This is a genomic window from Kitasatospora sp. MAP12-44, from assembly GCF_029892095.1.
Lineage (GTDB): Bacteria > Actinomycetota > Actinomycetes > Streptomycetales > Streptomycetaceae > Kitasatospora.
This window is the reverse complement of the sequence record NZ_JARZAE010000004.1, coordinates 7,594,057-7,651,727: the sequence shown is the minus strand read 5'-3', so window position 1 is coordinate 7,651,727 and position 57,671 is coordinate 7,594,057. Positions and strand designations below refer to the sequence as shown.

44 protein-coding genes and 2 pseudogenes (2 of these 46 only partly in view) are annotated in these 57,671 nt (G+C 70.9%); 31 read left to right on the top strand and 15 right to left on the bottom strand.

Annotated elements, in window-relative coordinates; all coding sequences use genetic code 11:
• From bioB to bioD, 3 genes are all read left to right on the top strand, one after another.
• On the top strand, nt 1–498 hold the 3' end of the coding sequence (bioB, locus tag P3T34_RS34870; RefSeq protein WP_280670077.1) for a biotin synthase BioB. Its footprint begins 768 nt before the window's first position; 498 of the gene's 1,266 nt are visible here — the last part of the coding sequence; the start codon falls outside the window, past its left edge; its stop codon occupies nt 496–498.
• Nucleotides 499–597: 99 nt separating this feature from the next.
• Nucleotides 598–1,830 (top strand): adenosylmethionine--8-amino-7-oxononanoate transaminase, encoded by a 1,233-nt coding sequence (locus P3T34_RS34865; RefSeq protein WP_280672569.1) that lies wholly within the window; start codon nt 598–600, stop codon nt 1,828–1,830.
• Nucleotides 1,827–2,558, top strand: a complete 732-nt coding sequence (bioD, locus tag P3T34_RS34860) for a dethiobiotin synthase (RefSeq protein ID WP_280670075.1) — start codon at nt 1,827–1,829, stop codon at nt 2,556–2,558. The genes P3T34_RS34865 and bioD overlap by 4 nt, the downstream gene beginning before the upstream one ends.
• Here bioD and P3T34_RS34855 read toward each other — a convergent pair.
• Nucleotides 2,555–3,238, bottom strand: coding sequence for a methyltransferase (locus tag P3T34_RS34855; protein ID WP_280670073.1), 684 nt, complete (start codon nt 3,236–3,238; stop codon nt 2,555–2,557). The genes bioD and P3T34_RS34855 overlap by 4 nt on opposite strands.
• A gap of 253 nt (nt 3,239–3,491) precedes the next feature.
• On the opposite strand from P3T34_RS34855, the gene P3T34_RS34850 reads away from it, so the two are divergent.
• The gene (locus tag P3T34_RS34850) at nt 3,492–4,649 is read left to right on the top strand and encodes an ROK family protein (protein WP_280670071.1); all 1,158 of its coding nucleotides are present in this window, start codon (nt 3,492–3,494) and stop codon (nt 4,647–4,649) included.
• Nucleotides 4,650–4,688: 39 nt separating this feature from the next.
• Here the strand turns inward: P3T34_RS34850 and P3T34_RS34845 are convergent, their stop codons facing one another.
• The gene (locus P3T34_RS34845) at nt 4,689–5,513 is read right to left on the bottom strand and encodes a GntR family transcriptional regulator (RefSeq protein ID WP_280670068.1); all 825 of its coding nucleotides are present in this window, start codon (nt 5,511–5,513) and stop codon (nt 4,689–4,691) included.
• Between the two features lie 223 nt (nt 5,514–5,736).
• Between P3T34_RS34845 and P3T34_RS34840 the strand changes: the two genes are divergently transcribed.
• The 3 genes from P3T34_RS34840 (at nt 5,737) to P3T34_RS34830 (ending at nt 7,992) form a co-directional block, all read left to right on the top strand.
• Entirely contained in the window at nt 5,737–6,534 is a 798-nt protein-coding gene (locus P3T34_RS34840; RefSeq protein ID WP_280670066.1) for an exodeoxyribonuclease III, read from the top strand.
• A gap of 221 nt (nt 6,535–6,755) precedes the next feature.
• Nucleotides 6,756–6,959: a transposase gene (locus P3T34_RS34835; RefSeq protein ID WP_280670064.1), complete on the top strand. Its 204-nt coding sequence runs from the start codon at nt 6,756–6,758 to the stop codon at nt 6,957–6,959.
• A gap of 451 nt (nt 6,960–7,410) precedes the next feature.
• On the top strand, nt 7,411–7,992 hold the full coding sequence (locus P3T34_RS34830) for a LuxR C-terminal-related transcriptional regulator (RefSeq protein ID WP_280672568.1): 582 nt from the start codon (nt 7,411–7,413) through the stop codon (nt 7,990–7,992).
• Nucleotides 7,993–8,223: 231 nt separating this feature from the next.
• Here the strand turns inward: P3T34_RS34830 and P3T34_RS34825 are convergent, their stop codons facing one another.
• From P3T34_RS34825 to P3T34_RS34815, 3 genes are read right to left on the bottom strand one after another with little or no spacing between them, the layout of a single operon-like run.
• A complete protein-coding gene (locus tag P3T34_RS34825; RefSeq protein ID WP_280670062.1) occupies nt 8,224–8,781 on the bottom strand; it encodes a response regulator in 558 nt (185 codons plus the stop codon).
• Nucleotides 8,778–12,677, bottom strand: a complete 3,900-nt coding sequence (locus P3T34_RS34820; protein ID WP_280670060.1) for a response regulator — start codon at nt 12,675–12,677, stop codon at nt 8,778–8,780. Before P3T34_RS34820 ends, P3T34_RS34825 begins: the two co-directional genes overlap by 4 nt.
• A 33-nt stretch (nt 12,678–12,710) precedes the next feature.
• Complete coding sequence (locus P3T34_RS34815) at nt 12,711–15,581, bottom strand: AAA family ATPase (protein WP_280670058.1); 2,871 nt, start codon at nt 15,579–15,581, stop codon at nt 12,711–12,713.
• Nucleotides 15,582–15,726: 145 nt separating this feature from the next.
• On the opposite strand from P3T34_RS34815, the gene P3T34_RS34810 reads away from it, so the two are divergent.
• Nucleotides 15,727–16,215 carry an ATP-binding protein gene (locus P3T34_RS34810; RefSeq protein ID WP_280670056.1) on the top strand — a complete coding sequence of 163 codons (489 nt, stop codon included), beginning with the start codon at nt 15,727–15,729 and terminating at the stop codon, nt 16,213–16,215.
• Nucleotides 16,212–19,037 carry an AAA family ATPase gene (locus P3T34_RS34805; RefSeq protein ID WP_280670054.1) on the top strand — a complete coding sequence of 942 codons (2,826 nt, stop codon included), beginning with the start codon at nt 16,212–16,214 and terminating at the stop codon, nt 19,035–19,037. Before P3T34_RS34810 ends, P3T34_RS34805 begins: the two co-directional genes overlap by 4 nt.
• A gap of 17 nt (nt 19,038–19,054) precedes the next feature.
• Here P3T34_RS34805 and P3T34_RS34800 read toward each other — a convergent pair whose 3' ends face one another.
• From P3T34_RS34800 to P3T34_RS34785, 4 genes are all read right to left on the bottom strand, one after another.
• Entirely contained in the window at nt 19,055–19,768 is a 714-nt protein-coding gene (locus tag P3T34_RS34800) for a G1 family glutamic endopeptidase (protein WP_280670052.1), read from the bottom strand.
• An 84-nt stretch (nt 19,769–19,852) separates the two neighbouring features.
• Entirely contained in the window at nt 19,853–20,743 is an 891-nt protein-coding gene (locus tag P3T34_RS34795) for a C1 family peptidase (RefSeq protein WP_280670050.1), read from the bottom strand.
• Between the two features lie 281 nt (nt 20,744–21,024).
• Nucleotides 21,025–23,718, bottom strand: a complete 2,694-nt coding sequence (locus P3T34_RS34790; protein WP_280670048.1) for a LuxR C-terminal-related transcriptional regulator — start codon at nt 23,716–23,718, stop codon at nt 21,025–21,027.
• A gap of 151 nt (nt 23,719–23,869) precedes the next feature.
• Nucleotides 23,870–24,601 carry a G1 family glutamic endopeptidase gene (locus tag P3T34_RS34785; RefSeq protein WP_280670046.1) on the bottom strand — a complete coding sequence of 244 codons (732 nt, stop codon included), beginning with the start codon at nt 24,599–24,601 and terminating at the stop codon, nt 23,870–23,872.
• A gap of 285 nt (nt 24,602–24,886) precedes the next feature.
• Here P3T34_RS34785 and P3T34_RS34780 point away from each other — a divergent pair, with 285 nt between their 5' ends.
• Together P3T34_RS34780 and P3T34_RS34775 are read left to right on the top strand one after the other, a co-directional pair.
• Nucleotides 24,887–25,852 (top strand): hypothetical protein, encoded by a 966-nt coding sequence (locus P3T34_RS34780; protein ID WP_280670045.1) that lies wholly within the window; start codon nt 24,887–24,889, stop codon nt 25,850–25,852.
• A 76-nt stretch (nt 25,853–25,928) separates the two neighbouring features.
• On the top strand, nt 25,929–26,363 hold the full coding sequence (locus tag P3T34_RS34775; RefSeq protein ID WP_280670043.1) for a hypothetical protein: 435 nt from the start codon (nt 25,929–25,931) through the stop codon (nt 26,361–26,363).
• Nucleotides 26,364–26,579: 216 nt separating this feature from the next.
• On the opposite strand, the gene P3T34_RS34770 is transcribed toward P3T34_RS34775, so the two are convergent.
• The 4 genes from P3T34_RS34770 to P3T34_RS34755 form a co-directional block, all read right to left on the bottom strand.
• The gene (locus P3T34_RS34770) at nt 26,580–27,464 is read right to left on the bottom strand and encodes a recombinase family protein (RefSeq protein ID WP_280670041.1); all 885 of its coding nucleotides are present in this window, start codon (nt 27,462–27,464) and stop codon (nt 26,580–26,582) included.
• The gene (locus P3T34_RS34765) at nt 27,464–27,832 is read right to left on the bottom strand and encodes a recombinase family protein (protein ID WP_280670040.1); all 369 of its coding nucleotides are present in this window, start codon (nt 27,830–27,832) and stop codon (nt 27,464–27,466) included. Before P3T34_RS34765 ends, P3T34_RS34770 begins: the two co-directional genes overlap by 1 nt.
• Nucleotides 27,833–28,161: 329 nt before the next feature.
• The gene (locus P3T34_RS34760; RefSeq protein ID WP_280670038.1) at nt 28,162–29,118 is read right to left on the bottom strand and encodes a helix-turn-helix transcriptional regulator; all 957 of its coding nucleotides are present in this window, start codon (nt 29,116–29,118) and stop codon (nt 28,162–28,164) included.
• Between the two features lie 205 nt (nt 29,119–29,323).
• Nucleotides 29,324–31,060, bottom strand: coding sequence for a S53 family peptidase (locus tag P3T34_RS34755; protein WP_280670036.1), 1,737 nt, complete (start codon nt 31,058–31,060; stop codon nt 29,324–29,326).
• A gap of 353 nt (nt 31,061–31,413) precedes the next feature.
• Between P3T34_RS34755 and P3T34_RS34750 the strand changes: the two genes are divergently transcribed.
• The 3 genes from P3T34_RS34750 to P3T34_RS34740 are packed head-to-tail and all read left to right on the top strand — an operon-like array spanning nt 31,414 to nt 34,576.
• Nucleotides 31,414–32,289 carry an alkaline phosphatase family protein gene (locus P3T34_RS34750; protein ID WP_280670034.1) on the top strand — a complete coding sequence of 292 codons (876 nt, stop codon included), beginning with the start codon at nt 31,414–31,416 and terminating at the stop codon, nt 32,287–32,289.
• 5 nt (nt 32,290–32,294) lie between these two features.
• Entirely contained in the window at nt 32,295–33,557 is a 1,263-nt protein-coding gene (locus P3T34_RS34745; protein ID WP_280670032.1) for an MFS transporter, read from the top strand.
• Entirely contained in the window at nt 33,554–34,576 is a 1,023-nt protein-coding gene (locus P3T34_RS34740) for a TolB-like translocation protein (RefSeq protein WP_280670030.1), read from the top strand. Before P3T34_RS34745 ends, P3T34_RS34740 begins: the two co-directional genes overlap by 4 nt.
• Nucleotides 34,577–34,625: 49 nt before the next feature.
• Here the strand turns inward: P3T34_RS34740 and P3T34_RS34735 are convergent, their stop codons facing one another.
• The gene (locus tag P3T34_RS34735) at nt 34,626–36,050 is read right to left on the bottom strand and encodes a hypothetical protein (RefSeq protein WP_280670028.1); all 1,425 of its coding nucleotides are present in this window, start codon (nt 36,048–36,050) and stop codon (nt 34,626–34,628) included.
• 262 nt (nt 36,051–36,312) lie between these two features.
• On the opposite strand from P3T34_RS34735, the gene P3T34_RS34730 reads away from it, so the two are divergent.
• Nucleotides 36,313–38,610, top strand: a complete 2,298-nt coding sequence (locus P3T34_RS34730; protein ID WP_280670026.1) for a LuxR C-terminal-related transcriptional regulator — start codon at nt 36,313–36,315, stop codon at nt 38,608–38,610.
• Nucleotides 38,611–38,696: 86 nt separating this feature from the next.
• Here P3T34_RS34730 and P3T34_RS34725 read toward each other — a convergent pair whose 3' ends face one another.
• The gene (locus P3T34_RS34725; RefSeq protein WP_280670024.1) at nt 38,697–39,260 is read right to left on the bottom strand and encodes an HAD family acid phosphatase; all 564 of its coding nucleotides are present in this window, start codon (nt 39,258–39,260) and stop codon (nt 38,697–38,699) included.
• A 285-nt stretch (nt 39,261–39,545) separates the two neighbouring features.
• Here P3T34_RS34725 and P3T34_RS34720 point away from each other — a divergent pair, with 285 nt between their 5' ends.
• The 16 genes and pseudogenes from P3T34_RS34720 to P3T34_RS34645 form a co-directional block, all read left to right on the top strand.
• On the top strand, nt 39,546–40,646 hold the full coding sequence (locus P3T34_RS34720; protein WP_280670022.1) for an alkaline phosphatase family protein: 1,101 nt from the start codon (nt 39,546–39,548) through the stop codon (nt 40,644–40,646).
• A gap of 247 nt (nt 40,647–40,893) precedes the next feature.
• Nucleotides 40,894–42,114: a ricin-type beta-trefoil lectin domain protein gene (locus P3T34_RS34715; RefSeq protein ID WP_280670020.1), complete on the top strand. Its 1,221-nt coding sequence runs from the start codon at nt 40,894–40,896 to the stop codon at nt 42,112–42,114.
• Nucleotides 42,111–42,299 carry an NPCBM/NEW2 domain-containing protein gene (locus P3T34_RS34710; RefSeq protein ID WP_280672567.1) on the top strand — a complete coding sequence of 63 codons (189 nt, stop codon included), beginning with the start codon at nt 42,111–42,113 and terminating at the stop codon, nt 42,297–42,299. Before P3T34_RS34715 ends, P3T34_RS34710 begins: the two co-directional genes overlap by 4 nt.
• A gap of 75 nt (nt 42,300–42,374) precedes the next feature.
• Nucleotides 42,375–42,509 (top strand): annotated as a pseudogene (locus P3T34_RS34705) (exodeoxyribonuclease III); the annotation flags it as partial.
• 289 nt (nt 42,510–42,798) lie between these two features.
• Nucleotides 42,799–43,055 (top strand): annotated as a pseudogene (locus tag P3T34_RS34700) (transposase); the annotation flags it as partial.
• A 426-nt stretch (nt 43,056–43,481) separates the two neighbouring features.
• A complete protein-coding gene (locus P3T34_RS34695; RefSeq protein ID WP_280670019.1) occupies nt 43,482–44,945 on the top strand; it encodes an FAD binding domain-containing protein in 1,464 nt (487 codons plus the stop codon).
• A complete protein-coding gene (gene xdhB / locus P3T34_RS34690; protein ID WP_280672566.1) occupies nt 44,942–47,368 on the top strand; it encodes a xanthine dehydrogenase molybdopterin binding subunit in 2,427 nt (808 codons plus the stop codon). The genes P3T34_RS34695 and xdhB overlap by 4 nt, the downstream gene beginning before the upstream one ends.
• A 1-nt stretch (nt 47,369) precedes the next feature.
• Entirely contained in the window at nt 47,370–48,185 is an 816-nt protein-coding gene (gene xdhC, locus P3T34_RS34685) for a xanthine dehydrogenase accessory protein XdhC (RefSeq protein WP_280670017.1), read from the top strand.
• Between the two features lie 551 nt (nt 48,186–48,736).
• Nucleotides 48,737–49,048, top strand: coding sequence for a hypothetical protein (locus P3T34_RS34680; protein ID WP_280670015.1), 312 nt, complete (start codon nt 48,737–48,739; stop codon nt 49,046–49,048).
• Nucleotides 49,049–49,568: 520 nt separating this feature from the next.
• Nucleotides 49,569–51,662 carry an FAD-dependent oxidoreductase gene (locus P3T34_RS34675; protein WP_280670013.1) on the top strand — a complete coding sequence of 698 codons (2,094 nt, stop codon included), beginning with the start codon at nt 49,569–49,571 and terminating at the stop codon, nt 51,660–51,662.
• On the top strand, nt 51,659–51,904 hold the full coding sequence (locus tag P3T34_RS34670) for a hypothetical protein (RefSeq protein ID WP_280670012.1): 246 nt from the start codon (nt 51,659–51,661) through the stop codon (nt 51,902–51,904). The genes P3T34_RS34675 and P3T34_RS34670 overlap by 4 nt, the downstream gene beginning before the upstream one ends.
• A gap of 392 nt (nt 51,905–52,296) precedes the next feature.
• On the top strand, nt 52,297–52,599 hold the full coding sequence (locus tag P3T34_RS34665; protein ID WP_280670011.1) for a Rieske (2Fe-2S) protein: 303 nt from the start codon (nt 52,297–52,299) through the stop codon (nt 52,597–52,599).
• A 490-nt stretch (nt 52,600–53,089) separates the two neighbouring features.
• Nucleotides 53,090–54,094: a signal peptidase I gene (lepB, locus tag P3T34_RS34660; RefSeq protein WP_348534725.1), complete on the top strand. Its 1,005-nt coding sequence runs from the start codon at nt 53,090–53,092 to the stop codon at nt 54,092–54,094.
• Between the two features lie 281 nt (nt 54,095–54,375).
• Nucleotides 54,376–55,149 (top strand): ferric reductase-like transmembrane domain-containing protein, encoded by a 774-nt coding sequence (locus P3T34_RS34655; RefSeq protein ID WP_280670010.1) that lies wholly within the window; start codon nt 54,376–54,378, stop codon nt 55,147–55,149.
• Between the two features lie 211 nt (nt 55,150–55,360).
• Nucleotides 55,361–56,644 carry a hypothetical protein gene (locus P3T34_RS34650; protein WP_280670009.1) on the top strand — a complete coding sequence of 428 codons (1,284 nt, stop codon included), beginning with the start codon at nt 55,361–55,363 and terminating at the stop codon, nt 56,642–56,644.
• Between the two features lie 965 nt (nt 56,645–57,609).
• Nucleotides 57,610–57,671: the beginning of a HAMP domain-containing sensor histidine kinase gene (locus P3T34_RS34645; protein ID WP_280670008.1), read on the top strand. The gene runs 964 nt beyond the window's last position; 62 of the gene's 1,026 nt are visible here — the first part of the coding sequence; the start codon lies at nt 57,610–57,612; the stop codon falls past the right edge of the window.

Here is a 57,671-nt window from a genome sequence, read left to right as displayed (position 1 = left end):
CGGATCCTGGCGATGGTCCGCTTCGTCTGCCCGGACGTGGAGGTCCGGATCGCCGGCGGGCGCGAGGTGCACCTGCGCACCATGCAGCCGCTGGGCCTGCACATCGCCAACTCGATCTTCCTGGGCGACTACCTGACCAGCGAGGGCCAGGCGGGCCAGGCGGACCTCGACATGATCGCGGACGCCGGCTTCGAGGTCGAGGGCACCGGGCAGACCACGCTGCCGCGCCACCGCTCGGAGGCGGCCGCGGGCTGCGGGAGCCAGGGCGGCGGCTGCGGGAGCGGTCACGCCGAGAGCGCGGGCGGCTGCGGCGGCCACGGCGAGAGCGCGGGCGGCTGCGGGCCGTGCGGCGGCTCCGCTTCGGCTCCCGTCGAGGCGGCCGAGGGCGTAGCAGCGGTCGAGGCAGCTGAGGAGTCCGAGGAGTCCGACGAGGTCCGCGCCGACCTGGTGCGGGTGCGCCGTCGCGGCGCCGGCACCACGCTGGCCCCCAACGCCTGACGACCCGATCCACCGAGGAACACCGACACCGTGGCACAGCTCCCCCCGCACTCCCTGCTCGCCCTGGACCGGGCGCACGTCTGGCACCCGTACGGCCCGATGCCCGGCACCTCGACGCCGTACCTCGTCGAGTCCGCCTCGGGCGTCCGGCTGCGGATGGCCGAACCTGTCGGCGGGCACCGGGAGTTGGTCGACGGCATGTCGTCCTGGTGGGCGGCCGTGCACGGCTACAACCACCCCGTGCTGAACGAGGCGGTGCGCGACCAGCTGGGCCGGATGAGCCATGTGATGTTCGGCGGGCTGACCCATGAGCCCGCCGTCCGGCTGGCCACCCGGCTGGTGGAGATCACCCCCGAGCCGCTGCAGCACGTATTCCTGGCCGACTCCGGCTCGGTCGCGGTCGAGGTCGCGATGAAGATGTGCCTGCAGTACTGGCGGTCGGTGGGCCGGCCCGCGAAGCAGCGGCTGCTCACCTGGCGCGGCGGCTACCACGGCGACACCTTCCACCCGATGTCGGTCTGCGACCCCGAGGGCGGGATGCACCAGCTCTGGGGCGGGGTGCTGCCGCATCAGCTCTTCGCGGGCGAGCCGCCGGCCGGCTTCGAGGCCGAGGTCGACCCGGTGTACGCGGCGGCCCTGGAGGACCTGATCGCGCGCCATGCCGAGGAGCTGGCCGCGGTGATCGTCGAACCCGTCGTCCAGGGCGCCGGCGGGATGCGCTTCCACTCCCCCGGCTATCTCCGGCTGCTGCGCGAACTCTGTGACCGGCACGGCGTGTTGCTGGTCTTCGACGAGATCGCCACCGGCTTCGGCCGGACCGGCGCGCTCTTCGCCGCCGAGCACGCCGGGGTCTCGCCGGACGTGCTCTGCCTGGGCAAGGCACTGACCGGCGGCTACCTCACGATGGCCGCCACCCTGTGCACCAGCGAGGTCGCGGACGGGATCAGCCGGGGCGAGGTGCCGGTGCTCGCGCACGGACCGACGTTCATGGGCAACCCGCTCGCGGCCGCGGTCGCCAACGCCTCGATCGAGCTGCTGCTCGGCCAGGACTGGCAGGCCGAGATCAAGCGGATCGAGAACGGCCTGCTGGACGGCCTGGCCGGCGCGGCCGAACTGCCCGGCGTCGCCGACGTACGGGTGCTGGGCGCGATCGGCGTCGTCCAGCTCGACCACCAGGTCGACGTCCGGGCGGCCACCGAGGCGGCGGCCCGCGAGGGCGTCTGGCTGCGGCCGTTCCGGGACCTGATCTACACCATGCCGCCGTATGTGACCGGGGACGACGACCTGGCACGGATCGGCGCGGCTGTCGCGGCGGCGGCGGTGGCAGGATGACGCTGCTCTTCGTCACCGGCACCGGCACCGAGGTCGGCAAGACGGCGGTGACGGCCGCCATCGCGGCGCTCGCCGTCCGCGCGGGCCGCTCGACGGCCGTCCTGAAGCCGGGGCAGACCGGTGTCGGCGCGACCGAACCGGGCGACGCCGAGGAGGTGGTCCGCCTGGTCGGCGCACCGCTGACCACGCGTGAACTGGTCCGCTACCCCGAACCGCTGGCACCCGAGACGGCAGCCCTGCGCTCCGGCCTGCCGTACCTGACGACTCGCCAGTTCGCCTCCGCAGTCGACGAACTGACGGATCATCATGAACTGACCCTGGTCGAGGGGGCGGGCGGCCTGCTGGTTCGCTACGACCGGGACGGGTTGACGCTGGCCGACCTGGCGAGGGCCAGCGAGGGAGCCGAGGTGCTGCTGGTGGTGGCGGCCGGGCTCGGCACGCTCAACGCCACCACGCTCACCGCCGAGGCGCTGCGCGCCCGGGGTCTGCGGCTGGCCGGCCTGGTGATCGGCAGCTGGCCCGCCGCACCCGACCTGGCCACCCGCTGCAACCTCGCCGACCTGCCGACCGCCGCCGGCGCCCCGCTGCTGGGCGCCCTGCCGGCCGGCGTGACCGCCACCCCCGGCGCCGCCTTCGCCGAGCTGGCCGCCGCCTCGCTGGCACCCGCCCTGGGCGGCCACTGGGACGCGGCCGCCTTCGCTGAGCAACACCGGCCGGACCAAGCCTAGTTGAGCTGCCAGACGGTGGTGGTCTTGAGAGCGCTGTCCTCCAGGTCGGCGACCACCGGGACCTGGTAGGCGGCCAGCGCCGTGAAGCGCTCGCGCGGGAGGTAGGCCCGGCCCGGGTCACCGACGATCACCAGGGCTCCCCTGGCCTGCGCCCGCTCCAGGAACGGCAGGAACCGGCCGGCCATCGCCCGCTCGTAGAAGACGTCCCCGGCGAGCACCACCTCGGCGGGGCCGCCGTCGCCGTCCAACAGGTCCTCGACCGCCGCGTCCACCAGGACGCCGTTCGCGACGGCGTTGATCTCGATGGCCGCCACGGCGTAGGCATCGATCTCCGCGGCCCGCACCGACGTCGCACCGCGCAACGCGGCCGCGATCGCGACCAGCCCGGAGCCCGCCGCCAGGTCGAGCACCGTCCGCCCGCGCACCACCTCGGGGTGGTCGAGAACGTACCGGGCGACCGCCACGCCACCGGCCCACGCGAAGGCCCAGAACGGCGGCGGCAGGCCGATCTCGCCGCGCGCCGCCTCCGTCCGCTCCCAGAGGGCGATGGCGTCCTCGGCCATGTGCAGGCTGACCTCGGGGACGAAGGGAACGAGAGTCAGGCTGGTCTCCTCCTGCACAAAGGCCTTATCCGACAAAGTGGTTGCTTCTGGACAGAGGGTGCGAATCTCGTTCGGCATGCCCGCAGCATAAGCCCAGCCGGCCACCGGATCCGACGGATCTCGCGGATCTCACCGTTCGATACCGAACCGGTCATGAGCTGCACAAATGCTCGCGACAAAGGGTGGTCACGAGTACGATCCGGCTGACGGCCTCCGGCGCGGCGCGCCCGCGTGACGCCACCGGGCGGCCGGTCCTCGCGGGGCACCGGACGTCACCGCGCACTCGTCACCGCGCGCCAGTGCTGTCGCGCGTACGCGGAAAGGCAGCGTCTTGGCGGATCGGCTCACCGGAGGAGACTCCTCGCTGCTGCGTCGCATCAACGCCGCGGTCACCCTGCGGGCGCTGCGCGACGGGCAGTCCGTTACGCTGACCCAACTGGTCGGCGACACCGGGCTCTCGCGGCCGACCGTGGAGGGCGTGATCGAGGGCCTGGTCGGGTCCGGGCTGGTCGCCGAGGTCGAGCAGACCCAGGACAGCGGCCGTCAACGCGGCCGCCCCGCACGATGGTTCCGGTTCCGCGCGGAGGCCGGCCACACCCTCGGGATCGAGATCGGGGTGCACGGCGTCCGGGTCGTGCTGGCCGATCTCACCGGCGAACTGATCGCCAGCCACTCCCGGTTGGTGGACGAGGGCCTGGACGCGGAGGAGCGCGTCGGCGCCGTCCGCTCGGCCGTCGCCGACGTGCTGCGCAAGGCTGGCATCTCGCGTGACAACCTGTGGGCGGTCGGCGTCGGCAGCCCCGGCATCGTGGACAAGGACGGCTCGGTGCGACTGGGCACCGCGATGCCCGGCTGGACCGGCCTGGACCTCGGCGCGCGGCTGCGGCGCTCGTTCCGCTGCCCCGTACTGATCGAGAACGACGCCAACCTCGCCGCCATCGCCGAACACTGGCAGGGCGCGGCGGTCGGCATGGGCGATGTGGTCTTCGTGCTGGCCGGGCTCAGCCCCGGCGCGGGCTCGCTGATCAACGGGCGGCTGCACCGCGGCTTCGGCGGCGCGGCCGGCGAGATCGGCGCGCTGCACCTGCTCGGTCGGCAGGCCACCCCCGAGCGGCTGCTCTCCACCACCGGCAAGCCGGTCGACCCACTGGACGAGGCCGCCGTGGCGCGGGTCCTACGACTGGCGCGCGAGGGCGACGAGGTGGCGCGGGTGGCGATGGACCGCTTCCTCGGCCGGCTGGTGCACGACGTGGCGGCCCTGGTGGTGGCCATCGACCCGCAGTTGGTGGTGATCGGCGGCTGGGCGGCCGGGCTGGACGGCGTGCTGGACCCGCTGCGCGAGCAACTGGCGCAGTACTGCCTGCGGGCGCCGGAGGTGACCCTCTCGGCGCTGGGCGAGGACGTGGTCGCGCTCGGCGCGCTGCGGCTCGCGCTCGACCAGGTGGAGGAGCAGCTCTTCGCCGTCGACCAGCCGACCTCGCGCGGCTGAGCGCCTCCTGGCGCGGAACGCCTCAGGTTCGCTGCTGGGTCAGGAAGCCGACCGGGCGGCCGGGACGGCGGGCACCGGGGTGACCTCCACCAGGCCGGTCTCGCCGAAGGTCAACCGGCAGGTGTCGGCGCGGTAGGTCGAGGTGGCCAGCGCCGCCAGCCGGCCGCCCGCCGCGTACTGGGTGGTCACCACCAGCACCGGAGTGCCCGGCGGGCGCTCCAGCAGCGCGGCCTCCTGCGCCTCGGCGACACCGAGCTCCACCGAGCGGGACTCGCCGTCCACGCCCAGCCGCTCCAGGCGGCGCAGCACGGACTTGGCGAGCTCGACGGTCTCCGACCCGGACCCGGACCCGGTCGACCCTGACCCGGCCGGCTGGGCACCCGACAGGCGGATGGCGGGCAGCTTCTTCAGCGTCGCCTCCGGCACGTGCAGCGACTCGGTGGCCACGATCTGCGCCTGCACCACCCGCACCCGCCGCACCGTGTGGACGGTCTCGCCGACTGCGACGCCCAGCGCCCGCGCGAGCTGCTCGGAGGCCTCGGTGGTGGTGCAGTCGACCGCGCGCCAGGACTGGTCGCGGCTGCTGGCCGGCCAGCCCTCCTCGCCCCGGTTGACCGCGACGCCCACCCGCGGCGCCGCCACCAGCGTGCCGATGCCGCGGCGGCGCACCAGGCGGCCCTCCAGCTCCAGCTGGTCGAGCGCCTGGCGCAGGGTCGCCCGGGCGACCCCGAAACGGGCCGACAGGTCACGCTCGTTGGGCAGCACCTGGCCGGTGGAGAACTCCGTGTCGATGGCGCGCAGCAGGACCGTGCGCAGGTGCCAGTACTTCGGCTCCGGAACCGCCGCGAGCTGTGCTGTCGCCACCCTGTCCTCCACCCTTGCCGGACCGCGCCGCAGGCCCGACCTGCTGCTCCTGCCAGGTGGGGGCCTCGGGCTTTATCCGTCCTTCTTTATTAAAGGTCCTTGCAGTAAGTGACCCTAGGCGGTTCCCGAGGAGATGGTCAAGACCAATGACGCGCCCTTGGCGGAACCCCGACAGCCAGCGCGGCGGCTCGGCCCGCCCGTACGCCCCCGGTACGCTGCCTGGGTGATCGTCGTAACCACTGTGAATGTCAACGGGATTCGGGCCGCCGCCAAGAAGGGCTTCGTGGAGTGGCTCTCCGCGACCAAGGCGGACGTCGTCTGCCTGCAGGAGGTCCGGGCCGAAACCGACCAGCTGCCACCGGAGTTGAGCCAGCTGCCGGACTGGCACGCCGTCTGGGCGCCGGCCACCGCCAAGGGCCGGGCCGGGGTCGCGGTGCTGTCCCGCGTCGAACCGACCCGGACGCAGATCGGATTCGGGTCCGAGGAATTCGACAATTCGGGCAGATATGCCGAAATCGACCTTCCGGGCCTGACCGTCGCCAGCCTCTACCTCCCCTCCGGCGAAGCCGGCACCGAGAAGCAGGAGGAGAAGGAGCGCTTCATGGCGGAATTCCTGATCCACCTCACCGCCCTGCGCGCCCGAGCCGCCGCCGACGGCCGCGAGGTGGTGGTCTGCGGCGACTGGAACATCGCCCACCAGCAGGCCGACCTCAAGAACTGGAAGGCCAACCAGAAGTCCGCCGGCTTCCTCCCCGAGGAGCGCGCCTGGCTCACCCAGGTCCTCGACGAGGCCGGCTACGTCGACACCGTCCGCGCCCTGCACCCCGACCAGGAGGGCCCCTACTCCTGGTGGTCCTACCGCGGCCGCGCCTTCGACAACGACGCGGGCTGGCGGATCGACTTGCATTGTACAAGCCCTGGCCTGGCCGAGAAGGCCCAGTGGGCCAAGGTGGAAAGGGCAGCCACCCACCCGGAGCGCTGGTCCGACCACGCGCCAGTGACCGTGGCGTACGACGTCTGACGCTTCTCAGTTCGGGATGGCCACCGGGTCGCGCCATAGACAAGCGGCCGGAGTAGGTCAGATCAGCACCTGTCGTACTCCGCTCCGCCGACGAGCAGCACCGCCCCGGTTAGGGACGATCGTCCGGGAACAGCATCTCAACGATCCGTACTGCCTCCTGCGGTTGCTTCCGCGCCAGAATCCGCAAGGGCGGTCAGCCGGAGGCCTACTGCCACCGGCAGATGTTGGATGCGAGCCAGTACCCGGTCGACAACGGCATCAAGTGGCGCGCGATGCCTGCCGACTTCCCGACCTGGGACCGGGTCTACGCCTTCTGGCGCCGCTGGCGTGACCGCGGGCTGGTCCGGGAGTTCCATGACCGGCTCCGGCGCAGGGTCCGCGAGAGCGAGGGACGCGGAAGCGGGTGTCCTCGACGTAGATGGTGACGGCAGCACCATCTGTCAGTCCCCCCGGCGGGGCAGAGCGGCGGCCGAGTGCTTTCCGGTCCGGAGACAGGTACTGGCACGGGTGGTTGTACGCCGGTGCACCGCCGCGACTCGGGCGGATGCTGATCCCGCACTCAATCGGACGCAGATCAGGCGGCCGAACCAATATCCGTCCTTCCCGGCGGCGTGTCGGCCCAGCTGTCCCGGTCTGTCCGCACCACCTTCATGTGCCCTGCAGCGTGCGTCGTTTCGGCGGCATCGCGAGTGCGACCCGGTCGTGAGGCCGGGAACCCAACGGGACTGCCGTCGACAGATCTGAAGGGGAATGAGTTCCTTGGCGATTTCCGCTCCCGTTCCGGTCGAGTTAGTACAGACCGTGGCGCACAATGCCGAGCCCGACCATGCCGGGTCGGCAGAGGCCTGTCCGCTGCCCGAGCAGCCGGGTCTGAACATGGCCTGCCTCGACCGGACGCTTACCATCCAGGAGGCGAACCAGGAGTTCTTCCGGCAGTTCGGGGACTCCTCGGGGGGTCTCTGCGGCCGCACTTTCTGCGATCTCGTGCACCCCAGCGTGCAGCAGCCGCTGCTGCGTCAGTTCTCCGGCCTCATCGAGGGGCGACGCGACCGGTTCGCCACCGACGTCATCGCAATGGGGGCCGAGGGCCCGGCGTTCACCGTCCCGCTCACCGCTGTTGCGGTACGCGGCGGGACACCCGACATCTCCTCGATCCTGGTGATGATGCCCACCGGATACAGCTCGGCGGACGCGGGGGTCGCCACCAGCGGCAAGAAGATCCTCAGCGAGATCGACGCGCGCATCCTCGAAGGCATAGCGGCCGGTGTCTCCACCGTCCCGCTGGCCACGAGGCTGTACCTGAGCCGCCAGGGCGTCGAGTACCACGTGACCTGTCTCTTGCGTAAGCTCCGCGTCCCCAACCGTGCCGCGCTCGTCTCCCGGGCCTACTCCATGGGGGTTCTCAAGGTGGGCGTCTGGCCGCCGAAGGTCGTCCAGGACTACGTCAAGGCCAAATGATGGCACTCGCTGCGCCCGCTTCCGTACTCGCTGAGGACCGAGAGGCGGGCATGGCGAGCCGCGCGTGGCTCTGCGCCAGAGGTGATCTGGGAGGGCGCCGCACCAACTCGGCCGCAGCTGGGACATTGTCGGCCCCCTTAACGAGAGGTCGGACGACGCCAGTCTGTCCCTCGCGCACCACCTCGACGAGAAGGCGAACGAGAGGTTCCAGGAGGCCGAGACCTTTGCCCGCTACCGGGGGAGGCTGGGGAGCGTCCGCTGCAGTGCCCGGGCGAGTTCTCCGAGGTGGTCCTCGCGCTCGGCGACGGCGTCGAGCGACGGAGGATCGAAGGTGCCGTTCTCCGCGGCAGTGACGGCCTCGATCAGCCGGGCGACCTGCCGTTGGTGGTCCTCCTCGATCCGGCTGAGCCGGCTGCGCAGCAGGATGCCGTTGACGCGGGCCATGAGCAGCAACGCGTTGAGGGGTTTGGGAAGGTAGTCCTCGGCGCCGAGTTCGAGGCACCGGATGACGCTGTCCATCTCGTCCAGCTGGGAGATCACGATCACGGGGGTCGGGCAGAGTGCGGGGTCGCCTTTCATGATCTCCAGTGTGGTGTAGCCGTCCATCTGAGGCATGAGGATGTCGAGGAGCACGACGTGGAATGTCTCCTCCCTCATGAGGCGCAGTGCCTGCTGCCCGTTCTCGGCGGCCGTGGCGTGGATTCCGTTGATCTCCAGCCGGTAGGTCAGCATCATGCGGTTGGTGCGGTCGTCGTCGACCACCAGTACGCGGCCTGTGTCCGGGGTCATGGTGTGAGCTCTGCTCTCAGTCGTTCCAGGGCCTGTCGGCACCTGCGGTACTCGGTCTGGATGCGTGGGACCACGGGTGCGGCTTCGGCCAGCGCCCCCTGCGCCGCGCCGTGCTCGAGGTCCGCGCACAGGGCGGCCAGGACGTTTGCGCCGAAGGTGGTTGCGTTGGATCGCAGTGTGTGGGCGGCGCGGTGGACCTCGTCGGGATCGCCTGCCGGGATCGCCGAACCGATGGTCTCCAGGAGAGCGGGCGAGTCCTCGAGGAACGCCCCGATGACCTCGGCGGCGAAGGCTGGCGTGAGCGACTCGACGAGTCGCTGCACGGTACCGGCGTCGAGGGGCTGCTCCCCCTCCAACTCCCCCTCCAGCTCCCACTCCGGCGGCGCCGCGTCGGCGGATGACGTCCGGTCGTTCGGCCGGCATCGGCGCAGGGCCCGGCTGAGTTCTCCCAAGCGCAGCGGCTTGCTGAGGTAGTCGTCCATGCCTGCGGCGAGGCAGGCCTCGCGGTCGCCGGCCATGGCGTTGGCGGTCATGGCGATGATGCGCGGCCGGGTCTGGCGGGGCCATTCCCGGTGGATGCGGCGTGCTGCTTCGAGCCCGTCCATGTCTGGCATCTGGACGTCCATCAGGACCACGTCGTAGGGCTGCTGCCGGAGGGCGTCCAGGGCCTGGACGCCGTTCTCGGCTACCTGCGCGCGGTATCCGAGCCGCTTGAGCATGTGCAGCACCAGCACGCGGTTCGTCGGGTTGTCCTCCGCGAGCAGGATGCGCAGGTCGTGGGCGGCCGGCTGCCGTTGGGGAGCCCGGGTGGGCGCCGGCCGGGACGCGGCTGGCTCGGCGGGAGCCTGCTGCGAGCCCCGGAGTGCGGTGCGGATTTCGTCGTACAGGTGGTCCGCCTTGATGGGTTTGGTGTGGTAGCTGTCGAACTCGGTGAGGGTCTCGGCGCTGTGGCGGCCGACCGAGGTGAGCAGGATGAGCGGCAGGGCGACCCGGTCCCGCCAGCGGCGGATCTCGTGGGAGAGCGCGGCGCCGTTCGTCTCCGGGAACTGGTAGTCCAGGATGCCGATGTCGAAGGGATCGCCGCGGCGGATCCAGTCGAGGGCCTCGTGCGGGAATTCGGTGGCGCGGACGACCATTCCCCAGGATTCTCCCTGGAGAGTGAGGATCATGCGGTTGGTGGCGTTGTCGTCGACCACCAGCAGGCGCTTGTCCTGGAGGTCGGGCAGCCGGGTCGGTTTGGAGCGGGTCCGCATCGCGGCGGGTGTCTGCTGGGTACGGATGGTGAAGTGGAAAGTGGACCCATGGCCCGGGGTGCTCTCCGCCCAGATCGATCCACCCATGAGTTCGGTGAGGCGCTGACTGATCGCCAGCCCCAGGCCGGTGCCCTCGAAGCGCCTGCTGCTGGACGTGTCGAGCTGCTCGAAGGCGTGGAAGAGCAGTTCCATGCGGTCGGCGGTGATGCCGATGCCGGTGTCGCGGACGGCGAAGTGCAGGTCCAGGTGGTCCAGGTGGTCGTCGCCGGTGGTGCCGGCCGGGTCCGGCCCGGGTTCGACGGAGAGCACCACCTCGCCCTCGGGCGTGAACTTGACCGCGTTGCTGAGCAGGTTGCCGATGACCTGGCGCAGGCGCAGCGGGTCGCCCATCACCTCGTGCGGGATGCTCGGGTCGACGATGTAGGCGAGGTCGAGGTTCTTCTGGGCGGCTCGACTGGCGATCAGGTCGAATGCACCCTCGATGCAGCGGCGCAGGTCGATGGACTTGTTGTCCAGGTCGAGCTTGCCGGCTTCGATCTTGGAGAAGTCGAGGATGTCGTTGATGATGACCAGCAGGCTCTCTCCGCTGTCGTGGATGATCTCGACGAACTCGCGCTGGTCGCTCTCCAGTCGCGTGTCCAGGAGCAGGTCGGTCATGCCGATCACGGAGTTGAGCGGAGTGCGGATCTCGTGGCTCATCGTGGCGAGGAAGGTGCTCTTCGCCTGGTTGGCAACTTCGGCGGTCTCCTTGGAGATCTGCAACTGCTGTGCGGAGTGGGCGCGTTCGAGAACTCGCCCGAGCTGGGTGCCGGCGTTGAGGACGAGTTTGCACAGCGCCTCGTCCGGCTCGGTGGGCCCGGGGGCGAGGAACTCGAGTACGCCGGAGACCTGCTGGCCTTGCAACAGCGGAAACACCAGGTAACTGCGCAGCTGCGTCCCGCTGTTCCTCCGCTCGGCCGCCAGATCCTGGTCCTGGTCGAGGTCGCTGATCCAGGCGGGTTCGCCACTGGTCCGGACCTGATCGGCGAGTCCCCCGTGCGGCGAGGCCTGGACGGCCTCCAGCAGTTCCCTGAGCGGACCGCCCGTGGCGTCCAGGTGCCAGACCGAGGTGACCGTGGCGGGCGTGGCCGGCTGGTCGTCGGGGGGCTGGATCGGGGGATGGTCGAGGCCGGCGCGGCCGACCGGCCATCGGGTGTAGGCGCAGACCAGATCGAGGATGACCTGGGCCGCCTGCTCCGGTGTGGCGGCCACGTTGGCCGCGGAGGCGACACCCTCAAGCAGTTCGACCGAGGCGTTGCGCTGGTCGAGTTGGCTGGTGCGCTGGCGGACCTTGCGCTCGATGGCGGTGTAGCTGTCCTGGAGCCGATCGGCCATGGCGTTGAACGCCGCGGCCACGGTGGCGATCTCGTCCCGGCTCTTCACGCGGGCACGCCACCCGAGGTCGCCCCGGGTGAGGGAGTCGGCGGCCTCGGCGACGTTGCCCAGATCCTTGACCATGCGGCGGCCGATGAACACGGTCATGGCGGTGACCAGGGCGAGGGCGGCGCCGATGATCGAGAGCGTGGCCACGTTGTGCAGGAAGTCCCGGTGCTCCCGGGTGTGCAGCATCGCGTTCCCCTGACCCCACAGGGCGTCGGAGAGCCGGCCGTCCGCCTGCCGTGTCGCGGCCAGCTGGGTGCTGTAGGCGCTCGGCGTGAGGCTCTGCGGGGCGCTGGACGTGGCGAGCTGGTTGCTGGCGGCGACCAGGCTGGTGACCGACTGACCGAGCTGCTGGAGCAGTGGACCGACCGTGGGCTGGAGATTCCGGTCGTTGTTGATGTGGGGGGTGTCGGCGAAGGCCCGGGACAGGCTGGTCTGGAGCTGCTCCATGTCCTGCCCGAGGTCGTCGCCGGCGTTCGCGACGGCGCGCGCGCCGCCGGACGTGGCCGAGGCCTGCCCCAGCTGGGCCTCGGTGGTGTCCCCGAGGTCGGCCAGATGGTCGGTGATCCGCGGTTCCCACAGGGACAGGGCGATCAGCACGTAGCTGGTGTCGAGGTCGGGGTCGATGAGCAGTCCGTTGTGGTCGCCGACGTAGGAGACCAGGTTGATCAGGCTGGTGATCAGCTGCTCGTTCATGGTTTCGCTGGTGGCCAGGTCGAGCGGCCCGGTCTTGATGCGGTTCCACTCCTGAGTCAGCGTGGCGGGGAGCAGCTGGGGCGTTCCGCTCTGGTCGGGCCCGGGGGCCGAGGTCCCCGGGCCCGACCCGACCGAGCGCCCGAGCGAGCGGCTGACGGAGTCGAGGGCGCCGAACTCCTGGTCGATGGTGCTCTCCACGGCCGCGATCTGGCCCGGCGGGACCGGCTCGCCGGTCAGTTGATGGCGCACCAGGGTGCGGTGCGTGGAGACGTTCAGGAGCAGCGGGTTGAGCAGGCGGATCACGCTGAGCCCGTTGGTCTCGTTCTGGGAGAGGGTGATCCGGCTGTTCTGCTCGTTGACCAGGAAGGCGGCGGTGAGGCCGAGTGGGAGGGTGAGGGCCAGGAAGATGGCCGCCAGCTTGTGCCAGATGCGCGGCCTGGGCAGGAACCGCGGGCGACGCGCCCTGCGGCTGCGCTCGTTCCCGGTGGAGGACCGGGTCGTGCGCTCTGCGCCAGTGGTGTGCCGCATGCGGGGCTCCTTGTCGGTCTCGCTCACGGGGGCTCAGGTCGAGGTCGGGGGCGGGAGCTGGTCGGCGAGTTGGCGTCGGCTGGTGATGCCGAGCTTGCGGTAGGAGCTGGCCAGGTGGGCCTCCACGGTCTTGGGCGTGACGAACAGGGTCTGGGCGATCTCGCGGTTCGACCGGCCGGCCGCGGCCAGCTCGGCGACCCGGATCTCGCTGGGGGTCAGCGACTCGGATCCGCTGACCATGTGTCGGCGCGGGCGGCCGCCACCGGCCTTGAGCTCGGCCAGGACCTGCTCCATCAGCGCTGTCGCACCACAGGTGCGGGCGACGTCGAGAGCCTCGGTGAGGACGCGCCGGGAGTCCGTGCGCCGGCCGCCGCGGCGCAGGGACGCCCCGTACTCGGCGGCGGCCTTGGCGTACTCCAGGCGGGCCTGGGTCGATTCCAGTCGCTGCACGGCCTGTTCGAGGAACGTGGTGCCCGGTTCACCGCGGTGGACGAGCCCGGCCACCCGCAGCGCGCGGCCTCGTGCCAGCGGCGCGCTCCAGTCGCGGGTCAGCCGCAGCTCCTCCAGGGCCAGCACCTGTGCCTCGGCGTCCCGGTCCAGCAGGTGCAGGCAGAGGGCCGCCTCGGACTGCCAGGGGAGGACCGCGGGATTCTGGCCGCCCGCCGCCATGAAGGCCTCGCCTGCGGCCAGGGCGGTCTCCAGGGCCCCACCGATGTCTCCCTGCAGGCGCAGGAGCCGGGCGCGGCGCAGCAGCAGGTGGTAGATGAGGCCGGTCAGTGGGAGCGTGTCGCCTTCCAGCGCCCACTCCAGCGCCTTCTCGGCCTCGGGCACCCGGCCCTGTTCCATCAGGACCTCGGCCCAGATCGGGCCGAGGACGAGGCGGTGCAGGCTGATGCCGGAGGTCTCGGTGGCCGAGACGGCGTCCATCGCGTCGGCCTCGGCCTCGGCCAGGCTGCCGCGGCGCAGCCAGGCGAGGGCGCGGTAGGTGAGGGCGGAGGTGAGGCTGGCGGTCGAACCCTCGTGGTAGGCCTGGGTGACCGCAAGGTCCAGACTGGCCAGCGCCTCGGGCCGGTCGGCGCAGATCAGCACCCACCAGGCCAGGACCGCGGGGGTGACGCCGACGGCCTTCCCGAGGAGCCGGCTGTCCTCCAGGGCTCGCAGCGCCCGCGGCACCGCGCGAGGGTCGCCGACGATGGCGTCGTGTCCGGCGATGACGCAGTCCAGGATCCGCCCGCCCGGGGTCGGGGCGAGCCCCGGCTGCCGCTGCCGCTGCCGGCCGACCTGGCGGAGGATGTCCTGGCGCAGGCCGGGGCCGGCCGGTTCCAGGAGAGGGATCGACAGGATGTCGGCCTGCAGCCTCGCGGTGAGGTCCGCCTCGTCGGGCGGTAGCAGGGCCAGGGCGTGCCGCCACACGTCGAGGGCCTCGGGAATGCGCTGGGTCAGCAGCAGGCCGGTGCCCAGCAGGCTGGCGATCATGGCGTGTCGGCGCCCGTCCCGGGCGAGCGGCAGCGCCTGGCGCAGGTAGCGCACCGAGGCCTCGGTGTCGGTCAGCTGAAGGGTCAGGCCGAGTTCGGACAGCACCGCCAGGCGGTCGTCGTCGCCCGACGCCTCGCCGAGGCAGCGCTGCAGATAGGTGGCGGCCGCGTGCGGGGAGCCGCGGGTGCGCGCCTCGTGTGCCGCCCGCGTCAGGAGCGGGACCAGGTGGGGCTGGCCGGTGGGCGGCGAGCGCAGCAGGTGCGCGGCCACCTGTTCGGCCTCGGCCCCGTCCTGGAAGAGCAGCTCGGCGGCTCGCCGGTGGGCCGCCCAGGTCTCCTCGGGAGCCATCGCCTGATAGACCGCCGCCCGGACCACGGGATGGGTGTAACCGATCCCCGTCCGGGACCCCGGACCGGGCTCGGCGCGCAGCAGGTCGATCCGCCGGAGATCGGCGCCCGCCTGCATGGCGGTGGTCAGCGGCAGCTCGGCCAGTGCTGCGGCCTGTTCGAGGGAGACGCCGCCACCGAGGACGGCCACCGCTCGGGCCAGCGCCAGGGCCGCCGGGGTGAGGCGTCGGGTCCACAGCGACACCCAGCGGGCGGCGGCCCGCGGACCGACCTCGGCTACCTGCCCGACGTTGTCGGCCTGCGGCGCGACGCGTTCGAGCATCAGTGTGGCCACCGTCTCCTTGAGGAGCAGGGGATTGCCGCCCGTGGCGCTGTGGCAGGCGGCCAGGAACTCGTCGTCGACCTGCTCGGCCGGCGAACCGCGGGCGAACTCACCGCGCACCAGGCTGAAGGCCGCGGCGGGGCTCAGTGCCCGGGGACGCAGCAGCAGGCAAGCCCGGTCGGTGGTGATGCGCTCCAGCAGCTGGCGCCCACTGCCGGGTTCGCCGCGCCGCAGGGCCGCCACCACGCACACGCCGAGCGCGTCCAGCCGCGGCAGTAAGTAGGCCAGGAACTGCAGCGAGGCGACGTCCGCCCAGTGCATGTCGTCCACGAGCAGCATCAGCGGCCGCTGCTCGGACAGGTTGGTGGTGAGCCAGAGCAACCCGTGCAGGACGGCGAAGTCGTGCTCGGCGCTGTCGCCGGTCGTGACCGGCCCGAAGACGGGGTCGGCCTGGCCGGCCGCGCCGGACAGCAGCTGCCGGCGCTGCTGAGGGTCACTCCCTGCCAGTAGCGGCTCGAACAGCTGTCGAACTACGCCGAAGGCGAAGTCGCTCTCCAGTTCCATGCCGCGGGCGGTGGCCACCCACAGTTCATGGCTCCTGGCGACGGCGTGTACCGCGGCGAGCAGGCTGCTCTTGCCGATGCCCGGCAGCCCCTCGACAGCAGCAAAGCCTCCCCGCCCGCTCCGGGCCCTGGTGACCAGGCCAGCCAGCGCGTCGATCTCGGCTTCGCGCTCGTACAGCGCGCTGCTGTACTCCATCAACCCAGTATGCGTTCCGGGTGTCACTCACGCAGAGTGTCGGGGATACCAGGGCGGGGGTTAGGGGGTTTCCCTAATGTCGCGGACGCGGGCGCCGCATAGAACTGATCACATGACCAGTTGGTTCTCACAGCTTGGAACGATCATGACTGCGATCCCCGCTCAGCCCGCTCCCGTGAGTGCCGCTCCGGTGGTCGAGCAGCACGACGAGTACAGCCTGCCGCACCACGCCACAGCGCCCTCGAAGGCCAGGCACCACGCGCGGCAGGTGCTGGCCGACTGGGGCCTCGCGGAGGAGCTGGTCTTCGACGCCCTCCTGGTGGTCTCCGAGCTGGTCACCAACGCGGTCGAGCACGCGCTGCCGCCGACCACCCTGCGGCTGCAGGCCCACGCGGCCGACGGGCGCACCGAGCTGCAGGTCGACGTCATGGACGGCGGCCCGGCCGCACGCGACGGGGAGTGGACCAGCAGCTGCGCGGCCGACGAGCACGGCCGTGGTCGGCAGATCGTCGCGGCGCTCGCGAACGGCACCGTCAGCGAGGAGGGTGCCGGCGGCGGCGACCACGGCGCCACGCTGCGGACGGCGGAGGCGGCGCGAGTTGCCGCGCCGGTCGGCGAGGGGAGCTTCGGATGAGCGCGGAAACGGTCGGCCGGAGCCGCGAGGCGGCCCGACTGCGCGACGTGCTGTCCCAGCTGCCCGCCGTGGCGCTGGTGGAAGGGGAGGCCGGGGTGGGCAAGTCCCACCTGGTCCACGAAGCCGCCGGTGCGGTGCGCCGGCAGGGGACACGGGTGCTGACCGGCTGCTGTCATCCGCTGCGCGAGTCGCTGCCCTACGGGCCCGTCCTGGAGGCGGTGTCCGCCGGGACCGACGGCTGGTCCGCGCCGGACCGGCTGCCCCCGCAGACCGGTGCGCTGGCCCGCCTGCTGCCCGGGCTCGCCGATCGCCTGCCGCCCGCGCCGCCGGAACCGGCCGACCACCGCGCCGCCCGCTTCCAGATCGTGGGCGCGGTGCGCGGGATCCTGGCGGCGCTGGGCCCGGTGGTGCTGGTCGTCGAGGACGTGCAGTGGGCCGACCCGGCCACCCGCGATCTGCTGTTCCTGCTGGCCCGCGATGTGCCGGAGCACGTCGGACTGCTGCTGACCTACCGGCACCAGGACCTCCCGGCCGGCACCCCGGTGCTCGGCACGCCCTACCGCCGTCCGCCCGGGACGGCGGGCGTGGAGATCGCCCTGGAGGCGCTGACCGAACCTGACGTACAGGGCATGTCCACCGCCCTCGGCTCCTGGGCCGGACCCGCCGTCGCCCGCACGCTCTTCGAGCGCAGCGCCGGGCTGCCGCTGGTCGTGCAGGAGGACCTGGCCACCCTGGCGGACTGGAGCAGGCAGGGCCGGCCGGGTGGCGACGTGGTCGAGGCTCTGGAGCGCGCCAGGGTGCCGCGGGCGCTGGCCGAGGCCATCCTGGGCCGGCTGGCGGGCCTGTCCCCCGCGGCGACGGCCCTCGCCCACGCGGCCGCCGTGCTCCGCACCGCCGCCGGCTGCGGGACGCTCGCGCAGGTCGCCGGTGTGGACGCCACGCTGGGACCCGCCGCACTGGCGGAGGGGTTGCAGGCGGCGGTGCTGCACGAGCACGTCCCGGGGCGGTACGGACTGCGCCATGCCCTGGCCCGGCAGGCCGTGTACCGGGACATCCCCGGCCCGCGCCGCGAGAGCCTGCACCGCACCGCCCGCCAGGTCCTGCGTGCTCAGCCGGCTCCCCCGCTGGTGCAGGTCGCCTACCACGCGAAGGCGCTGGGTGACCTGGCCGACTGGCTGCCCGAAGCCGAGGCCGCCGCCGCGCAGGCCGCCGCCCGGGGCGACGGCGGCACCGCCGGGCCGCTGCTGCGGGCCGTCCTGGCCGAGCCGCAGCTCGACCCCGGTTCGCGGGCCCGCTGCGCGCTGGCGCTGGCCCGCCTCGCGCGGGACGGCGACGACGTCGCTCCCAACACCGACGAACTCCGCCGGCTGCTGGCCGACCCCGGCCTCGCGGTGGAGGTCCGCGGGGAGATCCGGCTCGCCCTGGGCCTGGTCCTGGTCGACCAGGCCGACCGGTCCGGCTCTCCGGAGCTGCGGCAGGCCGTGCGGGAGCTGGCCGGCCGACCGGAATTGGCCGTGCGCGCCATGGCCGGGCTCGCCCGAAGCGAGCCCCGGCTGTACCGGACGTGGCTGCAGCACGCCGAGCGGACCGTCGCGGCGCTGTCCTGCCCCGTGGCACACGCCGCGGTGCGGGGCACCCGGCTGGGCCTGATGGCCCGGGACGGGGACCCGGCCGTCCGGACGCTGGCCGACCAGTTGCCCCGCTCCGATGCCGATCGCGAGGTACTGCGGGAGTACGCCCGCGCGATTCACGACATCGGCGTCGCCGCGATGGAGCACGGCCACGACGAACGCGCCGCCGACCTTCTGACGGAGTGTCAGATCATGGGTGGGCACAGCCGCGCTGCCGCCCTGGAGCTGCGCAGCCGCACCGGCCTGCTGGTCCTCGACTGGCTGGCCGGCCGGTGGACGGGCCTGGCCGACCGGGTCACGGCGCTCGCCGCGGACGCCGGCGGCACGCCACGGGTCGACCGGGCCGCCGCCGTCGTCCGCGGGAACCTGGCTGCGGTGCGCGGGCAGTGGAACCGCGCCCTGGCCGAGTTCGGCCGCGCCACAGCCCTGGAGGAGCCGCCCCCCGAGGCCGGCGAGGTACTCAGCGCCATCGCGGGCATCGCCCACGTCCGGCTGGCCCAGGGAGATCCACACGGCGCGTGGGCCGCGCTGGCGGACGTCCTGCCCAGCACACCGCGCCCCTGGGTCGGCGGCGTACTCCCGGTCGCCGTGCGAGCCGCACTGGCCTGCGGGCACCAGGAGGCCGCCCGCCAACTGGTCACCCATGCCGAACACCCCACCGCCGGCCACGACAGCCCCGCCGCGGCCGCCGCCTTCGCCCTCAGCCACGGACTGCTGCTGGCGGACGCCGGCGCCGCCGCCGCGGCCGGCGAGCAGTTCCAGCGCGCCCAGCTGATCTACCAGGCCGCCGGCCGGCCCTACCAGGCCGCGCAGGCCGACGAGTACCTCGCCCACACCAGGCTGCCCGCCGAACCGCACGCCGCGACCCAGCAGTTGGCCCGAATCGCCGACGTCTACACACGCTTGGGCGCCACCGCGGATGCCTCCCGCTGCCAGCGGACCCTGCGCGACCTGGGCCTGGCACTCCCCCGCCCGCGCGGGCGACGCGGCTGCGACCGGCAGCTCTCCCCTCGACAGCTGCAGGTCGCACTGCTCCTCGCCGACGGCGCCAGCAACCTGGACATCGCCCAGGCCCTGTGCGTGTCACCGCGCACCGCAGAGCACCACGTCGCCGACACCTTGAAGAAACTCGGCGTCCCCAGAAGAGCCCTGTGCGACACGGGTGTCACCGTCGCGCTCGGAGCGCCGTGAGCGAGGCCGACGGCGCGTCAGCCGCCGTTCTCCCAGGTGACGGCGAAGTCCCCGGCGGAGATCGGGCCTGGCTGTGCCAGCACGGTACCTCCGTCCCCGTCGCCCATCACGACCTGGAGAGGCGAGTAACCGCCGAGCGGGGAGCCGTTGGCCGTGGCGCCGGTGAAGTTCACCGTCCCGAAGTCGGACAGCCTCGCCCGCCGGCCACCGAGCTGGGGTGCCTCGGCGACGACCTCGGCGGTGCTGTCCTGCGATCCTGCGGACCCCTGCTGGACGGTGCTCTGCGTCCAGTTCTGGGTGCTGTCCGCCACGGTCATGGTGAACGTGCCGTCACCGTTGTCGACCACGCTGCCGGTCAGGTGGTCGCCGGGCTGGACGGTCACCGAGTACGGCGTCTCGGCGGCCGGGAGCACCTCCGACCACGCGCGGTAGACGGGCCGGCCGTCGAGGCAGTCCGCCTCGGTGCCGGTCTGCTCCAGCGGGCCGGAGCCGTCCAGGCCCACCCAGAAAGAGGCGTAGGTGTCCTGCGAGCCGCACGTCACGGCGGGCTGGATCCAGGAGGCGGAGACGGAGGTGAAGCTGCCGGGAGGGCCGCCGGCCTGGTAGCCGGCCCAGATCCCGGACGTGGCGGTGTCGGCCGGGGTGGCGGCGGCAGCCGCAGGCGCGGCGAGCACCGCGACGGCCAGGCCGGCGGCCACCGCGAGCAGACGGGCGGAGCTTGTCTCGAACATGAGGATTCCTCTCCGAACGAGAACGTGGTTGTGGGAGCGGGCCGGCCCCTCCCCGGCAGCACAGCCGGGGAGGGGCCGGGTGGATCAGTTCTGGACGAGTCCGCCCACGGCGTGGATCTCGTCGACGTCGCCGGTGCTGAAGAAGCTCCACGGCACCGTGACGAAGCCGCCGTCACCCCAGCCGCTGCCCCAGCTGTTCTCGATCTTCACGCCCTGGTCGTTGTAGGCCACGATGGTCACCTCGTGCCCGCCGACCACCGGGTCGCTGCTGGAGTCGCCCGGGAGGTAGCTGTAGGTGGACGCGCTCCGGGCATCCAGCCCCATGAAGCTCTGGTGCACCGTGAAGCCGATCGGCACCGGCTCGCCCTGGGAGATCGCGTCCTCGATGGCAGCCCGGGCGTCCGGGCCGCTGACGGGCAGTGTCTTGAAGCCGGACAGCTTGTAGTTCGCCGCGTTCGCGCGCTCGTTGGCGTCGGGCTGGGTGGTGTAGTCGAAGTCCCCCTGCCAGTAGTCGGACTTGGTGTCGATCCCCTGCGCCTGCTCCATGGGGAGGGCGACGCCCGCGTAGGTGCCCTGGTCGTTGCCCCGGGCGATCTGCGCGTAGATGAACATGGGCGCCGTCGGGAAGCCGCTGATGTGCTGCTCGTTCATCAGGAGGCCGTACGCGGTGTAGCCGGTGGCCCAGGCCACGCAGGAACCGACCTGCCCCTGGTCACCGGGCGTCGGTGCGTACTGGGTCAGGTCCGCGCTCGACGGCACGGCGCCTTCGCGCTGGAACGGCGCCTGCGCCGTGTCCTCCTGCGCGCCGGCGCCGAAGGCCTGGGCCCGCAGGGCGGAGATGTTGAGGCCCAGACCATGCTGCTCGGAGCCCGCGGACGGGTCGTCGGACCTGGTCGCGGCGGCGGCACCGGCCACCGGCGTCAGGCACGAAAGCGCCAGGACGGCGGCTATGGCGGACAAGCTCTTTATGCGCACTGGTGTTCGACTCCTTGGTCGGATCTGTCCACGAAGACAGAAAGCGGACGTGCGTCTCCCCGAAATACGGCGATGAGACGTCATATGCCTGCGGATCGGGAATCGCCGAGCAATCGTCAGCGCGATCCCCCCGCACCACCTGGACGGCTTGCGAATCGGCGCCGCCCCGGGCAACAGAAGCAAAGCAGCGCGCCGAATTAACGGTCAACTCCCGTACACTACGCAACTGTTCGTCGAACAAGACCGGGTATCCGTGCCGACGGGCTTCCGTACTGCGCGATTCACTCGGCTCCCGGACCGTCCCCGACGGACAGGTCGGCGCGGGAGACCACCCGCAGCTTGCGCATCGCCCGGGCAACGTGCTGTTCGACCGTGCGCGGGGACAGGTACAGGGTGGTGGCGATCTCACGGTTCGTCAGGCCGCCGGCCGCCAGGGCCGCGACCTCCCGCTCCCGTGGCGAGAGGCGATCCCCGTACGAAGGCCGGCCGAGCGGCTGACGGTCGACCGACGGGTGTCCGCGCATCGCCGTCCGCACCCGGGCCAGGTCCCAGGAGGCCCCGAGCTTCTCCAACTCACCCTCAGCGAGGCGTAGTTCATCCAGTCCATCGGGCGAGGAGCGATCGGCCGCCAGCGTCACGCGGGCGATCCGCTCGGCAAGCAGCGCCGCCTCGTACGGGCGCGGCAGAGCGAGGTGGCCGACCCGGGCCTCGCGGTAGCACTCCGCGGCCCGCGCCAGGTCACCGTCCGCCTCGGCGAGCAGGCCCCGGCACCAGGTCAGCGCGGCATCAGCCAGCGGGGCGGTGCGGCTGGCGATACCCGCTGCCAGCTCCTCCACCATCTCGCGGGCCGCGTCCGGCCGGCCTGCGCACACGGTCGCCTCGACCGCCCAGGGCGCGGGGCCGGCCGCCCAGGCCCACACCGCCTTGGTCCGCAGCGCGGCCCACACGGCGCCCGCCCGTTCGGCGGCGGCGGGCACGTCCCCACGGGCCAGCGCCAGGCGGATCCGGGCGCCGGCCGCCGCCGCCGCCTGCGGGACGTCGCCGCCCGGCCGGTCCGGTCGCGTCAGCGAGGTACCGACCTGCACCCAGTCGCCCTTCGCCAACGCGACCACGCCGAGCACCAGATGAGCCTCGTTAACGACCGACGGCATGTTCTCCGCCTCGGCCACCAGCGCCCGCGCGCGAGCGGCCAGGCCGTCCCAGCGCCCGGTGGCCCAGTCCAGCAGCACCGCGCTCCACCGCACGAGCTTCTCGACCCGCCGCGACCCGCTGCGGACCGCCGGCTCCAAGGCCTGGGCCAGCAGGTCGGCCGAGCGGCCGTACTCGCCCAGCCAGAACGCGCCGCCGGCGGCGTTGCACAGCGCCCGGGCGCAGTGGTGCAGGCAGTGCGGATCGTCACTGCTCTGCGGCAGCCCCTCCAGCAGCCGCCACGCCGCGGAATCCCCCACGGAGGTCAGCAGACTGATGCGGTTGGCCGTCACCGCCGTCCGGGCGGCGGCATCCCCGCTCTCCTCCGCCCGGGCCGCCGCCTTGGCCAGCCAGTCGAGGCCTTCGGCCACCGGGATGCCCGGCACGTCCACCGCCCCGAGGGCCGCCAGCGCGCGTGCCGCCAGCGCCGGGTCACTCTCCAGCTCCTCCGCTGCTCGGATCAGTTCGCGATAGGCCTCGACTCCCCGGTCGAGATGGTTGAGCAGCAGCAGGCCGAGCCCGAGCCGGATCTCGCCACGGGCCGCGCCGGGCAGCGCGCCCTCGTCGACGACGCGGCGCAGCAGCACCGCCGTCTGCTCCGAGCTGAGGCCCAACACTGCGCTGCGGGCCAGGGTCGGGGCCAGTCGCTGCCGGGCGGAGTTCGGCAGGCCGGGCTCGGCGAGTGCCTCTTCGAGGAGCGTGACCACCGACTCATGGGCGCCCGTCCCGGCTGCCTCCTCGACCGACCTGGCCACGCCCTCCACCCAGTCATAGTTCCGCCCGCCGGCGAAACGGTGCCTGGCCAGCTGTGCCCAGGGCACCTGTTCCCGCCGCTCCAGCAGCGCCGCGGCCCGGCTGTGCAGGGCCTGCCGGGCCGGGCCGGGGACCGTCCGGTACACCGCGGTGGCCGCCATCGGGACCCGGAACCCGTAGCGGTCCTGGCCGAGTTGGTGAAGTGCGGCGGTCCGCAGCGCGGCCAGCAGCGCGAGGTGGCCGGCCGCGCCCGGCATACCGGCGACCTCGGCCAGGGCGGCCGCCCCGGCCGGCTCGTCCAGCACCGCGGCCGCCCAGGCGATGGGCCGGTGGGCCGTCGCCAGCGCGCAGGTGCGCCCCAGGATCAGTTCGGCCGGCCGCACGGGGAGTACGACCTCGTCCACCTGCCGTGCCGTCAGGCGCTCGCAGTCCGCCTCCGACCCCGGGGCCAGATCGGCCAGCAGGTCCACGACCACCTGCGCCACCCCGCCGGAACGCTGGTGCAGCCGGGTGGTGAACTCCGTCGAGCAGCTCTCGCCGATGGCCTCCAGGGCCAGCTGCCGCACCTCGCGGTGGTCGAGCGGGCGCAGTGCGATCCGCAGGGTGGCCAGCTCCGCCGGCAGTTCCAGCGCCGCGCCGAGCACCAGGCCCGGCTCGGCCAGCTCCTCCGGCCGATAGGTCAGCACGATGCACAGGCCGTCCGGCGGGTATTCGAGCAACCCGCGCAGCTCGGCCCGGTCCGCAGGCCCGGCCCGGTGCACGTCCTCCACCACCAGCAGTCCGGTCGGCCGCAGGTCGAGCAGCTCCCGCAGCTCGCACAACGGCCCGGGCAGCGAGCCGTCCTGAGCCGGCGCCGGCTGCGCCGGACCGGCCAGGACCACGGCGCCGGCCGGCGTCGCCCGGACGACCGTCCGGGCGACGCCCCGGGCTTCCGGAAGGCCCAGCAGCCGCTGCACGAACCAGGTCTTGCCGGCCCCCGCCTCCCCCTCGACCACCACCAAGCCGGGCCGGCCGTCGACGGCCGATCCCAGCACTCTCCGTAGTCTCCGTTCGTTGACGCCTTCGCGCATCCGGTACCTTCCAGGCTCTGGTCATGGGTCGGCGCCTTGTCGCGAACGTGTTCGCGGCAAGGCGCCGAGTGGGGAACTGGCTTCGGGGACATCCCGGCAGTGCGGGCGTCCGGAGTCAGGCGTGCCGCCATCTGATGCTGAACTGGTCGCCGTCGAGCTGGGAGTTGGCGGTCAGCCGGGTGCCGCTGCGCGTGAGGTCGGTGGAGTTGGGTGTGCCGGCATCGCCGAGCGACTGATCGTTCGCGGTGGCGTCGGTGAAGTTCAACGCTCCGAAGTCGGCGACCGGCTGGATGCCGCTGCCGAGGTCCTCGAGTATCACCTCGGCGGAGTTGAGCTGGTAGTCGCCGGTCTCGTGGTAGGTCTTCGACCAGCCCTGGGTGCTGTCGGTCTCGGTGAGCGTGAAGTCCTGGCCGTCGACGTCGACGGAGGCCGCGATGTGGTCGCCGGCCTCCATGGTCTCGTCGAAGTAGACCGAGTGCTTCGGGTACATCTCGACCCACGGCTCGTACTTCACCCTGCCGTTGCTGCAGTCCTGGTCGAAGCCGATCTGTTCGACGGTGTCGGAGTCGAAGCCGTCCAGTCCGACCCAGGGCGAGACCACGCTGTCGGGGGTGGAGTCGCAGTCCAGGCTCGGCACCCTCCACTGGGCGCTGACCGAGGTGAACGTGTCACCGGTCTCGGTGTAGCCGGCCCAGAACTCGTCGGCGCGCACCCCGTGGTCGAAGTGCGGGAACCCGCCTCGGGCCGCGGCAGCGGCGGTCGGGGCGGAGGCGGCCAGTGCCGCGGTGAGCAGGGTGGCCGCGACGGTGGCCAGGGTCAGGGCCTTGCGGCAGTTGATACCGGTCATGACCGATGTCTCCTTACTGGTGTGGCTTTGCAGGGTCGTAGAATTCACCGAAATCACCGGCGAAATATATAGAGAACAAGCAAAAAGATTGCAAATAACAGTCAAGTCTCCCTCCACGGTGCATATACAGTTCCGCCGGGTCCGGATTTGTTTGCGTATGGGTGGTGCCGCAAATCCGTATTGCTCGCCCGCTCTCCGGTCGCGACCGTGGTCGGCACCGTCACCGATCGCGGCACAGGCCGCGACCACTCAGGTCGACGGGCCCGACTCGCACTGGAGACGAGAATGTCCTCACGCCCCAAGTACCGCCGCGGTCTCGCCGCCGTCGGCCTCGCCATCGCCGCGCTCGGCCTCTCGACCCAGCCCGGCCTTGCCGCCACCCCGGACGCCGGCCCCGCCGACACCGGCAAACTGACCTACCACGGCGGTCCGGTCCAGCACACCCCGCGGGTCTTCGTCGTCTACTGGGGCTCGCAGTGGGGCAGCGGCGGCATCACCAACGACCCGGCCGGCGAAGCCCCGTTGCAGCGGGACTTCCTGAACGGCCTTGGCACCCCGCACGACAACTGGAGCAGTTCGGTGACCCAGTATTGCTCCGGCATCCCGGCCGGATCCGCCGACTGCTCGGGTGCCACCGACTTCGCCGGACGCGCCTCGTTCTACTCGCTGCTCGGCATCTGGCTCGACGACAGCGCACCCGCGCCGGCGACGCCGAGCAGCGCCGACATCCAGGCCGAGGCGGTCAAGGTCGCCCTGCGCTTCGGCCTCAACCAGTCGGAGACCCAGATCGTGATCGACTCACCCACCGGCGTGGTGCCGGCCGGCTTCGCCGCAGGCACGGCGGGCGGCTACTGCGCCTGGCACGACAGCGCGACACTGCCGGACGGCAGCCAGATCTCCTACACCAACATGCCGTACGTCTCCGACGCGGGTGCCGCCTGTGGTGCCGACGCCGTCGACCCGGGCGACAGCGGGGTGAACCCCGCCACCGAGGGTGTCACCGAGGTCGGCGGACGCGAGTGGGCCGAGAGCGTCACCAACCCGATCGTCGAGCCCAACGCCACCGGCTGGGCCACCGACAACGACGCCGGCACGGACAGCGCCGACAAGTGCTCGTCGGACAGGAGCACCTACGGCCTCGTCACGCTGGGCGGTCAGAAGTTCGCCGTCCAACCGCTGTGGAGCAACAACGCCGCCAACGGCGCCGGCGGCTGCGACCTGTACTACAACTCGCCCACCGACCAGGGCTGAGCCGCTCCGGGCGGGCGGGTCCGCCGACCGGCCACCCGCCCGCCCGGTCCCTTCGTGACGACCTGAGGCACACACCGTGACCCACCGCGGAACCACCGGCGCAGCCCGCGCCGCTCTGCTGCTGCTCCTGACCGCGGGCTGCGCCGGCCCCGTCGCCCACGCCGCCGCGCCCACCACACCGGCCGCGCGGCCCTGCCGGGCAGCCGGCGAAGCCGTGCTGCCGCACACCGCCGGCACCCTCACCCAGGCGGACGGCGGTGCCCGCATCTGCCTGCGCACCGGACAACAGGTGGCCGTACTCCTGCACTCCCCGGCCACCGATCCGGCCGGGCGGTGGCAACCCATCGAGATTCGGCCGGGCGGGCGGGTCCGCCGGGGCGACAGCCGGGTGATGACTCCGTCGGTCGGCACCACGACGGGCCTGTTCACCGCGACCGCCGCGGGAGAGACCGAGCTGACGAGCCGTCAGGCCTCGGGTGCGGTATGGCACCTGACCCTGGTGGTGAGCTGACCGGCCTCGGGGCCGAGTCGGCATGGGTGCACGGGGGACGCGGCCCGACGTGGCGCGAGAGGCGGTGCATCGTGCCGCGGGCGTCGACGGCCCAGAGCGTGTCGGCGGCGTGCTCGCGCCGGGCCATCCGGACCGTCGCCGGGCGGCCATCCGGCAGGTCGATCGTGCGGCCGACCCACTCCTGCCAGGCCGGATCAGAGCTGATCAGCATCGCACTCACCACCTCGCAGCCGGCGGAAGTTCCAGCACCTGGCAGCCGACGACGCCGAGTTGCCGGGTCACGAACCGGGCCTCCTGGTCATCGAGCGAGAAGACGAACGGCCCCGGTACCAGGACGGTACGGAAGCTCCCCAGGGCCGCGAGCCGGATGAGCCGGTCCAGCGCCGGGCGCGGGCCACGGGACGGGCAGCCGTTGTCCATGAACACGGCCGGCTCCGCGACGCCCAGCTGACGGGCGTAGAGCCGCAGTGCGGCCCGATGGAAGACCAACTGCGTGGCGTCGTAAGGGAAGCAGCGCAGGTACATCGCACTGTCGGCGTACCCCCCGCTCACCGGGTCGGCCTCGACCGTCTCCTCCTCGGCGGTGGCTCGCACCACGTCGTGTCCGACGGGGTCCGGCCCCGCGACGGGGATCTCCAGCCGGTCGAGCAGCGCCTCCAGGCCGCCGGCCGGGCCGCGCTTGCGCACACCTGCCGGACCCGCCCGGCCGTCCGCGCCTGCCTCCTTCGACCGCTCCCAGCGTTTGGCCGCGGGTGTGGCGGGAGCCCGCTTGGTCGCGGCCGAAGGCAGTTGCACGATCCGGCGGCAGCCGGCCGCGCTGAGCAGCCGGATCGCCAGGCCGGCTCTGGCGTCGTCGGCGGAGAAGACCCACTGGCCGGGCACCATCACCAGCCGGTGGGAGCCCTCCAGGACGGCTCGGGCGAGCCGCTCGAACGCGGGGCGGGAGCCGGTGGACGGGTAGCCGTTGTCGATGTAGAACGTGGGCGCCGGCACGCCCAGGCGGGCGGCGAAACGGCGCATCGCCTCGCTCTGGCGCTCCACGGCGCCGGAGTTCTGGGGGAAGATCCGCAGATAGGCGGCAGGTACCAGGTCAGCTGACATCAGGAGACTCCGTTACAGGTCGTGCGGCGGGGGGAGGGGATTTCCAGCACCCGGCAGCCGGCCGCAACCAGACGTTCGACGGTGTGTGCGGCTTCGCCGTCGTCCAGCGAGAAGACGAACGGCCCGGGCACCAGCACGACGTCGACCACGCCGAGGGCCGCCTGTTCCAGCAGTCCCTCCAGTGCCGGCCGTGCCTCGCACGACCGGGCGCCGTTGTCCAGATACAGCGCGGGTTCCGGCAGACCGGCTTGGTGGGCGAGGCTGCGCAGGGCGTCCTGGTGGCAGCCCATTCCCCAGGTGTCGGCGGGATAGCAGCGCAGGTACATCGCCGTCCGGACGCGTCGTTCTCTTGCTACGGCTTGGGACATCGCTCTCTCCCACTCGGTGGATTCCGGCCCGAATGCAGCCGAATCCCCGTTTTGCGGGACATGCTTTCCGGCGCACTTCCATGGAAAATCCGAGCGGCCCGCGAATCAATGAACCGCATGCCCGATTGAGGTCACGACTCGCACCGACCCTGCGGGAATCCATGCGTACCGCCGGGCCGGAATCTGCGCAGTGGTCTGGGTAGTGACATGGGTATTTCGCGGCGTGGCCCGGCCGGCGCCGGTGCTGGCTCCGCCCAGGCTGGCGGCCGCCGGCACTCGTGATCAATCAGGGAGACGTGCGGCACGGATACCCGAAAAGGGCGCGAACGTCAGTCCCACTCCCAACGGATCCCGACCCGGGACGGTGCCTGGTCCAGCCAGAGCGCGTGCACAGCCGCCGAGGTGTCGAGCCGTACCCCGCGGCGCTCCCGGTCGGTGTCCGCCGCCGGATCGCCCTCGTAGCGGTAGCAGTACGCCGGAGTGACACCCGGCGGGAACTGGGCCTGGAGTAGGTACTGCCGCACCGGTACGGCGAAGCGGCGTCCGCACCGGGTCACCGGAGTGCGGACGGCGGAGTGGACCTCGTACTCGAACACCGCCGTGTCACCGGCGGCGAGCGGCGCGTCGAGCAGCAGTTCCGCGGCGACCATCCCGGTCTCGGACCGGGTCCGGACCCGGCCGAGCCGGGCGTGGTGGAGCGCGGTGATGACCGGCGGGCCGGCATCGGCGTCCTCGGCGGCGTACACCACCAGGCACCGGTCGACGCCGTTGGCGGTGGCCCGGACCACCTGGCCGGTCCGCGTGATGCACTCGCCGCGCCGGGCGTCGAAACGGAAGAGGTCATGGACGGAGAGCCGCTCCAGGTGGTCGCCGGGGACCGCCTCGAACTCCTCGGCCACCTCGGCCAGCCACGGCTCGCCGGGCCAGAGCTCGGCCGGCCAGAGCGGCCGGGACCACAGCCTGGACGACGACTCCTTCCCCCAGCGCCCGCGCGGCCGGGGCGGCCCGATCAGGCTGCTCAGGCTGCTCGGCGGCAACTGGAGGATCTCCTCGATCAGTTGGACTGCGGGCATCGAGGATTCACGTTCCGGTTGGCTGCGGCCGCGCCGCCAGTGGCTCAGGGTGGTGGTGCTGATCCGAATGCCGCGAGCGTCCAGCTGACACCGGATGCGCTCCAGGCTGAGTCCGCTCGCCTCGATGGCGGCGCGAAGCGCCTCGGCGAAGTCCGTGCCGGGGCCGGCGGCCGGGCGCGGCGATGCGGCGGTGCGGCGATGGGACGGCGGCATGGCGCCTTTCCTCAATCCGTGGGAAAGCGAACGAATCGGTCCGGAGTGGCCGGGTCCGGGGACAGTACGTGCGCGGCACAGCGCGTGTCACTACTGCACGGGTCTCGCTTTGCTCGCGATGGACCCCGTACGCCCGCCAGGGTGGGCCCGGCGGTCGTACGGGGATGACGATCAGGTCACGGTTCGCAGGGTCGGCCTCCCGGCGTCAGTTGCCGCCGCCCAGCAGGGCGCCGGCCAGCCCGTCGGCGATCGGCGAGCCCAGACCGGTCACCTCGTCGTAGCCGGGGCCGGCCGCGAAGCCGCCGTCACCCTGCGGGACTTGGCCCGACTTGTTGGTGCCGGTGGTGATGTCGTTGAACGCGCCGGCGTAGCCCGGGCCGCCCGCGATCCGGTAGAGCGCCGGGTTGGCGAAGCCCAGGTTCGGCTTGCTCTGCGCCTGCGCGTTCTGGTTGTAGAGCACCGCGAAGCCGGCCCAGAGCGGGGCCGCCGCGCTGGTGCCGCCGTTGGTGGGGGACCAGGCCGGCGCCGGGTTGTTCCTGCCGCCGGCGGTGTAGAGGTTGAAGCCGCTCTTCGGATCGGCGACCGAGGCGACGTCCGGCACCGTGCGGCTGCCGCTACCGGGCTGCCAGTCCGGCTTGTCCCACACCGCGGACTCCCCCCCACCGCCGCCGCTCCACGCCGACTCGGAGTTGTAGGAGCCGTCGGAGTTGAGGCTGAGCGTGGTGCCGCCGACCGCCGTGTCGTACGGGCTGGAGGCGGGGAAGTCGACAGCCGCGGCATAGCCGTCGACGGGCTTCCCGTCGGCGTCCTTGGGGTTCGGGTCGTCCGGGCTGTAGCAGTCCTGGTAGCCGTAGTCACCCGTGGCGCTGAAGGTGCTGATGCCCTGCGCGGCCGCCTCCTTGAAGATGTCGTTGACGGCGTCGAGGTGGGCGTCGGCCTCTACGTCCTCGCACTCGCCCCAGGAGTTGGAGATGACCGTCGCCCGGCCGTCGGAGACGATCCGGTTGTAGATGTCGATCTCGCCCTGGTCACTGTTGGGTGCTTCGTAGACCACCTGGGTGGCCTGGGGTGCGACGCCGCGGATGATCTCGCTGTCCATCTCCACCTCGTCCTCGCCCGAAGTCCAGGCGGGGCCGTCGTAGTGGGCACCGTCGAGCGAGACCGTGCTGACGGCCGGGCCCTTCAGGCCGTACTGCTGGTCGTAGGTGGCGAGGTTGGCCGGGTTGTAGCCGGCGAGCTCGAACAGCGCGACGGTCTGGCCGTCGCCGTGCCCGCCCACCTTGTCGAGATGGTAGGCGGAGTCGTACTGGCTCGGGGTGAGGCCCGGGGTCGGAGCCGCGCTCGCGCTCTCGTCGGCCCTCGTCACGGCACTGTGGTGGTGGACCGCGACGTTGTCGAGGCCGGATATGCCGGAGACCACGGAGGCCACGCCGGCCGGCAACGAGACGGCCTTGTCGGGGGCGTAGAAGGTCCGCCGATCGGCCCGGTCGAGGTAGCTGGTTTCGGTGGTGTGGAACGCCGCGTCGATCCGGGCCGCGCCACCGGTGACGTCGACCACCTGCCGGTTGGCACTGACGGCGGTCACCGTCAGGCCCTGGCCGCGCAGATAGGCCCGCACCCGCTGGACGTCGGACTGGCTGGGGGCGTAGCGGGCGGCGAACTGTGCGGGCGTGAGGTAGTGGCCGTGCTCGGCGGAGCCGGGGGTGCTGACCTCGGCGATGAACCGATCCAGCCCGGCGGAGTTGCGCAACTTCAGGCTGACGGCCACGGACAGCTGCTGCCCGGCCGGCAGCGCGCCCTGCCGCTGGGCACCGGCGGTGGCCGGCGTGACGGTCCCGGCCAGGGCGACCGTCGGTTCGGCCGACGCGGTGCCGGCGAGGACCGGGCTGCCGAGCGGCAGCAGCGAGAGTGCCGCGACGGCGGCGAGGTGACGGAGCTTCACGAGGTCCTCCTGGTGCCAGGCGTCCCAGCGAATCGGAACGCGCGGCCGAAACATGGCAGACGGGAGCCATCCAGGTGGACGGGAAGCAGGTAATGATTCAGCAAAGAACAGTAAGGCCCTGAATTCCCGTCCATATACAGTTATGAGCCGCCCGGCCGATCGGGTCGGAACAAGTGCTCGCGGATTTCTCTTGACTCCGGTTCGCACCACCCCGCACACTCCGACTCGGCGACCTTCCGCAGGATCTGCCGCGAGTGCCGATGCACCGCCGACCCGCCTGCGAGACGTCCGAATTCAGGCAAGCCCAACACCGATGCAACTCCCCACCCCCAAGGCTCATCGGAGGTTTTGTCATGTCCTCACCCACAGTGCACTCCCACCGCCCGCTGGTAGCGGCGGGTTGTGCCGCCGCGCTGGCGGCCGGAGCTCTCGGGCTCTGGTCCTCCGTCCCCGCGCACGCGGACACCCTTCCCTCCCCCGACCACGTGGTGGTGGTCGTGATGGAGAACCACGCCTACGGGCAGATCCTCGGCAGCTCCGACGCCCCGTACCTCAACTCCCTGGCGAGCGGCGGTGCCACCCTCACCCAGTCGTACGGAATCACCCACCCCAGCCAGCCGAACTACTACGCGCTGTTCTCCGGCGACACCCAGGGCGTCACCGACGACAGCTGCGTCGACACCGGCTTCACCAGCGCCCCCAACCTTGCCTCCGAACTGCTCAACTCCGGCCAGAGCTGGGGCAGTTACAACGAGGGCCTGCCGTCCCAGGGCAGCACCACGTGCAGCCGCGGCGACTACGCCCAGAAGCACGCCCCGTGGTTCGGCTTCAACAACGTGCCGACCAACACCGAGCACACCTTCAACCAGTTCCCGAGCGACTTCTCGCAGCTGCCGAAGGTCTCCTTCGTGGTCCCCGACCTCTGCGACGACATGCACGACTGCAGCGTCGGCACCGGGGACAGCTGGGTGAAGGACAACCTGGACTCCTACGCGCAGTGGGCCAAGAGCCACAACAGCCTGCTCGTGGTCACCTACGACGAGGACGACCTCAACTCCGGCAACCAGATCCCCACCCTCCTCTACGGCCAGCACGTCGCCCCGGGTTCGAGCTCCAGCAGCAGCTACAACCACTACGACATGCTGCACACCCTGGAGGACCTGGCCGGCCTGAACACCCACGCCGGCGCCTCCGGCGGTGCCTCCGACATCACCGGTATCTGGAACTGACGCCTATGTACCTTGCAGACCGTTGTCGCTCCCTCCCCGGCACCACCGGGAGCAGGGCCGCCGTTCCGAGCGCCGTTCTGGCGCTCGGGGCGGTGAGCCTCATCACCGACGTCTCCTCCGAAATGATCACCGCCGTGCTGCCGCTCTACGTGGTGGCCGGCCTCGGCCTCTCCCCGCTCGGGTTCGGCCTGCTGGACGGCGTCAACAACGGCGCCACCGCCCTGGTCCAGCTGCTCGGCGGCGCTCTCGCCGACCGCGGCGGCGGCCGGCACAAGGCGGTGGCCGCCTTCGGCTACGGCCTGTCCGCGCTGTGCAAACCCCTGCTGCTGCTCGCCGGCAGCGTGCCGGCGATCGGCGCGGTGCTCGCCGTCGAGCGCACCGGCAAGGGCCTGCGCACCGCACCCCGGGACGCGATGATCTCGCTCGCCACCGCCCCCGAGCACCGCGGCCGGGCCTTCGGCGTGCACCGCGCCATGGACACCGTCGGCGCGCTGCTCGGCCCGCTCATCGCGTTCGCCGTACTCGCCGCCGCCGACGGTTCGCAGGGCGGCGCGAGCGCCGGTACCGACGGCTACCACGCGGTGTTCACCGTCAGCGCGTGCGTGGCGGCGCTCGGCGTCCTGGTCCTGCTGCTGTTCGTCCCGTCCCGCCGCGCGGTCGGCCCCGCCGCGAAGCCGCCACTGCGCCAGACCCTCGCGCTGATCCGGGTACCGGCCCTGCGCCGGCTGACCCTGTGCGCGGTGCTGCTGGGCCTCAGCACGGTCAGCGACGCCTTCGTCTACCTCCTGATCCAGCGTCGGACCGGCCTCGCCGTGGGCCTGTTCCCGCTGCTGCCGCTGGGCACCTCGGCCGCGTTCCTGCTGCTGGCCGTGCCGTTCGGGTCGCTCGCGGACCGCATCGGCCGACCCAGGCTGTTCCTAGCCGGACACGGCGCGCTGCTGCTCGGGTACGGGCTGCTGCTCTGCCCGCTGTCCGGCGCCGCGCCGGTCCTCCTGGTGCTCGCCCTGCACGGCGCGTTCTACGCGGCCACCGACGGCGTCCTCGCCGCCGCCGCGTCCGGCACCGTCCCGGCCGAACACCAGGGTGCCGGGCTCGCCCTGGTGGGCACCGGCCAGGGCGCAGCCAGGTTCGTCTGCTCGCTCGCCTTCGGCGCGGCGTGGAGCGCCTGGGGCGGGCACACCGCGCTCGCACTCGCCGCAACCGCCCTGGCGACAACGTCAGTTGTAGCCTTCGGCATCCTCCGCACCCACCAGGAGGCAGCGACATGACCCGGCGCGTACTCCTGCTGCTGTTCGCCGTCCTGCTGCTCGGCGGCGTCGCCACCACCGCCGTCCTGAACGCCTCCGCGAACGCGGGCCAACGGGAGCACCAGCAGGCCGGCGGGCCCGCGGTACGCAGCGGCAGCCTCACGCTCCGGCCGCCGAGCGGCCGGGAACTGGTCTTCCGCAACATGACCTGGGGGCCGTACCGCGACGACCTGGTCACCGTCCCGGCCGACCGGCCGGACGCCCCGCGCACCGCCTCCGGTGTCAAGTGCCTGCGCTTCTACGCCGCTTCCGGCACCGGTGCCTGCCTCCAGGCCGAGCACGGCACGCTCGGGGACAGCTACCAGGCCGTCATCCTCGACGCCCGGCTGCGCGAGCTGCACCGCTTCCCGCTGGCCGGCATCCCGACCCGGGCCCGGGTCTCCCCCGACGGCCGGCTCACCGCCTGGACGGTCTTCGTCGGCGGCGACTCGTACGCGGGTACCGACTTCTCCACCCGCACCTCGATCGTGGACACCCGCACCTGGAAGCTCGACGACAACCTGGAGACGTTCACGATCATCAAGGACGGCCACCCCTACCGGGCGAGCGACATCAACGTCTGGGGCGTCACCTTCGCCGACGACGACCGCTTCTACGCCACCGTGGCGACCGGCGGCCAGACCTACCTGGTCCAGGGATCGCTCTCCGCCCGCACCCTGACCACCCTGCACCAGAACGTCGAGTGCCCCTCGCTGTCTCCCGACGGCACCCGGATCGCCTACAAGAAGCGCGTCCCCGGCGCCTCCCCGGACGCCCCCTGGCGGCTGTACGTCCTGGACCTGCGCACCATGACCGAGACCGCGACCGCCGAGCACCGCAACCTCGACGACCAGGCCGTCTGGTCCGACGACTCCACCCTGGTCTACGCCCTCCCCGGCGACTACGGCACCGACCTGTGGACCGTCCCCGCCGACGGCACCGGCGCCGCCCGTCTCCTCACGAAGGCGGCCCTGGCACCCGCCTACCTCCAGGCGAACTGACCGATGCGTGCCGCCGGACCGCCGGATGATCCGGCGGTCCGGCGAGCGCTCACTGCTGGGTCGAGAGGACGATCCGGCCCGCGGAGTCGGTCTGCACCAGCATGCCGCCCGGGCCGAGGACGACGACGTCCTTGATGGTGGCAGCGTCCTGCGGCGACACCATCCGCACCCCGGCCGCCGCCAGGTCGGCGAAGTCGCCGAGCGAGGCGCCGGTGACGGCGGGGCTGTCGGAGGCGTCGATCACCACCCGGACCGGCTGCCCGGTCCGCGCGGCGTAGACCTTCAACTTCTCGCCGATCTTGGCCTTGACTCCGGCCTTGAACGCGTCGGCGGACTTCGGCCCGGACATCCGCACGCAGTCGCCGACGAAGCTCTGGTCCAGCGCGACATAGTCGGGCGTGAGGCCGCTCGCCACCGTCCCGCCCGGCTGCAGGTCCGCGATCCCCGCCTCGTACATGCGCTTGGCCGCGATGGTCTCGCGGGCCACGTCGAGGTTCGCCTTCGGCAGGTAGGTCATGGTGACGCCCTGCCGGTTCGGCGCGGAGAACGCCGCCTCGAGCCGGTCGAACCGCGCCATCGCGTCGGCCGCGGTACGCGAGGGGGACTTCAGCGAATCGGTGAAGTCCTTGACCATCTGCTGGTACTTGGCCGGGCCGCCGGCCACGGTGCCGATCTTCCCGGAGTTCGGATCGAGCAGCTTGGCGATCCCCACGTTCTTCGGACCGAGCACGCCCTTGTCCGCACCGAGGTCGGCGGCCGGGTTCTGCCAGAAGCCCTGCCAGTTGGACTCGGCGGCCGAGCCCGCGGTCATCGCCGTTCCCACCCCGTCGAAGGAGCGGATCACGGCGTCGGAGGGGACGTCGCCTTCGGCGTAGGTGTTCGAGACCTCGTTGGCCGCGTTGAGGAAGCCGTCGGCGGCCGACTGGACCTCGGTGTTGATCCAGTCCGCCAGCTCAGCGGACGTGCGGGTGCCGTCGTACACCTGCTGGAGGTCGGCGGCGAGGTCGAGGTCGTGCTGCTGGGCGAGGTCGACGAGGTGCTGTGCGTCGGCCGGGTCGAGTCCCGGGTCGGCGATGGTCTCCTCGATGAGGTCGACGGCGACACTCAGCTGCCTGTAAGCCTGGGTCGAGGTGCTCTCCAGCGACGCGAACGTCGTCGAGACCGGCGATATCCCCGACGGCAGGGTTCCGCGGGACAGTCCGACGCCACGGAACGCGTTGTTGAACGTAGCGGGGCGCACCGGGCCGGCCGGGCTCATACTGATCGCGAAGGCGATCCAGTTGAACACGTCCAGGAAGGTCGCCAGCTTCGGGTTCTTCGCCCGCCACTGCGCGCTCTCCCGCGCCATGCACTGGCTGTCCGCGCAGACCGGGGCAGCCGACGCCCGAAGGGGCGGAAGGCCGGGCGCCACCACGAGGAGGCCGGCCAGCACGAGCGAAACGGCTGTTCCGGTGGCCTTGTTGATTGCTGTCATTGCTTTCTCCCTTCATCCTTGGCCGGACGCTATTCCCGCCGAGCCGGGCCTCGGCAGCGTCGAACTACCCGTGGCGGTACGCGAGTCAAGGGCGAGACGAAGAGTCATCCCAGGTGGCGTGGGAGTAGATCGGGTATCCGCAGCGCGGGCCACCCTGATTGATCACCGGCAGCGGCAGCGGGAACATGGTCCTCGTCCCGCCCGACCACGCACACCGGATCATTGGACTGATGGACCGTGCCCCCACACCCGGTCTGACCCCATGGACGACTCACGACGCCGACCCGGCAACCTCCCCGCGGACACGACCAGCTTCGTCGGCCGCCGCCGCGAACTCACGAGCGCGCGCGCCCTGCTCTCCCGGACCCGGCTGCTGACCCTGGTCGGCCCGGGCGGCATCGGCAAGACCCGGCTCGCGCTGCGCCTGGCGACCGAGGTCCAGCGCTCCTACCCGGCCGGGGTGTGGCGGGTGGACGTGGCCGCCGTCGAGCGGGCGGAGCTGCTCGAACAGGCCACGCTGGCCGGCCTCGATCTCGATCACGCGGCGGCCGGCCCGCCGCTGGCGGCGCTCGCCGACCAGCTGTACGGCCGGCGGCTCCTGCTACTCCTCGACAACTGCGAACACCTGCTCGACCCCTGCGCGCTGCTGGTCAGCCGCCTGCTGGCCGCGCTGCCCGATCTCCACCTGCTGGTCACCAGCCGGCAGGCTCTCGGGGTCGACGGCGAATGCCCGCTGCCCGTGCCGCCGCTGGCCGCCCCGCACCCGGATCGGACCCGGACCGGACCCGACACGCCCAACGAAGCGCTGGAGCTCTTCGTCGACCGGGCCGCGGCCGCCCTCGGCGAGTTCACCCCGACCCAGCCGCAGGCGCACGCCGCCGCCCTGATCTGCCACCTGCTGGAGGGCATACCGCTCGCCGTCGAACTCGCCGCCACCCGTCTGCGAACCCTGACCTGCCGGCAGATCCTGGACCGGCTGGACCGGCGCTTCGACCTGCTCACTCAGGGAAACCGGGCGGCGCCGGCCCGTCAGCAGACCCTGCGCGCTGTCCTCGACTGGAGCTTCGACCTCTGCACCCCGCAGGAGCGGATCCTGTGGACGCGGCTGTCCGCGTTCGCCGGCAGCATGGACCTGGAGGCCGCCGAGGCCGTGTGCCCGGACGCCCAGCTGCCGCCGGCGGCCGTGCTCGACCTGGTGGCCGGCCTGATCGACAAGTCCGTCCTGATCCGGGAGGAACACGGCGCCCGGGTGCGCTACCGGATGATGGAGACCATCCGCCAGTACGGCCGCCTCCACCTCAGCGAGCCGGACGAGCGCCAGGCCCTGCGCCGACGGCACCGCGACCACTACCTGACCCTGGTGCTGCGCGCCGACCACGAGTGGTTCACCGCCCAACAGACGGCCTGGGCCTGCCGCCTGGACCAGGAGAGACCCAACCTGCGCGCGGCCCTGGACTTCTGCCTGGACACGCCGGGCGAGGCGGGGGCCGGCCTGCGGATGGCCGCCGCCCTGTGGAGCCCGCAACTCGGCGCGGACCACCTCGAGGAGAACCGGCTCTGGCTGGCCCGGGCCCTGGCCGCCGACACCGCCCCCGGTCCGGCCCGGGTCGCGGCCCTGCGGGCCGACGGGTGGCTTGCCCTGCTGGTCGGCGCGGACGAGGCCGCGGCCGCCCGGGTCACCGAGTGCCGGGCACTCGCCGCCGAACTGGACGAACCGCGGGCGAGCGCCCAGGCCGAGCAACTCGCCGGTCTGGCCGCCCTCTTCGCCGACGACCTGGCCACCGGTGTCCAGCTGCTGGAGGACACGCTCGCCCGTCACCGGGCCGACGGCGACCACGGCGACGCCTGGTCCGCGCTCTTCCTGCTCGGCCTGGCCTGCTGCCTGGCGGGGGACAGCCGGGCGAGGGCCCTGTGCCAGGAGGGGCTCGAACTGTGCGAGCGGCAGCAGGCGCAGTGGGCCCGCTCCTGGGCGCTGTGGCTGATCGGCCTCCAGGAGCTCCTGCTCGGTGCCACCGCGGCGGCCGCACGACGACTCCAGGAGAGCCTGCGCTGCGGCCCGCCCACCCACAACCGCCTCGGCGTCGCCCAGTGCCTGGAGGTCCTCGCCTGGACCCGGGCGCAGCAGGACCGCGGTCCGGAGGCCGCCGAGCTGCTCGGGGCCGCACAGTCGCTCCGGGAGCAACTCGGCACCAGGCTCCCGGGAGTCGGCCGACTCCTCCGGCACCACACCGACTGCGAGGCCCGGCTCCGCCGGGCTCTCGGCGACGAGGCCTTCACCCGCTCGGTCCAGGCCGGCCGGGCACTGGCCGTCGAACAGGCCGTCGACCGCGCGCTGGAGCGAGCGCCCGGGTGCCGGAGCGCCGCAACGGCCTCCCCGCTCACCGGGCGCGAGCAGCAGGTCGTCCGGTTGGTCGCGCAGGGGCTGACGGACAAGCAGATCGCCGCTCTGCTGGTCGTCTCACCCCGAACCGCGCAGGGCCACGTCCAGCGCGTCCTGGTCAAGCTGGGCTTCACCTCGCGTACCCAGATAGCCACCTGGACGACCCGGTCGCAGCGCTGAGAGCCCGCTCGGTCGATTCGACCGAGCGGGCTCGGGGATCCGCCGATCCCCCTCTACCGCCGCCGGCTGAGCGACGCGTCAGAGGCTCACTCGAGAATGCCCCCGTAGTCGGGCAGCTTGAAGTGCTTCTCGAAGTAGCCACCCTCGAAGTCGGTGTTGCGGTTACCGATGTTGGCGGTGATGGTGTAGCCGTCCTCGGTGAAGTCCTTCCGGCAGCGCGCCTTGCCGTCCGGCGTCGACTCGCCGTGGTGGCGGGTGCAGACGCCGTCCACCGGGTAACCGGCGTCCTGCATGTCCTGCAGGGCTGACGACGAGTCGGTGCGCGCGGTGACGACCAGCACGTACATGTCGTGGTCCTCCGCCCACTGGGCCACCTTGAGCACCGGCACGTTGGGGTCGCCCGGGTGGTAGTACGACTCCAGCGAGGTGTTGTCGATGTCGAGCACGATGGCCAGCTTGCTGCCGCCCTCGTCGACGCGGTTCTCCAGCCACGGGATCGCGGGAGCGATGTCCTTCTTCACGTCGTGCTGCCACGTCGAGTAGCTGGGCGCCGAGGCGGCCTGCGCCCCGGTGGCGGTGCCCAGCGACACGGCCGGCACCGCGAGTGCGAGAGCGGCGAGCAGGGCGATGCGGAACTTCTTGGTCGACATTTCCATTCCCTTCGGTGAGGGTTTTCCGAGCGGATGCGGTAGCGCTCGTTCTGCTGGCCTTATTCACGCAGTTCACCCCTCGGGCGGACATGAGGGACGACCCCTAACCTTTCTCGCCCCCACCCCAACGCGAGCGCTGATCCGATCGGGTGACATGACGGCGCACATGTCAAACGGAGCGCCCAGGACGGAAAGACTATGGCCGCTCGGCTGCACCGGCCGAGATCTGGAACCCCCCGGGCCGTACGGGAATGCGGTCCGGGCACCGCACAGAAAGAAGAACCGATGAGCGAACGACGTCGGCGCCGCGGAGTGAGAGCACTGGCAGCAGCAACGCTGCTGATCGGCTCCGTCCTGCCGTCAGTGGTGGCGGCCACACCGTCCGCGGCCGCGAATCCATCGCTGGACCACGTCTTTGTGATCATGCTGGAGAACCACTCCTACGACAGCATCATCGGAGACTCGCACGCCCCCTACTTCAACCAGCTGGCCGACCACTACGCCCTGGCGACCAGCTACTACGGCGTCACGCACCCCAGCGAGCCGAACTACATCGCGGCCACGTCCGGCCACAACTGGTGGCTGAACAACGACGACCCGGACAACCGCGTCGACCATCGCAACATCGTCGACGAGCTAGAGGCGAACAACGTGCCGTGGGGCGCCTACATGGACGCCATGCCGTCCACGGGCTTCCAGGGGAACACCGCCAACGGCGGGCTGTACGTCAACCGGCACAACCCCTTCATGCTCTACACCGACGTCCGCGACGACAGCGCCCGGCGCCAGCACATCAAGCCCTACACGTCCCTCAACGACGACCTCAACGGCCGCAACGGCACGATCCCCCGGTACGTCTGGATCAGCCCCGACATCTGCAACGACATGCACGGCGGCGTCGACACCGCCGTCCCGGGGCACCCCGAATCGCCGTGCCCCGCAGCGGACACCAAGGACGACGCCAACGACATCGCGCTCAAGTCCAAGGCCGAGACCTTCGTGCACAAGGCGGTCGACACGATCACGGCCAGCCAGGCCTGGAACAGCGGCTCGACCAACGCGATCGTCATCGTGCCCGACGAGTCCGACAACTTCGGCGGCGACAGCACCGGAGGCTACGCGGACACCCACTCCTGCTGCGACTCCCCGATCACACCGGCCGGCGACCCGGACATCTCTCCCAACTGGCCCGGCGGGCACTACGGCGGCGGGCACATCCCGGCGATCGTGATCTCCAAGAACGGCCCCCGCAACTTCAAGGACGACTCCGACTTCAACCACTACGCCCTGCTGCAGACCATCGAGGACGGCTTCGGCCTGAACCGGCTGGCCCTGACGGCCGACACCAACCGGGTCCATCCGATGTGGAGTCTCATCCTGCCGTAGTGACCGTACGGCCGGACACAGGTAACCGGACAGGTATTCCTCCGCAGGCGCCGCGCCCTGGCGTCGGTGGATGCTTCTCACGTCCGTGATCGGACATACACACCGGCAGCCGGACCACGAGGCCCCCAGCTCGTGGTCCGGCTGCCCGGTCATGCCTGCCCGGGTCGCTGCGGAACAGCCTTCCCCGGCCAACCCGGGCTTCCCGCAGGACACCTGTGGTGTCCGCAACCCGGAAAGAGCGTGCACAGTGGCCAGTCGTCCTCAGCAGAAGCGCCGCCGCCTGATAGGCCTCGCCGCCGCCCTGGCGGTGGCGGGAGGATCCGTCGTCCTGCTCGCCCCCGACGCCGCCGCCGGCCCCACCCCGGGCACGTACACGTACTACGGATTTCCCTCCGGAACCGGCGCCCTGCACGACGTCACCTGGACGACGACGCCGCAGACCGACCCCGGCTACACCGCGAACATCTTCTGGAGCCACCAGTTCGGATTCGACAACGGCCAGGGCGCCTACTTCGGCATGCAGAGCAACGGCGGCGACAAGCGCACGCTCCTCTTCTCCGTGTGGGACGCCACGGACTCCAGGCCGGGGCCCGACAGTTCCTGCGAACCGTTCGGTGGGGAGGGCGACGGCCGGCACTGCCAGGCACACGTGGACTGGACGGCCGGCCACACCTACGAGTTCACGGTCGCCCCCCAGGGCCAGGGCTGGTTCACCGCCACCGTCACCGACACCACCACCCGCACCGGCTACGACGTCGGCAGCATCAAGGCCGACAAGGACCGGCCGGCGGCCGGCATCTCCTCCGACGGGATGATGGACTGGACCGAGTACTTCGAGTGGAGCAGCTCCCAGTCCAACTGCTACAACCAGCCGGCCTCCACCGTCGCGTTCGGAGTGCCGACCGCGAACGGCGGCACGGTCAGCGCCACGGTCTCCGGCACCCACATCAACGACACCTGCGGGTCGGCCGCCAGGATCGACACCACCGCGCAGGGCACGGTGCAACGCGCCGCCGTCGACAACACCGCGCGGGGCGCGGTCGAGAACGGCCAGAAGTGCCTGCGCTCTCCCGGCGACGGCAACGCCGCAATGTCCGACTGCAACAGCACCGCCGGTGACCAGGCCTGGGTGTACGCCGCCGACCAGACGCTGCGTCTGAGGTCCGACAACTGCCTCAGCGCTCAGGGCTCCGCCACCGCGGTCGGCGACTGCCAGGGCGACAGCGCCGCCGAGGGCAAGGTCACCGACCCGGTCAAGCGCTGGACCTACGACGCTGCCGCGAAGACTTTCAGGAACCTCCAGTCCGGGCTCTGCCTCACCGCGACCGCCGACGGCACGACCACCGCCAAGGACTGCGCCGGCACGGCAGACCAGCAGTGGACCCTGCCGAGCCCCGGTGGCACGGATGACCCGGTCCCGTCGCCGACAGCGGCCCGCTCACCGGAACGTCCCCCGTCAAGCACCTGAGCGCCGACCTCACCGGCGGCAAGCAGCTCCGACTCGTCGTCACCAACGGCGGCAGCGCCACCATCGAAGACGACCACGCTGACTGGGCCGACCCCAACTCACCTGCAGCTGACGGTCATCCGCTTGCCGTCCGCGCTTCGGCTACGCGGGTCGTCCCTCCGCAGGCGCGAGCTCTTGTCCCGTGACCACCACGCAGCGCTACCACCGATTACGGGACAGAGCCATTGGCTGGACAGACCCGATAAAAGGGTTCGATCTGCTGGCGGATCGACTATCTGATGGCCAGTCAGAACCTCGCGGCCACATGCACGTCGGCCCACGTCGAGCGGGCCGCCACCCACGCCGAGCGCTGGAGCGACCACGCCCCGGTGACAGCCGTCTTCGACCTCGGGTGAACAGACTCTCCAACCCATCATCCGCACGTCGGATGGATGCATAACCAGCCTGTAGGCAGGGCCAGTTGATTGACATCACGGCGGCCCGGTGCGAGCGCCTCCGCCCACACCAGGCCGCCGTCGTGCTCCACGAGCGCCGCCCCCGCCGAAGATCCTCAGTCAACGGTCCGACTCCCGCCCGAATGCGTTTGACAAGTTCATTCGTGACCACCGCTGACGGCTCGTGGGCCGAGCGGGAACGGCATCGCCAGAACCACGGCGGTCGCGTCGGCAGCCGTGACAACACACACGCGGCCTGCACGGCCGCATCGCGCACAAGGGCAAGAGGGCAAGAGGGCACCGATCCAGGCAAGCCAGAGGTGGCACGTCGAACGGACCCACGCCTGGTAGAACGCCTTCCACCGCCTCGCCCGCTGCTACGAGCGCAGGGCTACCGTCATCGACGCCTTCTTCGACCTCGCCGATACCTTCATCACGGTGCGTAGCCTGATCCGTCGGGCCTGGACGACCCACCGCTGGGATGGACGCCCGAATCGCCGCCCCTGAGCACAGACCTCTTACGGCGTTTCAGCGTCGATGGTCGGCAGGAGCTTGAGGGTGACTGGTCGGCTGCAGGCCGAGCGAGGTCAACCTCTTGACCTCTGTGACTCCAGCCACTATTTTACGGTGGACGTCGACCCATAACTACCGGAAGGAGGCGACCAGCAGATGTACACCAGCTCTGATCTTGGTCGCCTCGCCCACTGCACGGTCTGGGTTCCGGGTCGAATCGCGCACGGCTGCTGAGCAGGCCGTTCTGATGTGCCCGTCCGTGGCACATTCCAGGTTTCCCGTCACCACCTTCCGGCACGTCGCTGTTGCGTGCCGTTTCGCGCCCGCTCCTCTCGCGGGGCGCGTCTGAAGCATAGAAAGCTGCCTGAAATTGGCGAACATGATGAATCGACCGATCGCGCACCGAAACGAAGGCCTGTCATGGTAGCGGCGCGGATCACGGTCAACGGGAAAGCAACACCGATTTCACCGGCTGCGCCCCACACCACAATCCTGGATTTTCTGCGCGAGCGTGGCCTCACCGGTACCAAGGAGGGCTGCGCCGAGGGTGAATGCGGCGCCTGTTCGGTCCTGGTAGCCCGTCCCGGGGTGAGCAAGCCCACCGACTGGGTGGCGGTCAACGCCTGCCTGGTCCCGGTCGCGGCGCTCGACGGTCAGGAGATCATTACCTCCGAAGGTCTCGCCACCACCGGCGAAGCCGGCATGCCGCCCACCCTGCACCCGGTGCAGGAGGAGATGGCGGTCCGCGGCGGCTCCCAATGCGGTTACTGCACGCCGGGATTCATCTGCAGCATGGCCGCCGAGTACTACCGCCCCGACCGCTGCGCACACGCGGACCCGGCCGACGGCACCGACGCCGAGCACGGTCCGAACGGTTTCGATCTGCACGCGCTGAGCGGAAACCTGTGCCGCTGCACCGGGTATCGCCCGATTCGCGATGCCGCGTTCGCCGTCGGTACTCCCACCGATGAGGACCCGCTGGCGCAGCGTCGCGAGCAGTCCCCGCCCGCACCGGCTGCCACCGAATACACCCAGGACGACAGGGCGTTCCTACGAAAAAGCACCTTTGCCGATACGCTGCAGTTGCTGCGCGAGCGGCCCGACGCGGTGGTGGTCGCCGGCTCCACCGACTGGGGCGTGGAGGTGAATATCCGTTCCCGCCGGGCGGATTGCGTGGTCGCCATCGACCGGCTGTCCGAATTGCGGGAGCTGCGAGTCGAATCCGACTGCATCGAGATCGGGGCGGCGCTGACGCTCACCGAGATCGAACGCCGTCTCGACGGCGGCGTCCCGCTGCTGGCAGAGCTGTTCCCGCAGTTCGCATCCCGGCTCATCCGCAACGGTGCGACCCTCGGCGGCAACCTGGGTACCGGCTCCCCCATCAGTGACAGTCCACCGGCGCTGCTAGCGCTGGAGGCATCGGTGGTGCTCGCCGACGTCGACGGTGAGCGCGAGGTCCCGCTGGCGGACTACTTCACCGGCTACAGGCAGAGCGTGCGCCGTCCCGGCGAGCTGATCCGCACAGTGCGCATCCCGCTGCCGCTGTCGCCTGTCGTGGCCTTCCACAAGATCGCCAAACGGCGCTTTGACGACATCTCCAGCGTGGCTGTCGCTTTCGCGCTCGACATCGAGGACGGGATCGTCCGCAAGGCACGCATCGGCCTGGGCGGCGTGGCCGCCACCCCGATCCGCGCCCTCGCCACCGAGGCGGCCCTGGAGGGCAAGCCGTGGGCGGCGGAGACCATCGAAGCCGCGGCCCGGGTGCTGCAGGTCGAGGGCACGCCGATGAACGATCACCGCGCCAGCGCCGACTACCGCTCCGCGATGCTCGGCCAGAGTCTGCTGAAGCTGCACGCGCAAACCACCGAGGCGGTGTCGTCATGAGCCATTTGTCCGAGCGCCCCGAAATGCCTGTCGTCGGCGTCTCGATGCCGCACGAGAGTGCCGTCCTGCACGTCACCGGCACCGCGCTCTACACCGACGACCTGGTCCATCGCACCAAGGACGTGCTGCACGCCTACCCGGTCCAGGTCATGAAGGCCCACGGCAGGATCACCGCGCTGCGCACCGAGCCCGCGCTCGCCGTGCCCGGTGTGGTCCGCGTGCTGACCGGTGCCGACGTGCCCGGCGTCAACGATGCCGGGATGAAGCATGACGAGCCGCTGTTCCCCGACGAGGTCATGTTCTACGGCCACGCGGTCGCCTGGGTGCTCGCCGAGACCCTGGAGGCCGCCCGACTCGGTGCGGCGGCCGTCGAGGTGGAACTCGACGAACAGCCCTCCCTGATCACACTGCAGGAGGCGATCGCGGCCGACAGCTTTCACGGCGCTCGGCCCGTGATGCTGACCGGCGACGTCGACGCCGGCTTCGCTGACTCCGCGCACGTGTTCGCCGGAGAGTTCCAGTTCTCCGATCAGGAGCACTTCTACCTCGAGACGCACGCGGCGCTGGCCTATGTCGACGAGGCCGAGCAGGTGTTCCTCCAGAGCAGCACCCAGCATCCTTCGGAGACCCAGGAGATCGTCGCCCACGTGCTCGGCCTGCACAGCCACGAGGTGACCGTGCAGTGTCTGCGAATGGGTGGCGGCTTCGGCGGCAAGGAGATGCAGCCGCACGGGTTCGCGGCCGTCGCCGCGCTCGGCGCCAAGCTGACCGGTCGGCCGGTTCGGCTGCGGCTCAACCGGACGCAGGATCTGACCATGTCCGGTAAGAGGCACGGGTTCCACGCCGCGTGGAAGATCGGCTTCGACGCCGACGGCCGCGTCCAGGCCCTGGACGCCACCCTGACCGCGGATGGCGGCTGGAGCCTGGATCTGTCCGAGCCGGTGGTGGCCCGTGCGCTGTGCCACATCGACAACACCTACTGGATTCCCAACGCGCGCATCGCCGGTCGCATCGCCAAGACCAACAAGGTCTCCAACACCGCCTTCCGTGGCTTCGGCGGACCGCAGGGCATGCTGGTGATCGAGGACATCATGGGCCGGTGCGCGCCGCCGCTCGGCCTGGATCCGATGGAGTTGCGGGAGCGTAACTTCTACCGGCAGGGCCAGTCAACGCCGTACGGACAGCCTGTCGTTCAGCCCGAACGCATCTCCACCGTCTGGCAGCAGGTTCAGGACAACGCCGACATCGCCGATCGCAAGCGCGAGATCGCTGCCTTCAATGCCGCGCACCCGAACACCAAGCGGGGACTTGCGATGACCGGCATCAAGTTCGGAATCTCGTTCAACCTCACCGCCTTCAACCAGGGCGGCGCGCTGGTGCTGATCTACAAGGACGGCTCGGTCCTCATCAACCACGGCGGCACCGAGATGGGCCAGGGCTTGCACACCAAGATGCTGCAGGTGGCCGCGACCACGCTGGGTATCCCGCTGCGCAAGGTGCGGCTGGCCCCGACGCGAACCGACAAGGTGCCCAACACCTCTGCCACCGCCGCCAGTGCCGGGGCGGATCTCAACGGTGCGGCGGTGAAGAACGCCTGCGAGCAGTTGCGCGAGCGGCTGCTGCAGGTGGCCGCCACCCAGCTGGGTTCGCATGCCTCGGATGTGCGCATCGTCGAGGGCGTCGCGCGCACCCTGGGCAGCGACAAGGAGCTGGCCTGGGACGACCTGGTGCGCACCGCGTACTTCCAGCGAGTTCAGTTGTCGGCGGCCGGTTTCTACCGAACCGAGGGTCTGCACTGGGACGCGAAGACGTTCAGGGGCTCACCGTTCAAGTACTTCTCCCATGGCGCCGCCGCAGCCGAGGTGGAGGTGGACGGCTTCACCGGCGCGTACCGCATCCGGCGGGTGGACATCGTGCACGATGTCGGCGACAGCCTGTCCCCGATGATCGACATCGGTCAGGTCGAGGGTGGCTTCGTTCAGGGCGCGGGCTGGCTGACACTCGAGGATCTGCGCTGGGACGCCAGTGACGGGCCGAACCGCGGCCGGCTGCTGACCCAGGCCGCGAGCACCTACAAGCTGCCGAGCTTTTCGGAGATGCCCGAGGAATTCAACGTCACGCTTCTGGAGAACGCCACCGAAGAGGGCGCGGTATACGGGTCCAAAGCGGTGGGTGAGCCTCCGCTGATGCTGGCGTTCTCGGTGCGAGAAGCGTTGCGGCAGGCCGCCGCCGCGTTCGGGCCGAGCGGGGTCAGCGTCGAGTTGGCGTCGCCCGCAACGCCGGAGGCGGTGTACTGGGCGATCCAGGCGGCTCGCCAGGGCGAGGCCTCCCGGAACGGTTACGCCCGCAACGGGTTTGCCACCGACGGCCACGCCGCCAACGGCAAGATCCGAACCGACGCAAATACGTTGAGCGGTGCCTGACATGACGTGGGTCGCCGCGGTCGCACGGTTGCGAGCACGCCGCGAGTCCGGCGTGCTGGTGACCGTCGCGACCGTGCGCGGCCATGCCCCGCGCGACGCCGGTGCGAAACTCGTTGTGGGGCAGACCGAGACGTGGGGCTCGATCGGTGGCGGCAATGTCGAGGCGGTCGCGATCGATCGAGCCCGGCAGATGATCGCCGTGTCCAAGCCGGAGCCGGAGCCGGAGCTGATTGATTTCGCCCTGAACGACAAGGTGACCAACCAGCATGGCGTGCAGTGCTGCGGTGGCACGGTCTCGGTGCTGCTTGAACCGCTGCCAGTGGTACGGGCGGTGGCGATCTTCGGCATCGGGCACGTCGGGCTGGAACTGGCGCGCATTCTGGCACGTCAGGACCTCGACCTCCATCTGATCGACACCCGCTCCGACATCCTCACCGAGGAGCGGCTCGACGTGCTGGCAGACGCGGTGGCGAAGGTGCACGTGCATCACACGCCGCTGCTGCCCGAGGAGGTGCTGGCGGAGTTGCCGCGCGGCACCCACATCCTGATCATGACCCATGATCACGCCGAGGACGCCGCTCTGTGCGACGCCGCCTTGCGGACAACCCATCTCGGCTCCATCGGGCTGATCGGGTCGGCGGCCAAGTGGGTGCGGTTCCGCAAACGCCTCGCCACCGAGGGCGGTCACGACGAGGCCACCATCGATCGGATCAAGACCCCGATCGGGCTGGCTGACATCACCGGCAAGGAACCCGCGACAATTGCCGTGAGCGTCGCTGCCGATTTGCTGCGCACCTTCGAAACCGAGGGGAACTGACTCTCCAACCGGATCGACAGGGGTGCCCCGCGCTCGTGCGAACGCACAGACGATGGGTGGGCTGGTGGTGGTGCCGGGCCGGATCTTCAGGCTGGCGAGGTGGTAGAAGATCATGCGGCCAATGGGGCGGACGGCGCGGTTGTCTGGATAGAGCCCGCGCATGGGGTCTGGTCGGGTCCCAGCGCTTGGCGGACTTGGCGCTCGATCAGGCAGAAGACCAGCAGGGCCAGGCAGATCACGGTGATCAGGGCCGCGATGCGCCGGTTGTGCTGGAGGAAGATCGCCGCGGATCTGCGGTCAACGCCGGTCGCTACCCAACTGATGGCCGAGTTGACGGCGGGTCAGTGAAAGACCGGCGTCCTGCCTTCCGCCCGCACCTCCTCCCCGGCCCCGCATCGTGCCAGGCCAAGACGGCCAGGGGTTGCGGTTCGGGATACCCGAGAAACCGCGCGCGCCGGCCCGGGACTGCGCCTGCCGGCCTGCCCAACGCCCCGGATGACAGGGGATGTCCCGCAGCTCTCGCCTGCGTCTTGCCGAGGTGGCAGCCGGCATTGTCCGAAGTGGTGCGTGAGATTTGGAATTTGGATGAGGCACTCAGGTCGAGTGCCGTCGGTCAGGTCGCCCATCCGGGTGGCCAGGCGCACGGTCCCTTCCAGCGCGGCGATCCGATGGGCGTCGTCACGCAGCGCGGTCTCCGGGATGCGCAGGTCGTGGGCCGCGTCGGCGAGGAACTCCCCCTGTTGCTGAAGGTCCGTCAGCGCCAGCCGGATCGCTCGGACGGAGAGCAGGTGTCCGGCCGGTCCTCGCCAACGCCGGTGAACCATCAACCTCCCCCGACGGATCAGCGCAACCTTATGCGTTGATTAGCAGCACTTCTATTCACGGGTTCCCGCGTCAAGATGACCCTACGATCGGATCAGCCGGTCCTCCTCCGCCTCGGAGGACCGGCTCTCTCCCACTTTCCCGGATTCCATGGAACCCACGCATGGAAAGGTTGGTGTGCCGGTGCCACGGTCCTTCCGGGTACATCCGCAGAGAGCAGCAGAACGGAAATACATTGCCGCCACAGTGTCCCACCGAGGTTCCGTCGCAATCGGGGTCTCGACAGACACCCCCAACGTGGCTACCGGCCTTCCTGATCCGGTCGCCCCTCTCCGTCAAGGCCTCGTCAGGGGGTCCTTCCCGAGCGATTTGGACACCACTCGTATGACCATCCCGGCTGAATTGTCCAACGAAGCATGGTGGCCGCAGGATGAACCACGTCACCAGGAACAACGACCCTTGCAGGAAACCTTCCAGGCGCCGGAGCAGCCTCTCTGGGAGAGCTCCCAGCCGCAGGAGCAATGGCCACCGCCGCCCCCGTCCAGGCCGGAACACAGCGGGATGTGGCAGGGATACGAACCGGCCGCGGCTCAACTGCTGCCGCAGGGCGTAGCGGAGAGCACGACCGACGCCCGCTGGCCGGCGCCCGTCCCGGCCGGTGCGTGGCCTCCCTGGTGGAGCGGGCATCACCAGCTCACAAGTGGTCTGCCGTACGACACGCAGCCCGTCTACCTTCCGCCGCCGCAACTGTCGGCGCCTATTCACGACTACCAGGTGCCGTTCACCAACCCGATGGTCTCGTACGTACCCGCCGACTATCAGGTGCCCGCGCCATACTCCGAGTTCGGCCCGATGCCCCCGTATCCGATGCCCCCGATCGTGGCACTGGTCACCGATGCGTCCACCCAGCTGGTGAGGTGGACCTCACCGCAGGTGCAGCCGCCGGTCCAGCCCCTGGCGGAGCGCTATCCGGTCCAGGACATGCAAGCACTCCAGGGTGACGCGCTGCCGGCCGTCTGGCTCACGCCGGAACAACTGGAGCTCGAAACCGGGTTGGAGCTCGCGACCGGGCTGGAGCTGGAATCCGGGGCGGAGCTGGTGCCGTGGCTGGAGTTCGCCCCCGAGGAGTTCCTTCCCAAACTCGTCAGCGAGAGCGAGCCGGTGAAGGTCAGCGTGGACAACAACCGCTGCCACATCTACGGCATCTGCCAGCAGGAGGCCCCGGAGGTCTTCCGCATCTCCGAGGGTGGCTCACTCCACTACACCGGCAACGTACCGGCGAACCTCGCGGCCAAGGCGCGGCAGGCGGTCCGCTGCTGTCCGATGCAGGCCATCGCCATCAGCGGCGGAGCGGCGCCCGCCCCGGCCCGCCGCTCCCGCCGCTCCCGCGGCGCCACGGCCAGCCGGGACGGCTACCGCCGGATCGTGGTCGCCGGGGGCGGTCTGGCCGGGCTCAGTGCCGCGAGCAGGCTGCGCGAGCGCGGCTTCGACGGCGAACTGGTCCTGGTCGGCGAGGAACTGCGCCGGCCCTACAGCCGACCACCTTTGTCCAAGCAGTTCCTGGCTGGTGAGTCGGGCAGTGAGGATCTCACCTTCCGAGCCGACGACTCCCTCGATGCCCACTGGCTGCTCGGCACTCACATGATCGGGCTGGACCCCGAGAAGAAGACCCTGAAGCTCCGGGGCGGTGAACGGCTTCCCTACGACGGCTTGGTGATCGCCACCGGCGTCGACGCCAAGCGGCTGCCGCAGGCTCCCGTCCTCAGCGAACGAATCCGCACCGTACGGACCCTGGCGGACGCGGCTGCGATCCAGCAGGCAATGCACGCCGCCCAAGCCCACCATGTGGTGATCCTCGGCGGCGGCTTCGTCGGCTGCGAACTCGCCTGCACTGCACGCGACCAGGGCATGGACGTCACCCTGGTCGTCCACAGCGCCCCGCTCCTGCGCAGGGTGCTGGGCGGCAAACTGGGTGAAGTGGTCGGCCGCATCCAGGCCCGGGCCGGGGTCGATGTCCGGCTCAGCACGACCATCAACGAGTGGACCGACACCGGCTCAGGGCTGCGCCTGCGGCTGGACGACGGCGAGGTGATCGACGCCGACTTCGTCGTCCTGGGGCTGGGCAGCGTGCCACGCACCGAATGGCTGCACGGCAGCGGACTGGACGTCACCGACGGCGTGCTCTGCGACACCACCTGCCATGCCGTGGACCTGACCGGCCGACCGGTACCCGGCATCGTGGCAGCGGGCGACGTGGCCCGGTGGCCCAACGAGAGGTTCGACTCCACACCCCGACGGGTGGAACACCTGATCCACGCCGTCGAGATGGGACAACACGCTGCCGACTCCCTGCTCCAAGGACCCGCAGAAGCCGAGATGTTCACCCCGGTCCCGCGCTTCTGGTCCGAGCAGCACGGGACGCGCCTCCAGGCTGTCGGCATGCCCGCGCTGGGAGAGCGGATGGAGATCGTCGAGGGCTCGCTCCGCTCCGAGAGCTTCGTCGCCGCCTACAAGCGCGACACGCCGCAGGGCACCCAACTGGTGGCCGCGGTGGCCTTCGACATGCCGCGACAACTGCTGGACTACCGCGATCGCATCGGCCACACCGGCCCACTTGCGCAGACCCCGACTCCGAGTACAAGGAGGCGCCGATGAGCCGCCGAGCAACCCGTCGCAGACAGAACTCGTCCCGGCAGTCCGGTGACCGGCTTCCGTACCTGCTCAGCCTGCCGGCAAGAAAGAACATCCGTTGGCGCTTCATCGCCACGGTGATGGTCGCCACCATGGGCCTCTACCTCCTGACCATGCTGGCCGCGCCACCGATGCCCCCCAGCAAGGCACCGACGCCTGGGAGCAGCAGCGTCGCGCCGCAACCGCCGGACGACCAGAACGCCTGACGAGCACCTACTGGCCACGCCGTCACCCTTGCCGGTCGACTCACCACCGGACAGGGCGCCAACGGCTCACCTTCGCCTTCCCTCACGCCAGTTCGCCTGACGCAACTCTCTTGGTGCTCCTCATGACCGCCAACTTCGAGAAAGGGATCTCCATGCCCGAGAGCACAACTGCCCAAGCCCAGCAGACCGCACCCACCCGCCGTGCCATGCTCTGCGGAACGGCCGGTGTCGGCGGTGCAGCCGCACTGGCCCTGTGCGGGTGTTCGTCGTCCGCGTCGACGGGATCCGCCGCGACGGGAACCGACGGCGCGCCGACTCCCACCGCCATGGGTTCCTCAGCGTCCGGTACCACCGCCGGCGCTCCCACGTCCAGCGGTGCCACGGATCCGTCGATGTCCAGCGGCGGTACCGTACTCGGCCAGGCGATGGACGTGCCGGTCGGCGGCGGCATGGTCTTCCCCGCCGCCAAGGTCGTCGTCACCCAGGCGTCCGCGGGACAGTACAAGGCCTTCAGCGCCGTGTGTACCCACAAGGGCTGCACCGTCTCCAGCGTATCCGACGGACTCATCAAGTGCCCCTGCCACGGCAGCACCTTCAAGATCGCCGATGGCTCGGTCGCCGAAGGGCCAGCCTCCTCCCCGCTGCCCCCGGTCCCGGTCAAGGTCGACAACGGGAAGCTGGTCATCGGCGGCTGACCGTCTCGCCTGACAGCCATCGCCGGCGGCCCCGACAGACAACGCCACGAAGGTCGACGTCACAACGGAGCTGAGCCCAGCCGGCCCGCCTCCACCGGCGACCCCGCGGGGGCCGGCACGGGCCCGCACCCGTGAAGCAGGGCGCAGACACAGGATCAGCGCGACGTGGCTCCACCAGGACGGTGGGGCCACGCCCTTTTCCGGCCAGCCACAGGAGAGGCAGGTCTTCAACCGGCCACCGACCGCGGGGCGAGACGGAGTGCCCCAAGCCGCGAGGCAGCGTGCTGCCTGGCCCGGACGGCGGCAAGATCGCCGGCGTCAGCGGTGACGCCGGTTCCACAGCGGATGCGGGCCCCGCACTCGGGTGGGTCGAAGGATCGTCATTCTGCTGAATTCTTTTTCGGTTCGAGGGAGTCAGGTCGACACGTGGGACACAGCTGCTCCAGGTCGGGCATGCCGGCCGAGGTCGAGGAGGTTGCCTTCCCGCCTAATGGGTGGACCAGCCCGGAGCGCTCGGCCGGGCTCTGCGCGAGAGGGGGTGCCCGTGGCCACGGAGACCAGAGATAGGCGCGGGCTCGGTGCCAATGGCTTCCCCTCCGGTGAGATGTACACGATGGCGTCCCGGTCGCCTGCCGTTCGCGGGCGTGCGGAGAGGCGCAGGACTGCACGGCGCGCGGCACGCCGAAGGAACCGATCCCGCATGCGTGAGCTGCCGGTGATCACGGTGGTGGCACTGGCGATCGCTCTGCTGCTGAAGACCTTCCTGGTACAGCTGTTCGTGATTCCTTCCGGTTCGATGCAGAACACGATCGACATCGGTGACCGGGTCGTAGTGGACAAGTTCACTCCGTGGCTCGGCAGCCAACCGCAGCGTGGTGACGTGGTGGTGTTCAAGGATCCTGGCGGCTGGCTGGAGGCCGGTCCGCAGAACGCCTCCGACGGACCAGTGCTACGCGGTGTGAAGGATGCCTTCTCCTTCGTCGGCCTGCTGCCCTCCGACAACAAGCAGGATCTGATCAAGCGGGTGATCGGGATCGGCGGCGACACCGTGGCCTGCTGCGACGGCCGCGGCAGGGTCACCGTCAACGGCGTCGCGGTGGACGAGTCCTATCTCGCGCCGGGCAATGTGCCGTCCCAGCGGCCCTTCAACGTAACCGTGCCCAGCGGTCGGCTGTGGGTGATGGGCGACCACCGCGACGTGTCGGCCGACTCGCGCTATCACATGAGCGACCCCGGCCACGGGACCGTTCCGCTGGCGAACGTGGTGGGCCGAGCGGTTGCGATCGCCTGGCCGCTCTCGCATATCCAGCGCCTCGGTGCACCGACCTCACTCTCATCGCTGCCGGCGGCCGCCGGACTTGGAGACGGTCAGCAATTCGCCGGCCGCAACCCGCTCCCGGCGCAACAGCCTCGCACCGTGGGCGTGTTGGGCATCGTCCCGATCCCCGTCCGACGGTGGCGGGCATCTCTGCGGCGCGGTCTGCCCACCGGGTGAGCACGCCGAGCAGCGGGCTCACGGCGACAGCGCCAGCGCGCGGCCCCGGGCAACCGTCGGTTGCTGAAGTGAGCACAACCTTATGGGTTGGTTAGCGGCTCTTGCATTCCCGCGTTCCCGTATCGAAGTGACCCTACGATCAGTGCCAGCCCTCCCGCTCGAAGGACCGACTCTCCCCGGTCGTCCCGGGTTCTGGGCTCCAGTCGGCGAGCAAGGCCGACGCGTCGATACCACTTCCCCCACCTCGGCGTACGCGCAGGAAACAACGGAGCCAGAAATCCATGACCCAGATTTCCGACACACTGCCCCACGTCGATATCGAGGGCAATCTGTCGAGCGGCCTCCGCGCACGATTCGGCAACGTCCTCCCGGTACTGGCGGTAGTTCTTCTTGCCGTGGTGATATCACTGGTTGCGATGCAACCGGCAGTGGCCGCGACTCCCATACCGGGCTCCCCCTTGGACGCCTACGACAAGCAGATTCCGTACGACATGGGCGTCCACAAGATCGCTCGACTGGCCGCGATCATCTCCTATGTGCTGATGGTGACCACAGTCGTCCTCGGCATCGTGCTCCGCATGCGCTACTTCCAGCGCAACGTCAACCGCGGCACGGTGTACGGGGCGCACATGACTATCGCCCTCTCAGCGTTGATCTTCGGAGCCATTCACGGCTTGACCTTCGCGTACCAGCCCGTGTGGGACATCGACACCGCCAACCTCCTCATCCCGTTCACCGGCGGCCAGCAACGAGTTCCCGTCGGTCTCGGCATCCTGGGCACGGAACTGGCCATCGCGGTCGGATGCTCCGTGTGGCTGCAACAACGACTTGGATACAGGCGGTGGCTGAAGTTTCACCAACTTGCCTACGTTGCCTTCGGATTGATCTGGCTGCACATCTTCACCGTCCATCCGGAACCACGCCACATCAACCTCGTCGCCATCGGAATCGCAGCAGGCTTCCTGTCCTGCCTACTCGCCTTCTTGATCCGAGTCCTCCCCTCCCGATCACGGCTCAACCAGCGGTCCTTCCCAGGTGATCGGGGTACACGCTGATGACATCCCAGGTCCACGGTCGAACGAACCTGGTGGTTGCAGGACGAAGGACACCCGTAGGGGCATCAGCCCCGATCACTTCTCACTGGAGGAACCCCACATGACATCGCCGCGGATGTCCACCAGGCATCGTTCCCGTGGCCGACGGCGGGCTGTCGTACTCAGCCTCGGCCTCGGTGCTGTTCTCACCGCGAGCGCCGCCCTTCTGGGCGTGTCCTTCGCCGCCACCACGCCCACGGCCCAGCCCAACCCGAACTGCTCCCTCACAGTGCCGGCCAATCCACTCACGGCCCAAGGCCTGGCCACGCCCTACAAGTTGACGGCCACCAATCCGACCCAAGGATCCTGCTACGAGTCCAATCCCAACCAGTCGGCTTTCGTTCAGGCCACCGTGCTCGACCCGGCCACCGGCGCCGTCTCCGTCTACAACCCCTTGGTCATCGACAAGGGAACCGCCCCGGCCATAGCGCCCGTCCTCCCCACCCTGCCCACGAACGCCGTGGTGGGCATCTGGTTCGGATACAACGGCGACACGCTCTCCCTGCGGGGCCAGACCCGCGCCGGCAGGTGCATCGGCGGCACGCCGAACGGGCAGGCCTTCGGCCAGTTCGCGTACTGCAACGCCCCGGCCTTCTTCGCCGCGGCCACCACGGCGCAGCGAGCGGGAAAACTCACCGTCCCGCCCCTGGGGACCGGCCGCGACGGCAAGGCCTGCCCGACCACCCGCGACTTCGGCCTCGTCGACCAGGACCAGAGCGACAACGTCACGGCCGAGTACCTGGCCACGGCACGGGGCAGGACCGCCCAGAAGACCGCGAAGAACTCCACGGCCATCGGCGGCGGACGCAGGATGCGGAACACCACCACGCTGCTCAACGGCAGCGACAACCTGCTGCTGGTCGACTTCGTGGACCCGGCGCTGGGCTGCACCCCATGGACCGCCCCCGATCTCGCCGACCCCGGCAGCAAGGTCACCTCGCTCGCACTCGACGAACTCCAGGCAGCCAAGTTCCAGACGGCTCCGATCGCCCTGGTCCCGCTCAACGACCCCATGGTGGTCGAGAAGAACAAGCAGAGCCGGCGGAAGGCCGACCTCTACCGCTCGGGAGTGGACCAGCCCACGATCAGCGCGGCCGCCGACGGCGATCCCAAGGCGTACTGCGCCAACCTCGCCACCGTGGGAGGCCAACGCCTCAACCTCGACCAGCCGTTCACCGCCAAGGCCGCGTCCCCTGCGGCCGATCAGAGCCTCTTTGACTTCCTCACCCAGCGCCTCGCTGCCTCGCTCACCAGCCTCGGCTGCCAGCAAGTCCCCCCAACGCCGACCCCGAGCACGAGCACCGCCGCGATGCCCACCGGCACACCCAGCACCACCGCGATGCCCACCGGCACACCCAGCACCACCCCGATGCCCACCGGCACACCCACCGTGACCGTGACACCGACGATCCCCGCCAAGCCCAGCACCTCATCCCCCGCCTGCTGCACGCAGTAGGACCCCGGACACTGACGGGCCCATCCCACCCAACCGCCTGACCGATCCGTCACCCGCGCCACGCTCCGGCCGTTCGAAGGCCTGAACGCGGCGTCGGCCCCGCGGGACATCCGGACGCACAGCGGGCCGTGACGCCGGCTATGCCCACGGAGACGGCCTCGCCACCGATCAGGCCGCCCCGCAGAGAGAGGTCATGGCATGTCAACAGACCACCGCCTCGGCTACTCCCACCGCACCCTGTATGCCTGGGGCGCTGACGAGCCGAACCCCACGGCCCAGACCCGGCGGCGTCTGCACGACGCCCTGACCGACCTGGGGGTTCCCCCGGACACGGTCCAGGACGCCCTGGTCATGGCGAGCGAACTCACCGCCAACGCGCACTGTCACGCCACTACTCCCTGCAGTCTGAAGCTGATACTCACCGAGGCCGCCATCGTCGTCGAGGTCCATGACAGCGCCCCCCGGTACCCGGCCGTGTCCCTGGGGGCTGACGGTCGTCCCACTTCCGCTGACGAGGGCGGGGAGCTCGACGACCCCGTCCTCGCCCTCGCCGAGAGCGGCCGTGGCCTGCGGATCGTTCACGCCCTTTCCCAGGGCCTCTGGGGATTTCGGACGGAACCCCCTGGGAAGGCGGCCTGGTTCGCCATCACGCGTAGCGTCGTCCTGCCCGAAGGACGAGCGGTGTCCCGACTCGGGTCTGACGTGGCGTCGGAGATCGCATCGGCGACCACCCCGCAACCGGGGCCCGCACACCAGCCCACGCAACTCCAGGGCACGTCGGCGCCTTGGGTGTTCAGCAGACTGTCGACTTCCGGACCCCGGAGGTGCATGCCCGTGCGACCGGCACCGCCCGGCCGAACGGGCAGGACGAGGCGGCGCAGCCTGCCACGCGTCACCGCAGGCGCCCCCATTCCGCTCGGACCAGCGCCCCGAACCCGACCCCGACCCGTGAACGGACGACGACCGTGAGCCTCGACCACGCCACCCCGCGCCAGGCAGTCCCCACCGACCGCGCCGCACTACCGGG

What these genes read in the sequence shown, in the direction of transcription:
- P3T34_RS34865 (WP_280672569.1), top strand. Translation starts at nt 598, where the DNA reads ATGCCCGGCACCTCGACGCCGTACCTCGTCGAGTCCGCCTCGGGCGTC.
- bioD (WP_280670075.1), top strand. Translation starts at nt 1,827, where the DNA reads ATGACGCTGCTCTTCGTCACCGGCACCGGCACCGAGGTCGGCAAGACG.
- P3T34_RS34855 (WP_280670073.1), bottom strand. Translation starts at nt 3,238, where the DNA reads ATGCCGAACGAGATTCGCACCCTCTGTCCAGAAGCAACCACTTTGTCG.
- P3T34_RS34835 (WP_280670064.1), top strand. Translation starts at nt 6,756, where the DNA reads ATGTTGGATGCGAGCCAGTACCCGGTCGACAACGGCATCAAGTGGCGC.
- P3T34_RS34830 (WP_280672568.1), top strand. Translation starts at nt 7,411, where the DNA reads ATGGCCTGCCTCGACCGGACGCTTACCATCCAGGAGGCGAACCAGGAG.
- P3T34_RS34825 (WP_280670062.1), bottom strand. Translation starts at nt 8,781, where the DNA reads ATGACCCCGGACACAGGCCGCGTACTGGTGGTCGACGACGACCGCACC.
- P3T34_RS34820 (WP_280670060.1), bottom strand. Translation starts at nt 12,677, where the DNA reads ATGCGGCACACCACTGGCGCAGAGCGCACGACCCGGTCCTCCACCGGG.
- P3T34_RS34815 (WP_280670058.1), bottom strand. Translation starts at nt 15,581, where the DNA reads ATGGAGTACAGCAGCGCGCTGTACGAGCGCGAAGCCGAGATCGACGCG.
- P3T34_RS34810 (WP_280670056.1), top strand. Translation starts at nt 15,727, where the DNA reads ATGACTGCGATCCCCGCTCAGCCCGCTCCCGTGAGTGCCGCTCCGGTG.
- P3T34_RS34805 (WP_280670054.1), top strand. Translation starts at nt 16,212, where the DNA reads ATGAGCGCGGAAACGGTCGGCCGGAGCCGCGAGGCGGCCCGACTGCGC.
- P3T34_RS34800 (WP_280670052.1), bottom strand. Translation starts at nt 19,768, where the DNA reads ATGTTCGAGACAAGCTCCGCCCGTCTGCTCGCGGTGGCCGCCGGCCTG.
- P3T34_RS34785 (WP_280670046.1), bottom strand. Translation starts at nt 24,601, where the DNA reads ATGACCGGTATCAACTGCCGCAAGGCCCTGACCCTGGCCACCGTCGCG.
- P3T34_RS34780 (WP_280670045.1), top strand. Translation starts at nt 24,887, where the DNA reads ATGTCCTCACGCCCCAAGTACCGCCGCGGTCTCGCCGCCGTCGGCCTC.
- P3T34_RS34770 (WP_280670041.1), bottom strand. Translation starts at nt 27,464, where the DNA reads ATGTCAGCTGACCTGGTACCTGCCGCCTATCTGCGGATCTTCCCCCAG.
- P3T34_RS34765 (WP_280670040.1), bottom strand. Translation starts at nt 27,832, where the DNA reads ATGTCCCAAGCCGTAGCAAGAGAACGACGCGTCCGGACGGCGATGTAC.
- P3T34_RS34760 (WP_280670038.1), bottom strand. Translation starts at nt 29,118, where the DNA reads ATGCCGCCGTCCCATCGCCGCACCGCCGCATCGCCGCGCCCGGCCGCC.
- P3T34_RS34750 (WP_280670034.1), top strand. Translation starts at nt 31,414, where the DNA reads ATGTCCTCACCCACAGTGCACTCCCACCGCCCGCTGGTAGCGGCGGGT.
- P3T34_RS34745 (WP_280670032.1), top strand. Translation starts at nt 32,295, where the DNA reads ATGTACCTTGCAGACCGTTGTCGCTCCCTCCCCGGCACCACCGGGAGC.
- P3T34_RS34740 (WP_280670030.1), top strand. Translation starts at nt 33,554, where the DNA reads ATGACCCGGCGCGTACTCCTGCTGCTGTTCGCCGTCCTGCTGCTCGGC.
- P3T34_RS34735 (WP_280670028.1), bottom strand. Translation starts at nt 36,050, where the DNA reads ATGACAGCAATCAACAAGGCCACCGGAACAGCCGTTTCGCTCGTGCTG.
- P3T34_RS34730 (WP_280670026.1), top strand. Translation starts at nt 36,313, where the DNA reads ATGGACGACTCACGACGCCGACCCGGCAACCTCCCCGCGGACACGACC.
- P3T34_RS34725 (WP_280670024.1), bottom strand. Translation starts at nt 39,260, where the DNA reads ATGTCGACCAAGAAGTTCCGCATCGCCCTGCTCGCCGCTCTCGCACTC.
- P3T34_RS34720 (WP_280670022.1), top strand. Translation starts at nt 39,546, where the DNA reads ATGAGCGAACGACGTCGGCGCCGCGGAGTGAGAGCACTGGCAGCAGCA.
- P3T34_RS34695 (WP_280670019.1), top strand. Translation starts at nt 43,482, where the DNA reads ATGGTAGCGGCGCGGATCACGGTCAACGGGAAAGCAACACCGATTTCA.
- xdhB (WP_280672566.1), top strand. Translation starts at nt 44,942, where the DNA reads ATGAGCCATTTGTCCGAGCGCCCCGAAATGCCTGTCGTCGGCGTCTCG.
- xdhC (WP_280670017.1), top strand. Translation starts at nt 47,370, where the DNA reads ATGACGTGGGTCGCCGCGGTCGCACGGTTGCGAGCACGCCGCGAGTCC.
- P3T34_RS34675 (WP_280670013.1), top strand. Translation starts at nt 49,569, where the DNA reads ATGTGGCAGGGATACGAACCGGCCGCGGCTCAACTGCTGCCGCAGGGC.
- P3T34_RS34670 (WP_280670012.1), top strand. Translation starts at nt 51,659, where the DNA reads ATGAGCCGCCGAGCAACCCGTCGCAGACAGAACTCGTCCCGGCAGTCC.
- P3T34_RS34665 (WP_280670011.1), top strand. Translation starts at nt 52,297, where the DNA reads ATGTCCAGCGGCGGTACCGTACTCGGCCAGGCGATGGACGTGCCGGTC.
- lepB (WP_348534725.1), top strand. Translation starts at nt 53,090, where the DNA reads ATGGGTGGACCAGCCCGGAGCGCTCGGCCGGGCTCTGCGCGAGAGGGG.
- P3T34_RS34655 (WP_280670010.1), top strand. Translation starts at nt 54,376, where the DNA reads ATGACCCAGATTTCCGACACACTGCCCCACGTCGATATCGAGGGCAAT.